Origin of the sequence: Vibrio sp. 14G-20 (genome assembly GCF_026241515.1) — a bacterium.
GTDB lineage: Bacteria > Pseudomonadota > Gammaproteobacteria > Enterobacterales > Vibrionaceae > Vibrio.
On the sequence record NZ_JAPHPW010000007.1, the window covers coordinates 57,672 to 115,342 of the forward strand.

The following is a 57,671-nucleotide window of genomic DNA, read 5'->3' on the forward strand; positions in this document are numbered from 1 at the left end:
AGCCACTGAGTGTGGCTTTTTTTGTGCCTGCTGCTTTTGTATTTAATGGGAAGAGATTTCGGATATTTTTTAGAGGCATAAAAACAACAAAGCGATTTCTCCAACGAGAGAAACCGCCATCATTTTAAACTTTGTATTGAAACGAACGAACAGCTACAAGATATGTAGGATGTGAAACAAGATAAGCAGGGCTACAAACTAGAGCTAAGAGCTCAGCGCGTTATCTCGGCAGAGGGTAGTAATAATGTCAGTGATAGCCAATACGATCGTCGACTTCACCTTTTGATTATGTCGCCCCAAGAACATTTCAAGCATTGGGCCAGACATGGTTTCCACCATCTCCGCATCATATTCGATAGGCATAATACGCTGAATTGCGTGCACCTTGTTGAGCTCAAATATCACATCAACTTCTGTGAAGCTGGTGTCTTCACCCTGTATTTTCGCCCACTCTTTCAAGGTAACGAAAACCTCGAGATCGTCGTAGAGTTCTTTACTGATCACGCCAAGCCCGAGTAGCAACTTAGCACGAATCATGATCTCGCCTAACGGCCCACCACTGTTGAGAAGTGGCTCGACAACGAACTTAATTGCAGTGTCGTCTTTCTTAAAGATGTTTTTTAATACGGCATCTACCGTGTCGTCCAATGCATCATAAGCAGCCATTAGGCAGGCGCCAGCACTCTCAGCTTCCGAAAGGGCTTCGAGTAATTCAGTTTCATGGCTTGTTTGTATTGGCATAACGGCTCGACAATAAGAAAGTGCCACTGGTGTGGCACTTTGATGGTTTATCATTTCAATGCTAGATAAGCTTCTTCCGCTAGTTTAACAACTTCTGAGTCACTATTCAGCTCAGAATAATGCGCTAATGTCTCAGCAAAGCCTTTTTCTGCGAACATTGCTTGAAGTTCAACCGCTTGAGGGTCGTCCTCGTTCTTGTAATGGAACGCAGCAGCGATTGCTTTTACTAGGTGAGCATTCGGTAGGCCGTACTCTAATGTACCGTTTAGAGGCTTAACTAGGCGGTCTTGCGGGCTCAGTTTACGGATTGGCTGACGACCAACGCGGTCTACTTCATCACGTAGGAACGGGTTAGCAAAACGACCTAGAATCTTTTGGATGTAGGCAGCGTGAGCTTCTGGATCAAAGCCGTAACGCTTAATCAGAACCGCACCACTCTCTTCCATCGTTGCTGTTACTTCAGCGCGGATTACATCATCTTCGATAGAGTCTTTAATAGTCTCATGACCTGCAAGCACACCAAGGTATGCCGTTACCAAATGACCTGTGTTTAGCGTGAACAGTTTACGCTCAACGAAAGCCATTAGGTTGTCAGTGCATTCCATACCTGGGATGTTTGGAATCTCACCTTTGAATTGTGTTTGGTCTACGATCCACTCGCTGAACGTTTCAACCGTTACCGCTAGAGGGTCTGTTTCACCCGCTTCTGCCGGTGGAACAATACGGTCAACCGCAGAATCAACAAAGCCAATGTGCTCTTCAGTGAAGGCTTTCATTTCATCAGAAAGGTGCTCTAGAACCGCTGCTTTTAATTGGCTAGTACCGCGAACCATGTTCTCTGCCGCGATGATGTTCATTGGTGCAGTGTTGTTTGCTGCTGCACGCTTTTCAATGCCTTGAGCGATAGACTTAGAGATGATCTTAAGAACCGTAGGGCCCACTGCCGTCGTCACAAGATCAGACTCAGCAATGCAATCTACTACTGCGCTTGTCGCTGAGTTTACTGCTGTCACGTTCTTAACAACTTCAACAACACACTCTTCGCCAACAATCTTAACTGGGTATTCTTGGCGTTCAATTAACGCATTTACAACCGTTTCATTTACGTCAGCAAACGTAACCTTCATACCAGCGTCAGAAAGAAGCTTACCAATGAAACCACGACCGATATTACCTGCACCAAAATGTAACGCTTTCATAATTTTGACCTTATAAATATTTGAATCTAGATAGCTAACTGCTCAACAACATGCCTTGACGATGTGCTATAGGCATTAAGCAGTAAGCTATTCAGACTGAATCTTGTTAGAAAGATTAAGACCGAAAATGAGGCCAGTAGGGGGATACCGGCCTCCTTCACTCAGGAGCTTGACTAGAGCTTTTTAGTTTCCGTTGAGAATACGTAGAACATCAGCAGGGTTTGTTGTGTTCTGTAGGCATTCCACAGCTTCTTCATCATCGAGTGAATTGGTAATAGCCATCAGCACCATGTTGTGCTCATCGCCTTGTGCGGCAATACCGATAACCATTTTCGCAATGTCGTCTTCATCTTCGCCCCACTGAATACCTTCAGGGTACTGACAGAAAACGATGCCGGTTTTTTGTACGTACTGTTTCGCTTCGATTGTGCCGTGTGGAACTGCGATAGACTCACCTAGGTAAGTAGACACCAGCTCTTCACGAGCAAACATGCCATCTACGTACTCTGGAGATACGTTGCCAAGTTTTACTAATTGGTCGCCAGCAAACTTGATTGCGTCTTCTTTCTGAGTCGCTTTAAGGCCAAGGAAGATGCTGTCATTAGTAAGTGCAAGCTTGTTGCCTTCTTGAGCTGGCGCTGCTGCAGGAGTTGGGGCTTCTACTTTCGCTTCACCACTTTGAGCATCGACAAGCTCAGCAACTAGTTGGTCGTACACGCCGCCGTCTAGGAAGTTGCTTAGAGACATATGCATCGCACCAGGCACAGTACTACGAGCACGGTCTGTTAGGTCTTTATGCGTAATAACGATTTGCGAATCAGCTGGTAGGTTGTTGATGGCGTAGTTGGTCACTTCAATGTCTAGGCCTGCTGTTGCTACTTTCTTACGTAGTAGACCTGCACCCATTGCACTTGAACCCATACCCGCATCACACGCTACATAAACTGCTTTTACATCCGCTAGGTTTACGTTTGCTTCTGATGCTGCACCTTTAGAAGACGCTTTCATGTCTTTCATTTGTGCAGAAGCTTTCTCTAGTGAATCTTCCTCATCATCTTGCGCTGATGTTTTAAGAAGGATTGACGCTACAACAAACGATACTGCCGTTGCTGCGATAACCGATAGAATCACGCCGATGTAAGAGCCTTTTGGCGTCATCAGTAAGACTGCGAAGATAGAACCTGGTGATGCTGGAGAGATAAGGCCAGAATCGAACATTACGTTAGTGAATACGCCAGCCATACCACCTGCGATTACCGCAAGAATTAGACGTGGGTTCATTAGAACGTAAGGGAAGTAAATTTCGTGGATACCACCTAGGAAGTGGATGATAGATGCACCAGCAGCAGATTGCTTCGCGCTACCTTTACCAAACACCATGTAAGCAAGTAGAAGACCAAAACCAGGACCTGGGTTTGCTTCGATTAGGAAGAAGATAGAACGACCCATCTCTTCAGATTGCTGGATACCTAGTGGAGAGAAGATACCGTGGTTGATTGCGTTATTTAGGAATAGGATTTTCGCAGGTTCAACAAAGATAGATGCTAGAGGTAGTGCGCCTGCTTCTACCATTGCGTTTACACCAGCCGCAAGTCCGCCAGACAGAATCTTAACCGCAGGACCAATCACGATGAACGCGATGATCGCACAGATCATGCCGATGATACCCGCAGAGAAGTTGTTCACTAGCATTTCGAAACCACTCTTCACTTTACCGTGAACAGCTTCATCGAATTTCTTAATTGCGATACCACCTAGTGGACCTACAATCATTGCACCCATGAACATTGGGATATCAGTACCAACGATAACACCCATTGTTGTGATAGCGCCCACTACCGCACCGCGGTCACCACCAACCATTTTACCACCGGTGTAACCAATCAATAGTGGCAGTAGGTATGTAATCATAGGACCAACCATTGATGCTAACGTTTCGTTAGGCCACCAACCCGTTGGGATGAATAGTGCAGTAATGAAACCCCACGCAATAAATGCGCCGATGTTTGGCATTACCATATTGGATAAGAAACGACCAAAGTTTTGAACCTTAATCTTTGCTTCTGGTGATAACATAGGTAGAACCCCGTAATGTATTGGTTGGTCAAATGACCGAAAGTGTGTACTCAAAAGTCGATTAAAATGTATCACAACATTTCCAAAATGCACCTTAGCCCAACTTTCGTGATAGCCATCACACACGAAAAACACTTTCGGGTTAACAAGCACACCTTAGATCACAAAAACACCATGAATTTAAATTACAAAGCCAAATTAATGAGAATAGATATCATTAACACACGATTAAGATCACATTTTATTTTGTAATACTTAAAAATAAATAGTGATCAAAATCACACTTAATAAAATATAGCATCTAAGATCTATATAAACCGTATAAAAGAACATCGTGTCACGTATATAAAATATGCGCCCAGATGAGCATAATCGCTATAAGTGTAATTTAATTACAGATTGAGCTACATTTTGCTAAAAATACAAAACGAGACCTAACGCTCTACTAAAAACATAGACCACTGAACTGCAGTTAGCATTGATAGATGTGATATGGTATTTACCAACGCTATCGCATCATATATATCTCCAACACCCATCAACTGATGACTCCGCTATTTGAGAAAAGACTATGTCAGACAAAATTTCCACATCCGCACTCGCTAAACAAAAAGGCATAGAAGCTAAAGCTTTATTTAGCGATCTAAAAACAGCGGGCTATATTGTGCGTTCACAAGAGCGTTGGATTCTCACTGAGCGGGGAGAAAGCTTTGGTGGGGAATATGTCGAACACAAGAAGTTTGGTGTCTTTATTGTCTGGCCAGAGAAACTGCTTATCGATTTGGACTCATTCTCAGGAAAAACACTCACCGCTACCCAGCTTGGTAGCGCCTTTCAACTCAGCGCAAAGAAAATCAACTTACTGCTCAACGAGCTTGGTTGGATAACAAAAGAAGAAGACGGTTGGCATGTCACCTCTACAGGCTTAAAAGCCGGAGGTGAACAAAGGGAAGACAAAGCGACTCAAAACTTATTCGTGGTATGGCACGACTCACTGGTTCGCAATAAACGTTTAAAGCAGTCTGTTGTTGAATTCCTGGGGCATGATGCTGAAAGCCACTCGACCGATGTGTCATTCTCCAGTTTTCGTCAGAAATTTGAGGCGAAGCACCGAAGCTTAGATGGGCATTATGTTCGATCAAAGGGAGAGCTGATCATCGATAACTGGCTTTATATGGCAGGAGTGGTTCATGCGTACGAGCGTCCGCTTCCGATATCAAAAGAAGTGATCAGCGATTTTTATCTACCAAGTGGCAAAGTATACATCCAGTTCTGGGGAACCGATTCTGCGCCCATCGCCGAAGATAAACGTGAAGCGACGAGAAAAATCTATGAAGAGCATGGTTTTGGTCTAATCGAAATCACGCCAGAAGATATCCCCAACCTAGACAGCGTACTTCCGCCATTATTGCGCCAATATGGTATCAAGGCTTACTAAGCTACTGAATCTAGAGATTCCACCTCCATTAAGATCACATTTATCGAATCATTATGGACATTATTAACTATAGTGATTTGATATGTTCGCTATTTTTCCCGAGTCATTCTTCTATTATCTTACACCCATCGACTTGAGCTACCGCAGATACTCGATTTATTGGGGCATGTTCGATAACCATTTAGACGTTCAATCTATAGAGATTCGTTCAAATTGGTTATCCGTTTATTGTTGACGTGACTGAACATAAAACCCTACAACATTTATTATTGATAGATATTAGGATTCAACATGACTCATCCAATCATTACTGATCTAAACACTCGTTACACAGCTAAAAAATACGATGCAGAAAAACGCATCTCTGCGGAAGACATGGAAGTAATCAAAGAAGCACTTCGCTTGTCGGCTTCTTCTATCAACTCTCAGCCTTGGAAATTCATCATCATTGAGAGTGACGCAGCAAAACAGCGCTTCCACAATACTTTCGAAAACATGTTCCAGTTTAACCAACCACATGCGAAAGAAGCGTCACACACGATCCTGTTTGCTCACGATCCTAAGTACACAAAAGAGAAATTCGCGAAGCGTGCTGATACAGAAGTAAGCTCTGGTCACCTACCAGCTGAAATGTACGAGCAATTCTTAGGTGCTTACGCATTCGCAGAAATGAACACAGACGAAACAGGTTTCAACGGTAACTGGACTAAGTCTCAAGTTTACATCGCACTAGGTAACACACTGCACACACTAGCTCGTCTAGGCATCGCTTCAACACCTATGGAAGGTGTAGACGCAGCTATGATCAGCGAAGAGTTTGCTGACGAACTAGAAGGTCACGTTGTTGATGTAGCACTCGCTATCGGCTACCACAAAGACGGCGAAGACTACAACTACGGCAAACCAAAAGCGCGCCTAGCTCTTGATGAAGTCGTTACTACACTATAACAGACACTGATCTGTAATAGCTGACACAAACAAATCGCACTGCTTTATTTGGCCAGACGCTCGTCTGGCCTTTTTTATATCTGTTATTTATCCAAGCCACTACCCACGGACAAGTCATAAAGACTCATCTATATCAATATGATTGCAAAAATTAACAAGTCATAAAGACACATCTTAGGGTTAAATAGCAAGCAATTTCATACAAAACAAAAATTTAAAAACATGGCACAACTAGTGCAATGAGAGCCTTAGATATTTCAATAAGGTATTATCATTATGACTATTCACGTTAAATCAAATGTTCATTGGGTCGGCGTTCACGATTGGGAAACCGAACACTTCCACGGTAAGGAATACCACATGAACAAAGGTACCAGCTATAACTCGTACCTGATCCGTGAAGAGAAGACAGTGCTTGTCGATACTGTCGATCATCGCTTTACTGAGCAATTCCTTGCAAACCTAGAGATGGAAATCGATATCAATGAAATCGACTACATCATTTGCCAACACGCTGAAGAGGACCACTCAGGCGCCCTCTCTGCGCTGCTTGCTAAAATTCCGAACACGCCGGTTTATTGTACTGAAGCTGGCGTTAACTCGATTGTTGGTCATCACCATCAACCAGACTGGAACTTCAGAACCGTTAAAACTGGCGATACGCTCGATGTGGGTAACGGCAAGCAACTTATCTTTGTTGAGATGAAAATGCTGCACTGGCCAGACTCAATGGCGACCTACCTAACTGGCGATGAAATCCTGTTCAGTAATGATGCCTTCGGTCAACACTACTGTGACGAGAACCTATTCAACGACCAACTAGACCAAGTTGAACTGCACGAGCAGTGCCTACGATACTTCTCGAATATCCTGACGCCATTTGCACCTCTAGTGAAAGCAAAAATCGAAGAGGTGTTGAGCTTGGGTGTGCCTATCGATGTTATCGCCACTTCTCACGGCTGTATTTGGCGCGACAACGCCACCCAAATCGTTGAGCAATACTACGAGTGGTCTAAAGCCTACAAAGAAGATCGCATCACCATTGTGTACGACACCATGTCGAACAACACTCGTATGATGGCCGATGCTATTGCTAAAGGGATCCGCAAAGGTAGCCCAGAAACGGCGATCAAGGTGTTCAACATTTCAAAGCACGACAAGAATGACATCCTTGCCAATATCTTCCGCTCAAAGGGCGTACTCGTGGGTTCATCAACCATGAACAACGTAATGATGCCGCAAATCGCAGCTTTACTTGAAGAGATACACGGCCTGCGCTTTGCAGAAAAAAGAGCCGCAGCCTTCGGGTCTTCAGGTTGGACTGGTGGCGCAGTAAAACGCATCGATGCGCGCCTACGTGAAGCCAATTTCGAAGTCAGCGCACCACAACACATCCACTGGAAACCAGACACAGACGCCCTTCGCCAGTGCATCGATTACGGCATGACACTGGCTGAGGTTTGGCGTGCCGATGAAACTGAGGTTAGCCAACCTAAGCAAGTGGAGCGCAACGTACAACGCATTGAATCAGCACCGACAAGCACCCCAACAGAGCTAAAAGACACAGCAGAACAGAACCTAGAACAAACGCAAGATAAGCCTGTACATAGTGCAGATTGCACGTGCTGGCGTTGCACTGTGTGTGAATGGGTGTACGACCCACAACTAGGCGAACCGTACCAAGGCGTCGAACCGGGAACACCATGGGCACAAGTACCTGATGATTTCCTTTGTCCAGAATGTCATTTAGGCAAAGAAGTGTTTGTGGAGAAGTAGCATGCCGAACATTGTTATTGTGGGCGGCGGTTTCGCTGCCCTTCAAACCATCAAGATGGTACGTAAGCTAGACCAAGATATTGCGATTACCATGATCACCGCTGATGCGGGTGTTGAGTACAGCAAGCCAAACCTTTCGCATGCGTTTAGTCAGGCACAAACGCCTGAAACACTGGCAATACATAGCGCTCAACAGTTGGCTGATCAGTACAACGTCGTTATCAAGACCAAAGCGCTGGTGAGCGAAATAGACACTAAGCAGCAATGTGTTCATGTTGATGACGAAACCATCCATTATTCAAAGTTGGTATTAGCAACAGGCGCAACGCCCTTCATACCACCAGCGAAAGGGCTAAAACGCAGCGCGACTATTACTCTTAATAGCTTGGAAGAGTTCGAAAAACACAAAGCGCAGGTCGATGATGCACAGCGAGTCACTGTGATTGGCGGCGGCTTGATCGGGGTCGAGCTCGCCTTCGACCTTCAAACCGCAGGCAAAGATGTCACTATCATCGAACCCGCGAGTTACTTGCTCAATAGCTTAGTGCCCCCTTTCGTGTCCCTAGAGCTGGAAAGAGAGCTAAGAAAAGCAGGCATCACCGTTGAAACCGATTCAGCGGTGTGTCGAGCAACTTATCTAACTGATGGCGTCAGGTTGCAAACTACCGCTTCTCGCTTGATACGAACCGACATCGTGATTGCAGCAGCAGGACTAAGGCCAAACACGCAGTTAGCAACACAAGCGGGCATCGAAGTAAACAGAGGGATTGTGGTCGATGAAACCATGAGAACCAGTGCCGAGAATGTGTATGCGATTGGTGACTGCGCCGAAATAGAGGGTCGTGTGATGGCTTATCTACAACCCGCTATCTTGTCTGCAAACGTGTTGGCTAAGCAGCTCGCTATGGATAAAGATAAGTTCATAGCGGGAGAAGGAAAGCTCAGCTTGCCTCACATCATTACTAAGGTGAAAACACCAAGTTACCCAATTCAACTTGCTGGGCGTGATATTCAAACCGCGCAAAGCTGGGAAACGCGATTCGACCCGAAAGGCATTATCGCAAAAGGCTTTAATGAAGATGATCAATTGGTTGGATTCATTGTCACGGGAGAGCACACCAAAGCCGCTTTCCCTTTGCTTAAAGAGCTACAAGCCAGCTCACCCGCATAAGTTCTAGATGCGCTAATACAAAAAAAGCCAGTCAACAGACTGGCTTTATTGTGTTCATCTTAGTGCGATGAGCTCATCGCGTTTAAGCAAAGGCGAACATTAACCGATAAACGAGATGTAACCTTGAAGGATAATCAGGTTAACGATATCGATAAAGAAGGCACCAACGATTGGCACCACCATGAAGGCTTGTGGCGATGGACCAAAACGGTTCACCAAAGAGCCCATGTTCATTACCGCTGTTGGTGTTGCACCTAGGCCGAAACCACAGTGACCACCTGCCATAACCGCTGCGTCGTAATTAGAACCCATTACTTTGAACGTCACAAAGTAAGAGAAGATACCCAACACAACCGCCTGAACCGCAAGGATAACCAAGAACGGAATCGCAAGGTCAAAGATGTTCCAAAGCTTAAGGCTCATTAGCGCCATTGCTAGGAACAGTGACAATGACACCGTACCAAGAATATCGACCGTTTCGCTGTCAGTCTTATGCAGCTTAGTCACTTCAAACACGTTAGTGATGAACACACCGATAAACAACGCGTAAACGAAGTCAGGAATCATCAACCAAGAAATTTCAAAAGTCGCCACCCACTGCTCTAGGTACTTCGCACCCGTGATACAGATAAGAAGAATGAACAATACTTCAATCACCTTCTTCGCCGTCACTTTGTCTTCTTCGTACTCGTTATAAGTAACCAGTTCAGGGAAGCGTTCGTGCGTTTGCGTGCCAGTACCGTATTCAGATTCAAGATTGTTCTTATCAATCAGCTTTTGCGCCACAGGGCTACCGATGATACCACCGATGATCAAACCAAAGGTCGCTGAAGCCATCGCGATTTCTAGCGTATTTGCAATGCCAAATGTGTCTGCAAAAGTTTGAGACCAAGCCGCGCCTGTGCCGTGACCGCCCGAAAGGGTGATAGAGCCAGCAATCAAACCCATCAAGGGTTCAAGGCCTAGTGCCGTTGCTAAGGTTACGCCTACACCGTTTTGGATAATGATGTAAACCGACGCTACCCCTAAGAATAGGAATACCTTTGCGCCACCCTTTATAAGCTGGGTGTAGTTAGCCGCAAGGCCAACCGTTGCAAAGAACATCAACATAAACGTGTTCTGCAGGGGCAAAGAAAACTCAAGGTCAAGGCCGTTAAAGTGCAGGGCTGTAATAGCAAAAGCGACAATCAAGCCGCCGACAATGGGCTCTGGAATGTTGTACTTTTTGAGAATCGGAAGCTTTGCATTGACGAAATGACCTAGAAACAAAACACTAATCGCGATTAGGAAGGATTCTAGTGGTCCAATTGAAATTAATTGATTCATATAACCTCTATTTTTTTACTTTCTCATCTTCCCTAATGAGTCTAGTTTTATCTGTAATTATTTGTGCTGCTCTACCTATATTTATACAAACTGGAGAGAAAGTGTGGATTCGAAAAGCGAACACATTACTGCGATCGCTTAGTGCCATGTTAGTAGCACGTTAACTTTTTAAAGGAGATAAAAGGATTTGTGACAACAATCACCTCCTAAAAGTTGAAAACGGCGTGAGTATCTATGCCGCAGACTCTGCTTTCTTAATACCTAAAAAAGCAAAAAGGAGCTATTTCTAGCTCCTCTTTCATCACCATCGCTGGTAATTAGAATTTTTTCGGTGCGTAACCAGTCATAACTTCAATGCGAAGTTCTTTACCGACCTTCGTCATTGGGTGAACAATTACGAGTCCTTTAACAGACTTTTTCAGTTTACCCATATCCGCTTGCTCAGCCTTAGTGATTTCACGGCTAAATGGCATATCAACCAGAGACTTACGCTCTTGGTTCACATCAAAGCTTTCTTTGTGTTTAAGCTGGGCAATTTTCTTAGTTAGCTTCTTAATCTCTTCCTCGAACTGACGAACAACAGGACGATCATTACGAGTTTTAGCAGCATCTAGCTTGTGGCGACACTTGTCTAGACGGTTGTTAATTTGTTGAAGTTCGTTTTTAACACTCATAATAATTTCCTAAGATTAAACAAGCCAATTCGGATTGGGGCGCGGAGTATAGCACAAGGGTTCTGTTGAACCGAAATTTATCTGTTAATTACCAACAGAAACGAATCACATCGACACCGCTCATTCAGCTTGCCTATTCTTTGTGGCGAACCTCTCAGCGGATTATTCATTGATAGGATAGCGTCTACTTCAAAAATTGCAGTCCTCGATGCATCAAAATTCCGTCTAAACTTATACTCTAACGCAGTAACTAAATCAGGGTACACAGCTTGGAGCTGTTACCCCCAGCAACGACTCTGATTCGCAACGTAATCACAAGGATAGCCGATGACATTATTGAAACGAACATTGACCTGCAGCCTAGCCCTGAGTGCAATGTTTACCGCAACTTATGCATCTAGTGAACAAACACCCCAAAGTAACCTAATCGTCGAGTACTCTGCACCGCAAAATGTTGAAGAAGAACAGCTCAAACGCGAAATTCAAAACAGCGGTGTTAATGACACCGTGGTCGACCTATCAAACCAACTGTTCATGTTTGAGAAACCATTAACCATTCAATATGGCGGGGAAGAAGGACCACTCTACGATCCACAAACCCATCAAGTGCTGATCCCTTATAGCTTTTACGCTGAGTCACTCAATTATTTCGAGAAGAACCAATACGAAAAAGAGTACGGGAAATCAGCGCAAACCGGCGCTATTGATACCTTGCTGCACACCCTGCTGCACGAAGCTGGGCACGCGTATATCGAAGATCAGAACATTGCCATATTGGGTAAAGAAGAAGATGCAGTTGATAACCTAGCAACCGTGCTACTGCTTAACTACGTAGAGCATGGAGCCGATGCCGCTATCAGCGCTGCAGACATGTTCGCTTTCGAGTCAGAAGACCGCCCGGAATATTACGACTTGGGGGAATACATCGACGAGCACAGTTTCGACCTGCAGCGTTACTTCTCCACGTTATGCTTGGTGTATGGCAGCGATCCTGATGCCTATAAGAACTTGCTCGATGAAGTGGAAAACGACTATTTGAAAGACAGAAAAGAGTTCTGCGTCGAGCACTTTGACGTGATCAATGAAAATTGGCATCAGTATTTAAAAGAGAGTGACGATGCTTAGATGCTTAGATGCTTAAAGGTTAGTGTCGAGAACTAGAAAAACGGCTTTGGCATCAAATTCCAAATCCGTCACTCGATGGGTTGGCTTAAGTCTTACGTGCTAAGAGCTAAGAGTTTAAACCCTAGACCTTCACCTTATACTTAAGATCTTGGGCTTCATCGCCTGTCATGCCTCGGAACCCCCAACAGTGCGATGGCTGTTCTTTGATAGTGATTTCAATATCAATCGGAGAGATAGCCAGCTGCTTTTCTATTTCAGAAAATATCTTCTTAATTAAACGCTTCTTGGTGTTCACCGCTCGACCTTCCATCATGTTGATCTCAATAACGGTGTAGGCCTCTGTCCGTCCTTCAGGGTAAAAGAAATCGTCTCTTTCTAATGGCACAAACCGATGTGCGCGCTTGTCATCAGGTAAACCCATCTCACTGTTTAAACACTGCTGCAACACGTTCGAGAGTTGCAGCTTAACTGGATTTAAGCACTCTTTGATACCATAGATAACAATCATGACCATTCCTTTGATACGATGTCAGGTAAAGAAGAACGTTAGATAGCAGCATCGTCAAGCCACCATCCATTCGCTTACTATTTGTACATATAGTACCTAATACCGTCGATGAAAGAAGGTTAAAACAATGAATTTATGAACAGGTGCAACAAAAAACATATCCTCACCAAATAGCAGCAAACAATTACAGCCACAGCGAATTGATCGAACTCTAGCCACTGCCCGTATATCTCCCTGAATCACATCTGAACTAAGGAGTGCTATGTGCCTAATACACCTAGGAAGACCACACGGACAAAAGCCGAACCAGAAACACCCGTAGAGTCTTCTCTAGAACTCGCTGTGTTTCCCCTCCCCGTCTTCCTGTTACCTGGAGGGAGACAAAGGCTGCGCATTTTTGAGCCCAAATACCTTGCGATGGTTGCACACGCAGCGCAGGGCGATGGCTTTATCATTGCCACTCAAGACAACGTAAACTCAGAACATCTCAGCTCTTGGGGAACAAAAGTATCCATCGTAGATTTTAATATGTCTGATGATCAGATATTGGAGATCGACGTGGAGGGTCAGCAACTTGTGCAGCTTCACTCCTCTCATAGAGATACCGTTGGCCTAATCAAAAGTAAATTCAGACCGCTACCCCATTGGCCAGTTCTCGAATACGACGTGCCTAACGTGTTTACTGCGTTTTTGGTTCAACTGTTTCGCGACCACGATTCGATAAGAACCCTTTACCCCACGCCTGATTTCGAAAGCCCACAATGGATTTGTGCGCGACTACTCGAGATGATGCCTATCCCTTTGGAAAAGAAAACAGAGTTCACCGAGCCCGCTAGCTTTCCTTCTTTAGTTCCTTTTTTGAATCAAATCATTACGGGGCAATAAGCACTTTTCTTCACTATAATTTTGTATAGTAGAAATTAATTTAAATTAAAGTGATCCCGACTTTCTCCTTTCACGTAGTGCATATCAAATTCGCATGATGGTTAGTTACTATGCAAGTGGAAAGCAGAAGTTCAGGGAACGGCAAGGAGCATGTCATTATTCCCGATAACAAAGTACCTACAGACAACAAAGTACCGACAGAGCTCTCGAGCTGGTTGGTGTTGGTTGGTACAGACCGAGACAAACAGGCGTTCACCTGTTTGTTCAAGTTCTTCGCTCCTAAGATCAAGCGTTTTGGCATTAGTAAGTTGGGTGGCGAAGCTGCTGCCAACGAGCTAGTTCAAGACACGATGACTAACGTTTGGAAGAAAGCGCATCTCTACAATGTAGACAAAGGCGCTGCGACCACTTGGGTCTACACGGTAATGCGTAATGCATCGTTCGATATGTTGCGCAAAGTGAAAGCGAAAGCCGAACAAACGATAGCCGACGATATCTGGCCAATCGATGCGATGGTAGCCGAGTCTCAAAGCGAAGATTTGCCATTCGGTGACCATTTGATGAGCCGACACGTAATGACTCAAATAGAAAAGTTGCCTCTCGCTCAGAAAACCATCGTCAAAGGCATTTACTTTCAAGAGCTCTCTCAAGAGCAACTCGCTCAGCAACTTGGCGTCCCACTTGGAACAGTGAAATCACGTCTGAGACTCGCTTTAGCCAAATTAAAAGTTCACATGGGGGAACAAGACCATGATTAAACATCACCCAAACGCGGCAATCTTGAAAGACTTCGTCGATGGCACGTTGGCTGATTCAGTTTCTTTGATTGTTTCTAGCCATGTAGAGCTGTGTGAACACTGCCAACAACAAGTCAAGCAGCTTACCGCTGAAGCAGCGAATAATGCATTTGACGCAGAGCCAGTATTCTCAAATGAAGATCTAGACAGCTTCTCAATGGACGACATGGACTTAGATTTTGATGCGATAGATCAAATTACAGCTGATGCTTCTCAGTCAGTTGAAGTGACTCCAGAGGTTCAGAAAGTAACCGTCGCTGACACGACATTCACAATCCCTCGCGCCCTCAACTCAGTAGCGAGAAAGGACTGGATGAACCTAGGCAAAATTTCACGAGCAAGACTCGATTTTGCTGACGAGGCACACCACACCAGCTTGTTGCACATCGATAAAGATGGACAAGTGCCTTGCCACACACATAAAGGTTTCGAGATCACGCTTCTTCTAGAAGGCAGTTTCGAAGACGAAATGGGCGTTTACAACAAAGGTGACTTCATCTGGTTGGATGGCAATCACACTCATCAACCGGCAACAAAAGAAGGTTGTGTCTGTTTAACCGTTTCAAGTGATGCGCTTTACTTCACAAAAGGTGTGAGCCAACTATTCAATCCACTTGGAAAATATATCTATTAACCCAGTTGCACGCTATAAATATACAGGATGGCATGAAGCTATCCTGTATATCGTCAATACATCTGAATAAAAACAACTACGGTGTCAAAGTAAAAACACACCCAGCTCTGTAAGTACGATTAGCAATGTTGAACTATAAGAAAAAGCTCAGAGCAAGAGCAAAGGAGTTGGCCAATGGAAAAGAAAATCAAAATCGGTATCAGTGCATGTGTTGCTGGACACAAAGTACGTTTCGACACAGGTCATAAACGCTCTCGTTTTTGTACAGACGACCTAGCAGACTACGTGGAATTGGAACCTGTTTGCCCAGAGATGGCTGTTGGTCTTCCAACCCCTCGTCCAACCATTCGTCAAACAAGAATGCTAGATGACATCATCCATGTTTCTCGCCCTGATGGCTCAGGTGATGTGACCAACGAACTGATCGAGTTCGGTCAAAACTACTCAAAGAACAACCAACACATTGCTGGCTTTATTGTTTGTCAAAAAAGCCCAACCTGTGGCATGGAGCGCGTGAAGGTGTACCACCACCATGGTCGCGGCTCTGAATCGACAGGCATAGGCATGTTCACACAACAAATTATGGACGGTAATCCGTTACTTCCCGTTGAAGAAAACGGCCGCCTTAACGATCCAATTTTGCGTGAAAACTTCATGACTCGAGTGTTCACTTACCAAAAATGGCTCGATCTCGTGGATGAAGGTGTGACCAAACACAAACTGATTCAGTTCCACAGCGCCCACAAATACCTAGTCATGTGTCACCACGTTGAGGGTTACAAAAGCTTAGGTAAACTGTTAGCGGGTAATGACTTAGAAATCGACGAACTAGCGGCTCAATACATCGAAGGCTTGATGACAGCGTTATCGCATCACGCGAATCGAGGCAGTCATGCCAATACGCTGCATCATTTGCAGGGTTACTTTAAAAAACAACTGAGTAGCGCTCACAAGCAAGAGCTGACCAACCAGATCGCATCATTCAGAGAGGGCGTTGTTCCACTGCTAGTGCCACTGACACTGATCAATCACTACCTGATGGAATACCCGAACGAATACCTAGAATCACAGGTTTACCTAAACCCGCACCCTCAAGAACTTAAACTGAGATACGGATATTGAGCGACATACTATGGATACGACGAGACCTGCGGATTCACGATAACCCAGCGCTCGTCGCGGCAGTTGAAAACAGCGTAACGACCGCCGTTTTCATTTCAACACCTCAAACGTGGCAGCAACACCACCTTGCGCCAATCAAAGCTGATTTCATCTATCGTCATCTAAAACAACTCGATTCCCAGCTCGCTGAATTCGGGATAACGTTGCTTCACTTGAAAGCGACCGATTTTGACGACCAATCCCAACAGCTCATCGATTTGTGCCAGCAGCTTGATGCCAAGTGCGTCTACGCTAACTCAGAACCAGAGGTCGATGAACATGCGCGCGATAAAAAGCTGATTTCAAGCGGCCTAAACCTGAAGATCAGCGATTGTGACGTTATGCTGCCACTCGGTAGTGTTCTCAACAAACAAGGCGAGATGTTCAAAGTCTTTACGCCCTTTAAGAACGCTTGGTTAAAAGAAGTTCAGGTGAAAGGCATCATTTGCAGTCCAGCTCCTGTCGAGTCAGCTGAACGTTCACAAACACAGCTTCCTGACGACTTACAAGCCTTAACCCTCTCCGCTGACTATGATTTCGACTTTCCTCGTGTTGATTCGAGTCGCTGGCCATTAAGCCAGGATGTATTAGGCAATGTGATCCCCAATTTCTTGGGCAATAAAGTCAACGACTATGCACTTCTGAGAGACATTCCCTCAGTTAAAGGAACATCTGGCCTATCGCCTTATTTAGCGATTGGCGCCGTGAGCCCACGTTGGTTAGCGATTCAATTGATTCAGCAACAGCCCGACCTGTTATTTGATACGCAATTACCGGCCTTTTGTTGGCTCAATGAATTGATTTGGCGAGATTTTTATAAGCATTTGATGTTCCACCATCCTAAACTGGTTAAAGGTGCTAACTTTCAGCAAAAATACAATGGTTTAGATTGGTATCACGATCACCCTAGCTTCAAAGCTTGGTGCGAAGGAAAAACAGGATATCCATTGGTTGATGCAGCAATGCGTCAACTGGTTGAAACGGGCTGGATGCACAACAGGCTAAGAATGGTGGTGGCAAGCTTCCTAACCAAGCACCTGCTTATTGACTGGCGTTGGGGCGAACGTTTCTTTATGTCACACCTTATCGACGGTGACTTTAGTGCCAACAATGGTGGCTGGCAGTGGGCTTCAAGTACGGGCTGTGATGCTCAACCTTACTTCCGAATTTTCAATCCAATCACTCAGAGTGAAAAGTTTGATCCAAAAGGAATTTTTATTCGTAAGTACATACCAGAGCTGCAAAATATCCCAGATAAGCATGTGCATTTCCCACATGACTTTATCGCTAAAAACGGAATAGACAGCGAATACTGGCAACCCATCGTTGAGCATAAAGAAGCACGATTGAGAGCCTTAGCCTTCTTCAAATAATTAGAGTGAATATTATGGATAACTCTCTATGGCTTGATAACTTTCTCAACATGTATCGAGAACTCGGAACCGACAATTTCGACGTGCTAAAGACGGTTTATCACCCTGATATCGAATTCCAAGATCCGCTGCATCATGTCAGCGGAATTGCTGCTCTAACTCATTACTTCGAAAACATCTACACGCAAGTGACCAGCTGTGATTTCCACATCGAGCACGTTTTTGAAGCCGATGGGGAAGCCGCGGTGTATTGGACGATGCAATTCGCTCACAAGCAATTGAATGGTCAAAAGCCTATCGAAGTTCAAGGCCACAGCCACTTGAAGATGCTCGATGACCAAGTGATCTATCACAGAGACTACCTCGACGTCGGCTCTATGTTGTATGAACACATTCCAGTCTTGGGCTGCGCGATCAAATCCATCAAGAAAAGAGCGAGCCGATAATGCGTATTATGATTACAGGCGCGACCTCAGGTATCGGCCAATCCCTAGCTAAAGATTACGCTCAGCAAGGGCATCAGGTGATTGCTTGTGGCCGTAACTCAGACAAGCTGCAAGCTTTAGTTGATTCTCACGATACAGACGTCGCGCATTCATCCATTACACCGCTCTGTTTCGATCTGACCGATTACCACAATTTCCCAGAACTCGACCAAGACAAGCCGCTCGATCTGCTGATTTTAAATGCGGGTGATTGTGAGTACATCGACGACCCAGTGAACTTTGATGCCGAGCTTTTCGAGCGCGTCATCAACATAAACCTCATTTCAATTGGCTACGCCCTTAAAGCTTGGTTAAAAAACATCAAGCCCGGCGGCCGTTTAGTTTTAGTCAGCTCCAGCGCCAGCTTTTTACCTTTACCAAGAGCCGAGGCTTATGGCGCTTCAAAGGCAGCCCTCACCTACTTAGGCAGAACACTTTCGGTTGATCTGGCAACGCACAACATTCATGTCTCAATTGTGCACCCAGGCTTTGTTGAAACGCCATTAACCGAGCGAAATACGTTCTCTATGCCTATGATTATTAGTAGTGAGGCCGCAACTCAGCGAATCGTAAATGGTATCGCTCAAGGAAAGAGTGAAATTGATTTCCCAAGACGATTCATCATGTTGATGAAGCTACTAAGAATGCTTCCAACTCCAGTTTGGCAAAAACTCGCTTCAAGGATGGTATAACAATGAAAAAAATCGCCATTATAGGTTCAGGCATCTCTGGACTGACTTGCGCACATGTATTAGATAAACACCACGACGTTACGGTATTCGAGAAAAATGACTACGTCGGTGGGCACACTGCTACGGTTGATATAGAACACCGAGGCACGGCGTTTTCAATTGATACTGGCTTTATCGTTTTCAACGATCGAACCTACCCAAACTTCAACAAACTGCTTGAGCAACTCGGTGTTGAAAGGCAACCCACTGAAATGAGCTTCAGCGTACACAACACCACGACTAAATTCGAATACAACGGCCACAGCATTAATTCGTTATTCGCGCAGAGGAGCAACATCTTCAAACCTCAGTTCTGGTCTTTAGTGTCTGACATTCTCAAGTTCAATAAACTGTGTAAGGCCCAGTTTGAAAGCAATGAATTCACACCAGACGTTACCCTTGGCAGTTTCTTGCGTGAAAACCAGTTTTCCGACTTTTTCAGCCAGCACTATATCCTACCAATGGGCGCAGCTATCTGGTCGACAAGCCTAGAAGAGATGGAAGAATTTGAGCTTAAATTCTTCATCCAGTTTTTCTACAACCATGGATTGCTCGATATCGCGAACCGTCCTCAGTGGTATGTGATTCCAAAGGGATCGCGTTCTTATGTTGAAATCATCCTTTCACGCCTAAGTAAGCCTGTTGCACTCAATACATCGATTAAACAAGTGACTCGCCAAGAAACAGGCGTCACGATTGAATTTGAAGATGGCAGCACACAAGACTTCGACGAAGTAATCTTTGCCTGTCACTCAGACCAAGCGTTACGTTTACTCGGCGATGCGACAGAGCAAGAACAACAGGTACTGGGCGAAATCCCATATAGCCGTAATGAAGTGGTTCTGCATACCGATACCCGCCTACTGCCAGATAGAAAGCTAGCTTGGGCAAGCTGGAACTACATGTTGGATGGCGACAGCAAACGACCAGCCTGTGTCACTTACAACATGAACATTCTGCAAGGCATCGAAAGCCAAGACACCTTCTGTGTGACCTTAAATCAAAGCGAAGCCATCGACCCAGAAAAAATCATTCGCAGCTTTGTTTATCATCACCCGGTACTTAACTCGAACACGGTAGAAGCTCAGCACAAACGCGAACAGATCTGTGGCAAAAACCAGACTCACTTCGCCGGCGCATACTGGTACAACGGGTTCCATGAAGATGGCGTCCACAGTGCACTCGACGTGACCAAACGCTTCGGTTTAGATTTGAGTACGAGTTCAGCGCTATGAACAGTCAAACTCTGACATCCGAAATGGAGATCGCATCTGAAAAGAGTGAAGAGCTCAGCGGTATCTATTGGGGCAACGTCAGACACCGCCGCTTTGGCGACATCACTCATGAGTTCAGCTATCAGCTGTATATGATGGGGTTAGATCTCGATGAACTGCCCCAAACCACAGCGCGTAGTGTGCTGTTCGGAACTCGATGGTACAACCCGATTCGCTTCGTCGAATCGGATTATCTCGCTGAAAAAAAAGAAAATGCCACCACGGATGAACCAAAATCACTTAAACAACGTATAGCTTCCAAAGTGCAAAAACTTGGTGGGATTTGGTCTGATTCAAACCGTGTGACGATGCTGGCTCAGTGCCGCTGTTTAGGTATCTACTTCAGCCCAATCAACTGTTTCTTCTGTTACGACGAAACTGGAGATTGTAATTATATGTTGGCTGAGGTGAGTAACACGCCTTGGCGAGAAAGACACTATTATCTGATCGACATGCACCAAGAGTTGAAAGTAAAAAAAGAGTTTCACGTTTCGCCGTTTATGGATTTGAACATGACTTATTTTTGGAAGATTAGGCCACCAGCGAAACGCACCTTGGTCCACATTGAAAGCCGCCGAGACGACAAGCTTTTCGATGCGACACTGGCTTTGACGAAACAGTCAGTAACCAAGACAAACATTAGACGAACGGTATTCAAGATTCCGGCAATGACGATTAAAGTCGTGATTGGAATTTATTATCAGGCTCTCAAATTATTCCTGAAAAAAGTACCGTTTGTGGGGCATCCAGACTCAACATCTTAAGTGTCTTCACAGCAACTAAATAATAGAACTCGACCCAAGCTTGGGTTGGCTCCAACCAAGGGGCACAACCCAGCTTAATTGGCACAAAATATTAGAATGAGTTATCAGCGAGGTTTACATGGAACAGCTTGCCAAACAAAACAACAATATTGAACATCAAGCTAAAGCCGTTGCTGTTTCAAGCAACTGTAAATATCGAGCTTTAATCTTTAAGGTTTTAGAAAGCCTGCAATTTGCGACGCTTGAGATCATTGAGCGCGACCAGCATTCGGTGTTCGGCGATCGAGAAGCCGAGTTGAAAGGTCAAATCGTCATTCATGATGCCACTTTTTTTAGAGATGTGGTCATCAATGGCAGTATTGGTGCATCTGAGGCCTACATTGACGGCAAATGGACAAGCCCAGATCTCACCAAAGTGATTCAAATCATGGCTCGAAATCAATCTCAACTCGACGAGCTTGACGATAAAACACAATGGATTTCTCGCATCAAAAACTTATTGCTGCGTCGTAAGAATGCCAACACCGAGCAAGGCTCTAAGCGCAATATTCTCGCGCATTACGATATTGGCAATGAACTGTACGAGCGCTTCCTAGACAGCTCAATGCAGTACTCTTCCGCTATCTACAGCGAAGAAGCAGAAACCCTATCCAAAGCTCAGCAAAACAAAATGAAAACCATCTGTGAGCGATTAGAGTTGTCAGAGAAAGATAACGTGGTCGAGATAGGCACAGGCTGGGGTGGCTTAGCTATATTCATGGCGCAACACTACGGATGCCATGTCACCACTACCACAATCTCAGATGCCCAACACGCGCTTGCAGAACAGAGAGTAAAAGCGCTTGGCTTAACCGACAAAATCACCCTGCTTAAAGAGGATTATCGTAACCTCACTGGTGAGTATGACAAGTTGGTCTCTATCGAGATGATTGAGGCGGTCGGTCATGAATATCTCCAGACCTTCTTTGAGAAATGTTCATCGCTACTTAAACCTTCAGGCAAGATGCTGATCCAAGCGATTACTATTGCTGACAGCCGTTACGACAAATACCGCAAAGGTGTCGACTTTATTCAAAAGTACATCTTCCCCGGCGGTTGCCTACCTTCGGTTTCAGTGATGACCCAACACCTTGCGACCAGTACAGACCTTGTTGTCCAAGAAATCGATGACATTGGCCTGCACTACGCTCGAACGCTTAATGATTGGAATGTTGCCTTTGAAAACAGTTGGGAAGAGTTAGAGTCTCTCGGCTATTCAGAAGAGTTTAAGCGCTTGTGGATCTTCTACTTCTGCTACTGTGAAGGTGCATTCAAAGAGCGCGTGATCAGTACTCATCACTTAGTTGCTAGAAAACCTCGTTACTTTGGAGCAAAAGATGAAACGGTTTTGGATTATTAATCTCGTTCTGTTTCAAGCGACCTGGGTTTGCAGCGCATTCTTTACCGCGCAAGCCCCGTTCGTGACACCACTGATTGTGGCCGTTCACTTCCTTCTCTCCCCTACTCGCAGTAGCGATCTGAAAATACTCGTTTTATTACCATTAGGGCTGTTGCTTGATAGCCTCTTACTTCACTTCGGCGTGTTTGCCGTCGACTCTGAAATTGCTAATCAATCGTGGTTTCCAGTGTGGCTCGTTTGCCTGTGGATCATGTTTTTAATCAGTTTTAACCACAGCCTAAATTGGCTTTTAAAATGCTCGAAAGTGATCTTGTTTGCCATAGGGTTCGTAGCAGGTACTAGTAGTTATTGGGGAGGCATCAAAGCAGGCGCCCTTCTTACTACTTGGCCAGATGCATCGGTGTTAGCTGCCCTTGCAATAAGTTGGGGGTTTTTGTTGCCCTTACTGGTGGCCGCCTACTCCAACTTAGTACAACCTAAAATGGCATCAACGAGGTGACTTATGGCTTTTCCACACAACCCTACGCAAGCGTTCAAATCTGAGAGCAACGTTAGTCGCGTTCGCACTCAAACAAGCGAGCAATCAAGAAACCGACTATTTAGCTTAGTCACCTTAACCCTCATTTGCGCAGCACTCCTATTTACCGAAAATGCCAAAGCTTCTGCTGTCGATGATTTAAACAAGCGTGGTCAAGGTGAGATGAGTTACTTGTTTTGGACTTTGTATTCTGCAGAGTTCTATACCACTCCATCTAACTCTGAGCGTGCTTTGAAACTTGAGTACTACCGAGCAATTGACAGCAAAGACCTTGTAGACGCAACCAAAGACCAGTGGAGCAAACTTGGTTACTCCAACAACAATATCCAACGTTGGTTGAAGCCTTTGTACGCAATGTGGCCCAGTGTTGAAGAAGGAAGCACCCTCACTATCCGTGTCGCTGAAGACAACGTAAGTCGCTTCTATTTCGATGAGCAACCCATAGGCACCATCCAAGACAAACAGTTTGGCGAAGCCTTCTTAGCTATCTGGTTATCTGAAAACACATCCGAGCCCGGCCTTCGCAAACAACTATTAGGTTTAAATAAATGAGTCAAAAAACAAAAATAATAAAATACGCTCTAGCACTGCTTTCTCTCACTTGGCTAGCGGGTTGTGGCTCTGCAAATCTAGAGAATCACGTAGACACTACTCCCGAGCTCAAGCTTGAAACCTTCTTTAATGGCGAGTTAATGGCCTACGGTATCGTGCTCGACCGTTCTGGCAATTTACTACGCCGCTTCGACGCCAAGCTTATCGCCACGTGGGACGGTGACAATGGAGAGATCAAAGAGTGGTTCTCTTTCGCCGATGGTGAGCGTTCAACCCGAATTTGGAACCTGATAAAAACCGGCGAAAATACCTATTCAGGTACTGCCAATGATGTAGTAGGCACCGCTTACGGCGAGACCCAAGGTTCGGCTCTGTATTGGAAATACGATTTAGAAATAGAAGTCGACGGCAGCACTTATGAAGTCGTGTTAGATGATTGGATGTTCTTAATGGATGACAAACGATTGTTCAACAAAACTGAGATGTCTAAATTCGGCTTCAAGGTCGGAGAGGTCATCTTATACATCGAGAAAATCTGATTGAACGAGCCTTAGCTTTACCCTGTTTGGTTAGCCTTTAATTACAGCCCACAACGACATGTTGTGGGCTGTCTTGTTTGTTCCCGCGAATTGCATACCTGAAAGCTCAAGCCTCTGTGCTAAGATGCGCCACCAGCATACAAATGGGCTAGACTCATACTCAGCAGTTCCTGTTTGTTTCGCTTAGCGTAGATTCCCTACCATGATTAATTGAAAAGGCTTTAAAGCATGAGCAAGTTGACCTCAGCGGAGCGTAAAGCTCGCGACAATGAACGTTTCTCACAACGCGTAAACGACCGCAGAGAAAAAGGTGAAGACGTAGTTGCTTACGCACTGACCAACAAAAAAGCAGTGAAGTTCCTGACTAAGTCAGAGAAAAAGCGCCTTAACGAGATGAAAGCGACTCTCCAAGAAGAGAAGCGAGTTAAAGAACAAGAAGAGCTAAACCGAATCGAAGACGCGTTCACTGTTAAACAGTTCGACGACGAATAATCACTTCTGATTGCTTAAAAGCGCTGGCACTATGCTGGCGCTTTTACTTTCTGACGCACTTTCCCTCTCGAGATGCATTCATTTGCCCTTTCACCTCACTAATCTCTAATCTCAGCTTTACCGTTCAGCCCATCAATCAAGCCATCCGCCAACTTTAGCCCTAGATCTCAGAAAAACTCGCCTCAGCCCCTTAATATCTCGATTCAATTCTACAAATCTAAGACAGTATGATTTTAATTACCGGATCAAGCAGCGGTTTAGGCGCAGCGCTCGCGACACAATACGCTAACAATGCAACCGATGCTCAACGCATCGCCATTACAGGTCGCAATGCACAACGTTTAGCTGAGGTAGCGAAAAACCTACCGGCGAATCCCATTAGCCACGCGTGTGACCTCTGTGACCCACACTCCGTGAGCGAGATGCTTGATGCGTTGCCAGAAATGCCTAAGCTCGTGATTCACAGTGCTGGCAGTGGCTACTTCGGTAAGATAGAACAACAGGATCCTGCAGCCATCAGTGACATGCTGAAAAACAACATCGAATCGTCGATCTTTTTGGTTCGAGAATTGGTTCAGCGTTACAAAGATCAGCCCGTTACGATTGCTGTGGTTATGTCGACAGCTGCCCAAGGCGCTAAAGCAGAAGAGTCCACTTACTGCGCTGCCAAGTGGGCCGTGAAAGGCTTTATCGAATCAGTAAGATTGGAGCTAAAAGGTCACCCGATGAAAATCGTTGCTGTCTATCCCGGCGGAATGGCGACCGAGTTTTGGGGAACGAGTGGCAAAGCGATGGATACCTCTAGCTTTATGACCGCTCAAGAAGCCGCTCAAATGCTGCAACAGGCGTTAACCAGTACTGAGCATGGCTTCGTATCAGACATCACGATAAACCGCGGCTAGTGCTTAGACAGAGCGACAAGGAAATAGAGTCGCAAGATAATTATTTGTGAGGGTGAGCATGAAAGTGTGCGACAATGCTCGGCGTAAATTCATATTCAAGGTTTATTATGAAACTTCTAGTTCGTAACCTATCGCGCTCTACTTCTGAGCAAGACATCCGTGTGCTATTTTCTGAGTTTGGCTCAGTAAAAGAGTGCAGCCTAGTTTTAGACCAAGAAACTGGCGACTCAAAAGGCTTTGCTTTTGTTGAAATGCCAGAGCACGAAGAAGCTAAAGCGGCACTAAACAAGCTGAACATGACTAAGCTTGGCAAAAACACGATTCGTGTAAAAGTAGCGAACTCTTAATCGAGCAACGCTTCATAAGCCACGTGGCTTAGCTTAATGCAGCACAGATGATAAAGCCCGTAACGATATTCCGCTGAAAAACGCAATATCGTTACGGGCTTTTTGCTGCTCGCGATTCTCTTTTCACAACACGATCGGCTTACTTAAGGCTCACGCTTATAACCCTTCATGCTCATCAATCGCACGCCTTGCTTCTGCCATTGAACATCCTGATTCCATCACTAACTGAACGACCGTCATAGAGGGTGTCGCCGCTAACAGCGAAGCCAAACACACCACAGGTTTAGGCAGTACTTTGTCTATCGCAATGGCGATCCAACCGTCTTTTTCGTGAGTGAGCAGGGTTTTAAATTCAATGAGTTGATGTTCTTGAGCCACCAATAACCAATTACGTGAACGACGAATTCGCTTCAACTGGCATCCACACTCAGTCGCATTCGCCATCACTTGGCTTTTATCACTCACACGATGTACAAAACTATTCAGTGGGACGCTAAACATAACTCTCTGCCAACAAACTTCTATCAATCATTGAAGCGCTATGTATTCGCAACTCAGCACTTCAATCACAACTCAATAAAACCATGAGTAGGATTACACAGACACAAAAAAACCGCCAGTCATGCGCTATGTAGACTCGCGGTTATTTTATTCTAATCGGATCTTAAAGCTGTACCGTTATGCGCTCTGATTTCAATGCTTGTTGTGTACTATTGGATTTAGCAGCAGCTTTTTGAATTGCCTTTATCGCAGCAATCTGAGTTCACCATAGAGCCTTGCTCAAAGCCATCAATCGCATCAGCTAAAGCAGTAAATGATTGCTCAATATTGTCACGCGAGGTGGCGATGTTCATTCGCATAAAATGATAACTCTCAGCACCAAACCAACCGCCCGGCGTTAACCCCATTTTAGCATACTCAAATACCACGTTCTTTAGATCTTCTTCCGAGAAACCTAACTCGGAAAAATCAAACCATACTTGGTAAGTGCCTTGCGGTTGGAACACTTTCAATTGAGGAATACGCTGCTCAGCAAACTCAGTGATCCATTTCACCGTATCTTGCAGATACACCAACATGCCGTCCAGCCACTCTTCACCTTTTTCGAAGGCAGCAATGGTCGCAAACGTCGTCAAGGCATTACCATGGTCAAGATACATCGCTGCTACGTTGGTTTTGAACGCTTCAAATAGCTCATTGTTGTTGGTGTACACATAGCCGTTTGAGATGCTGTGCATACCAAAGGTTTTCGCCGGAGAGCCAATCAAGGTGACAACTTTGTCGTAATCAAAGCTGGTCAAGCTCGTGAAAGCGTGACCTTCAAAGATAATGTCTGAGTGGATTTCATCGCTGATGATCAACACATCATGACGCTTAGCAATCTCGATAACTTGCGTCACTTCTTGCTGCGTCCACACGCGACCTGTTGGGTTATGTGGATTACAGAAAATCATCGTTTTTACTTTGTGTTCGATGATCTGCTGTTCCATACCATCGAAATCGATGCGATAACCTTGCTCATCATTGATGAGTGGGCTCTTCACGACCTGACGATTAGCCTTGTTTACCAAGTTCGAAAACTGGTGATACGCTGGCGTATGGATAAGCACTCCATCACCTTCATTGGTGAACTGACGCAGTAGCAACGCGATACCAGAAAGCACACCCGGCACTTGCACAAACTTGTCCGCAGAAAGGTTTAAACCATGACGCTTTGAATACCATTGCGACAGCGCTTCAAACACCCCTTGCTCATGAAATTCGTAAGAGTACACACCGCGCTCAACCAAACGATTCAGCTCTTGAGTGATCGGCTCTGCTACCTGAAAATCCATATCGGCAACCCAGTATGGGAATACATCCGTGGTGTTATAAATGTTCTGTAGCATCTGCGGTTTGCTTTTGATAAACGCATTTTCACCGTAGCTCGATGTACTCTTAAACGCTGTCATGAAGGTGTCCTCAAATAATTCTTTCAGTCTTTTTTACAATCATTGGGATTGCATGAATGCCCTTAAGACGATGGCGACATCAAAAAGACGAAACTTTTAGAAAATAATCTGAAAATAAAAATTAATCTCGCATCTCGACCTTTATCTCAGTCTTAACCGAATTCGCGATAAAGCAATTCTTGTGCGCTAAGTGGTGCAGCTTATCGAGTTGAGCGCTGGTTGGAATCTTGCTACCAATAAATACAATCTTAGGACGCAGTGTCACTGTGGTAACGGAAGAACGACCTGACTCATCTTCTTCAAGCACACCTATCGCATCATCAACATAAGATTCAATGACGTACTTCTGTTTAGCCGCGATTCCCAAGAAGGTCAGCATATGACAGCTAGAAAGTGCCGCAATAAACGCTTCTTCTGGGTCGACATTCTCTTCAACAGAGAGCGGTAGTGGCACAACATGTGGAGAGGACGAAGCAGGTACAGTGACACCACCATCAAACTCCCATGTGTGGCCGCGGCTGTATTGATTGTCGCTAAAGGCTTCATCTTCTGCTTTTTGCCAGCGAATGATCGCTCCGTATTCAGACATAATCTATTCCCTTTTTAGTGCTCAATAAATTAACGATCAGCTGGGTGATTGACACCGTCGTTGGTCACCACACCGCCAATATCAAAAGGGTTCACCCCTTCCAAACAACCAATGTTAAAACCATATTCATTTGGGCTTGAACGGCGTTGATGATGGGTATAGATGCCGCAGTTTGAGCAGAAGTAATGCTTAGCGGTGTTGGTATTGAATTGATAAAGCTTAAGATGCTCTGCACCTTTGATGATCTTGATGCCATCCAGAGCAACAGAGCCAACAATCGCGCCTCTACGACGACAGATAGAACAATCGCAGCGACGCGGCTTTTCGATTCCATTAGGCAAGCTGAGCTCTAGTTCGACTGCACCACAGTGGCAGGTGGCTTTGTGAAAAGGTTGGATAACCGTGTTACCGACAACTTTCATTTCTCTCTCCAATCACGTCCTTATGTTGCAGGTATCATAACCAGAACGATGATCTCTGTCCGTAAGCTGACGCTGAGTTCGAGAGGTCCGTCATACGTAGGTAAGCGTCTACTCTTTGTCTGATCTCTCAACCAAACTGCTGAAGTTATCAAGAAGAAAATCTAGGAAGAGTCGAATACGCTTCGGCTGATATTTCTTGCTGATGTACACCACATTCAAGTCGGCGCTTGATACCGAGGTCGAGGTGTTAAAGTTCTTCATGTAGCCATTAAGCAGGGTCACAAGGCGTTGATTATTGATGTCGTCTTGCACATCAAGTACCGATTTAAGGGCAATACCTTCGCCTTTTAATGCCCAGTAACGAATCACTTCACCATCGTCTGAGAATCGCTTTGGCACAACGGTAATCGACTTCTTCGTGTCGTGATCTTGGAAGTGCCAAGTCTTGAGTTCCTCATTGCTGCGCAGCATCGCCAAGCAGTCGTGCTCGACCAAATCTTGTGGCGTCAACGGCGTTCCATGCTTGGCAAGATATTCAGGCGAGGCACACAGCACACGTCGGCTTGGGGACAAACGTCGAGATATCAAACTGCTGTCGACCAATTCCCCATAGCGGATCACGATATCCATCCCTGACTCAGCAATATTCGATAGGTTATCGTTCAAATACAGGTAAGGAATCACATCAGGATACTGCTGACAAAACTCCGACAAGATTGGCAGGATGTATTGCTTGCCGATGTCCTTCGGTGCAGCGATTTTTAATGAGCCTTTGACCTCTTTGACACCATTTTGAATCAGGTTTTCAGCCTCACTGACATTATCTAAGATCTCCAGACACGCCTTGTGATACAGCTCGCCTGAGTCAGTCAAAGACACATGTCGAGTACTTCGATTCAACAACTTCACGCCATATCTTTCTTCAAGCGCCTGCAGCCTTGCTGTCATGGTCGCAGGAGAAAGCCCTAACTCTCGTCCCGCCGCCGCTAAGCCGTGATGCTTGACGATACTGACGAACATCGCCATGTCTGAAAACTTATCCATGCTATTCGTGCTCTCGCTCTATTGTTCATTTAAACCGAATAATGAATTTATATTTTAGCTAATTATCAAAATTAGTCGAATAAATATAATGACAACCATCAGCAGAACACGCAGGAATTCAGCACATGAACAACGAACTAACAAACCAAGAAAAGAACACTTTCGTCATCATTGGTGGCACATCTGGTATCGGTAAGGCATTGGCGATGCAACTAAGAAACGAGAGCAACACGGTACACATTGCTAGCCGACATACCGGTGTCGATATCACTAACGAGAAGTCGCTCTGTGATTACTTCGAATCAATTGGTGCTTTTGATCATTTAATCATGACTGCAGGCTCATACGCTCCGGCAGGAAAAGTGACAGACGTTGCTATTGAAGATGCAAAAACAGCATTTGATACCAAGTTTTGGGGCAGCTTAAACGTCGCCAAGCATGCGGCGCGTTACATGAAGCCCAACGGTTCTATCACGCTCACCACAGGTATGTTGTCACGCAAAGTAGTCGCAGGCACTTACGTAAAAACAGCCATCAACGCCGCACTAGAAAGCGTCACTAAGGTGCTTGCGAAAGAACTCGCACCAATTCGAGTGAACGCCGTAAGCCCGGGCTTAACCATGACAACAGCCTACAAAAACATGGACGACACCGCCCGTTCAGCCATGTACGACAACGCCAAAAACAACTTACCCGCGGGCAAGGTTGGCGAAGCTTCAGAGATCGCCATGGGTTACCTGTTCGCGATTAATAACCCATACGTGACTGGCTCAATCATCGACATCGATGGCGGTGCGCTGCTCGGCTAAAACACCTTGCAAAGACACAAAGAACAATCGTTAGGGCGTATATCGAAACGCCCTAACAAACAAGAATTTACATAGGTAACTCATCATGAAACAAGAAGCCATCCATCAAGAAACTGTCCATAAAGAAAAGATCCCATTCCAAGTTTGGATACTGACACTCGCGGCTTTTGCCATTGGCACCGCTGAATTTGTTATCGCAGGCATCCTTCCGCAAATTGCGACCTCCCTTTCGATCACCGAAGGTCAAGCCGGATACCTAATCAGTGCCTATGCGTTAGCTATCGTTATCGGCGGACCAATCTTAACCATCTACCTTGCACGCTTTAACAAGAAGATGGTGCTGATTGGCTTAATGGCACTGTTCATCATCGGTAACGTGTTGTCGGCCTTAGCACCAAGCTATCCACTTCTACTCGCGAGCCGTGTTATCGCAGGCTTAGTGCAAGGTCCTTTCTATGGCATCGGTGCCGTTGTCGCAACCAACTTAGTATCTGAAAAAATGGCAGGTCGCGCCGTTGGTCAAATGTTCGCAGGGTTAACGCTCGCAAACGTTCTTGGCGTTCCCGCTGGTACATGGATTAGCTTGCAGTTCGGTTGGCACACCACCTTCTTTACCGTGGCTGCACTTGGCACTATCGCAATGATTTCTATCCTAACGTCAATCAAATCAAGCGGTCATAGCGAAGCGAAAGACATCAAGACTCAACTAATGGCATTTAGAAATCCAATGCTACTGATCAGCTTGGCGATCACCGCTTTTGCTTGGTCTGGGTTTATGACGCTTTACGGCTACCTTGCACCTATTGCCATGCACATCACGGGCTACGGTCAAGACTCAGTCACTTGGATCTTAGTGATTGTCGGTGTGGGCTTAATCATAGGTAACACATTAGGCGGCCGCTCTTCAGATAAAGATTTAGGCAAAGCTTCCATGTTTTGGGCTGTCGCGATGATCGCTTCATTAGTTGTGGTTGGCCTTGTAATAGACAACAAAATCCTCTTCGTTGCAGCTGCATTTGTCTTTGGTATTGCATCATTTGCGAACGTTCCTGCCATGCAGCTTCGAGTAATGAACCACGGTGGCGAAGGCCAAGAACTCGCAGCAACCGCCAATATTTCAGCATTCAACTTGGCTAATGCCTTTGGTGGATTCCTTGGCGGAATGGTACTCGACAGCCAACTAGGCGCAGGAATGATTCCATTCGCAGCCGTTTTTGTCCCTGTTATTGGTTTGCTGCTTATTGCGAAAGCCAACAAAGCTGAAAAACCACAGAGCAACTCGATCTTCAGCCCAGCGGAAAGTAAATAATTCTGCTTATAGCTAAAACCAAAACCATTAAGACCACATGATTCCAACAAGGTAGATACCATGAACAAATTATTCGAAACATCAGAACTCAAAGGCCTAGAACTGCAAAACCGTGTCGTGATGGCACCAATGACACGCGCTCGTACTAGCCAACCTGGCAATGTGCCAAACGATATGATGGCGACCTACTACCAGCAACGCGCCAGTGCGGGGCTAATCATCACCGAAGCAACGCAAATATCAGATGACTCTCAAGGCTACTCATTCACACCCGGCGTTTATACCGATGCACAAATCGAAGGTTGGAAACCAATAACCACAGCCGCAAAAGAACAAGGCGCTGCGATATTCTGCCAGCTATGGCATGTCGGCCGCGTGTCGCACCCTACCTTTCAAAAGGGCGAACTGCCGATTGCACCGTCAGCTTTGGCTCCAGTAGAAACTCAAGTATGGATTTCTGATGAGAATGGTAATGGCAACATGGTGGATTGCATCCAGCCAAGGGAGATGAACCAAGCAGACATCGATCGTGTCGTTCAAGATTTTGCGAACTCAGCGAAGAAAGCCATTGAAGCAGGCTTTAATGGTGTCGAGATCCACGGAGGGAATGGCTACCTCATTGATCAGTTCCTAAGAACCAACTCGAACAAGCGAACCGACAACTACGGTGGCAGTCGCGAGAACCGACTTCGCTTTTTGATTGAAGTGGTAGATGCCGTCATTGATGCGATCGGCGCGGATAAAGTGGGCGTGCGTTTAGCCCCATTCATCACCTTCAAAGACATGAACTGCCCAGACATCGTGCCAACGATTTTAGAAGCTTCAAAGGCCCTGCAAGCACGTGATATCGCTTACCTACACCTATCAGAAGCCGACTGGGATGACGCACCGGTTATCCCTGAAAGCTTCCGAGTCGAGCTAAGAACCTTGTTCTCTAATACCATCATCGTCGCTGGCAGTTACACACCAGAGCGCGCCGAAGAAGTACTAAACAAAGGCTACGCGGATCTCGTCGCATTTGGTCGCCCATTCGTGGCCAACCCAGACCTCGTATCACGCCTACAAAACGGCAGCGAACTATCAGAACTTGATGGTGCCACCCTATTCGGCGGCAACGAAAGAGGCTACACCGATTATCCAGCTTTGTAGTGAATTTGGAATTATTAGAACTGCCTAGATTTTCCTTCAGGCAAAAGAAAGGCTCGCATGACTAGTGCGAGCCTTATGCAGTTTAGGGGGTAAACCACAATCTGATATTAATCTGGGACTAATTATTTAACTTATGAGCCATTATGCACTTGTGCGCATTGATATTCTATTTTTAAATGATTCACTGCAATTAATCAATCGATAAAAGTTAGCGTTTGGTCAATTTAAACCACATAAATAACAGTGATTTAGCGAACAGCGTCTAGAAATCAATCATAAATCCCATATAAATCAGATTTATAGACTTCTCATTTGCCAATAACCCTCACCATTGGTTGCGAGCTGACTGTGTAAGTAATCGAGCGTATCAGCTACCTTTCCGGCAATGCCTTGAGGCGGATTAAACAGCAACAAACCACTGCCGATGAGTCGGTCATCGCCCTTTGGATCGCGCAGTCGCAACTCCGATTTAATCGGGCTTGGTAGTAAGCCATCTTTCACCGCTGTCACGCAGTGGTTCAAAATCAGTGAGCTTTTATCATCGGTGTACAGCGGATACCAGATCAGAGCAGACACTTTCTCCGACTGTTGATATGCCTTAACCAAGGCATCAATCACCGCAAGATACTCAGCATCGGTTTCATAGGGTGGGTCGATAACAATCAGATGATGATTATCGTGCTTTGCCACATAATCAGGCAGCGCTTTAAGCCCATCGCCCGCGGTAATGGTGAGCTTACTTGAAACATCCAGATCGCGTTGTAGCTTCTCAATATTGGTTTGAAGTAAGTCGGCTTCGTCTTGCTGAATATCGGAAAAGTAGAAGCTGTCTTGGCTACGACCTTGTTGATAGGTAATGGCCGCTGAGCCGGGATACAGCGTGATTAGTTGATTAGGATTGTAGTATTCCAGCACCGACATAAAAGACGCGAATGACTCTGGAAGGTAAGCCTTGTTTCGCCATAAGTACCCAACCCCTTCAGCAAACTCGCCCGCGTGGTTGCTTGGCGCAGTGGTGAGGTCGTAACACCCTGTCCCTGAGTGTGTGTCGATAACATTGAGACGTGAATGCTGCTGCATTAATGACTGAACCAGAGCACTCAATACCGGATGCTTAAGTGCATCACCGTGGTCGCCTACATGACATTGATGTCGATATTCCATTCCCTTGCCTCATTTCTACTGACGTCATATAAACATACTTCATATCCTAAGGGCTTTCCTGTTCAATCTATCGTTTTTTGAAATAGCCTCTCTTTTGACTAACTGTCTGACTCTTATAAAAAATAAAGCCCTTCGTCTTATTACAAACGAAGAGCTTTACTGACGTTACTTGCTAACTTGTACTACTAGCGAATAAACACTCTAAGGGTACTCACCCTCAACTTCTACTGGTGCTTTTACTTGGTAGTGACAAGGCTGTAAGCCAAGCAATTTAGGTAGGGTAATGCCGACTGATACTGAAGACCACGTACCGCTGACAATGCCGACAACCAATGCAATTGCGAATCCTTGCAGTGCCGCGCCACCAAGCAACCAAAGCGCTGATACAGTGATTAGCGTAGTGCCTGAAGTCACCATGGTGCGCGAGAAAGTCGCTTTCACTGATTCGTTAAGCAAGTTATCAGTGTCACCGTTAGGGTTGCCACGCAGCATCTCACGAACACGGTCGGCGATGATGATTGAGTCATTAAGTGAGTAACCCAATATCGCTAACACCGCCGCTAATACCGTTAGGTTGAACTCGAACTGAGTAAAAGCGAATAAGCCTAAGATAAGTGTCACGTCATAGATGATCGCGGCAAGTGCACCCAGTGCCAAACGCCATTCAAATCGTACACTCAAGTACAGCATGATCATTAGGAAACACACCAATACTGCCAAGCCGCCTTGGTCAACCATGTCTTGGCCCACTTGAGGGCCAACCACGCTGCTGTTAAGTACTTGCACTTGGTCGCTCACCGATGACAAAACATCCACTAGGTTAGGCTGTGGTGAATCCGTCAATTGGCTGTAACGCAGTGTCCAGCGGTCTTGTTCTGCCATGCCAACAACTTGCACGTCTTGTTGGAAAGCGGCATCAAGTTTTGTTTTTAAATCGTCTTTGGTTACTTGGTCAGAAAGCTGAACTTCGGCAACCACACCGCCAGTAAAGTCCAAGCCCCAGTTAAAACCTTTTACTGCCACCAGCATCACAGAGCTCATGAACAGCACAATAGAAATCACAGACATCACCTTACGAAGGCGAGTCATATTGCTGTCTGAAATATAGCGGTCTGAATTAGTCACTTTTGTTGAAGTTCTCATGCTTAAATCCTTACATCGTGGCGTTGGTCACGCCCCCAAGCCAAATTGATGATCGCGCGTGACGCAAAAATACCTGTAAACATACTGGTTAGAAGACCCAAACCTAGGGTTAATGCGAACCCTTGAATCGGTCCATTACCAATGGTGTACAGAGCCACGGCAACAATCATGGTAGTGACGTTGGCATCGAAGATTGAAGAGAACGCGCTATCAAAGCCACGGTCGATGGCACTTGCAAAGCTGCGTCCTTCTTTCATTTTGTCTCGAATACGTTCGAAGATAAGTACGTTGGTATCGACCGCCATACCGACCGTTAATACCAAGCCTGCTATGCCTGGTAGTGTTAACACCGCACCCGGAAGCATCGCAATCAAACCAAATAGTGTGGTCATGTTGACAACCAATGCAGCGTTCGCAACCCAACCAAGGCGGCGATACCATAGCGCCATAAACGTTAGAGTTAGACCAAGGCCAAGCGCCAAAGCAGCAAAGCCGTTAGTGACGTTTTCAGCACCCAGAGATGGGCCAATGGTGCGCTCTTCAATGATGGTCACTGGCGCAGTCAGTGAACCTGCACGAAGCAATAGAGCCAACTCTTGTGCTTCAGCCATGCTGCCAGCACCTGTGATTCTAAAGCGGCTACCCAATTGAGATTGGATGTTCGCCACACTGATCACTTCACTGGTTTTCTCGCTGTTACCGGCTCTGTCACGGCTGTACTCGCTGTACACGGTTGCCATTGGCTTGCCGATGTTATGACGAGAGAACTCAGACATTTTCTTACCACCCGCTGAATCCAGCGTGATGTTTACTTCTGCGCTGCCCATCTCACCAATGCCGCTACGAGCATCGATAATGTGTTCGCCGCTCAGAACGGCTTTGCGAGCGACAACGACACGGTTGCCATCTGTATCTTTTAGCGTTTGAGTGTTACGAGTTGCGTTGTCGTAAACAGAGTAGAACGCCAATGATGCCGTTGCACCAATCACGTCTTTCGCGGCTGCTGGGTCTTGTACACCCGGAAGTTCGATACGAATACGGCTTTCACCTTGGCGTTGAATTGAAGCCTCTGTGATGCCTAGCTCTTCAATACGGCTTCGCATGATTTGCAGGTTTTGTTGAACCGTTAGGTTGCGTAGCGTTCTTTGTTCATCTTCAGACTGCGTCAGAGTCAGCTTTTTGTCTGAGCTATCACGTAACCATTGCGGGAACTCTTCACGGATCAGCTTTTGCGCTTTTTCGAAATCCGCGTCAGTGCGGAAATTAAATTCCACTTGGTTGTTCACCACTTTGCCGCGGGCATAACGTACTTGGCTGGTGATCTCGTCGACCATAGCTTGCGCTTGTGCGTGGTAAACCGGCTCCATATCCACTTCTAATAAGAACTGCACACCACCACGTAAATCAAGGCCTAGCTGAATTGGCGCAAAGCCCATATCAGTCAACCATTTTGGTGCTGCAGGCTCCATCGCTAGAGCAACGGTTGCGTTGTCAAGAAAGCGCTCATTAAGCACTTCTTTGGCTTTCGCTTGTTGCTCGGCATCTTCTAGGATAACCACTAAACGTTTGTCTTTTTGAAAGGCTGATTTGGCTTGGATGCCTTCGCTCGCAAGGTATTGAGTTACCTGAGTAGCATCGATAGTTTGCTCAGAACGGTTGCTGATTTGAACCGAAGCGTTCTCGCCATACCAAGAAGGTAGAGCACTTAGAACCATGATGATGATGGTGGCGATAAGCACCACGTATTTCCACTTTGCGTAGTGGTTGATTTGTTTTCTTGGAATGCGCTTTTTCACAGTCAAGATCTCTTCTTTTTACCAATCACAGTAAATGTTCGAGCATTTTAACCAGCTAGGGTGACCAGTTATTTACTACGATTGGTATAACTAATGTTTTGCGAACACGAGCGACGACTAGCGACAACCAGAACAAGCTGATTGAACGGTAGTGATGCTAAAGCTGATGTCGCTATGTTTGTCTTGGTTAACTGGCGAGCTCAACGGGCACAAGTGACCATCGATACGACCAATTTGGGGTCAAACGATTAGCTAAGAAGTTCTCGGAAATGCGAGTATTGGATGTTGCCCTCTTTCCACCCCGAAAGCCGGGAGGACGGAGAACTCACAATGCTGGTCCAATGCTGCTTAGTATCCAACATCGGCGTGTTGAAGAGCAGAGAAGCCAGTAATGATGGGGGAGAGAAGTCGATCAGTAGATGATAAGCAGGCTCAAGGTCGGCCACGCTTTCTTGCTCGTTGCTGAGCATACGTCTAAAGGTTACCGCTTGGAGACTCGATTCAGTGTCGTGATAATTGGAACTATCACCTAAAGACACAGTGTCAAACTGAACCTGGTCGCATTCCATGTAGCTAGACGGGTTATCCGCAACAGATTGTTTACAAAGATTATTCTGCGAAGGCTGCTCTTGAGCGGATTGGATTTGGAATGGCTTAGAAGGGAACGAATAGCCGTTAGAATTCACTAAGCCAAAGCTCAGTAAAAACAACATTAAAACTAATCGGGTACCTAATTTAAGCAATCTAACATCCAAACAACATTCTCGTAGATCGCCAATCTACAATACAAATGAAATGCTGTCTTGATTTAAAACATTTTTTTAGAAAATGATATGAAGCAACCGATTAAGCGCTCTCGAAATTTAGATTTACATAGATCTAAAAGTACTTAGCGAATGGTGGAAACAAGAAAGCCAAGCGGTGCTCGCTTGGCTTTGGGTTAAGTGTTTCTGTTCGCTTTAGGCTTTAGGGCGCATGATATTCTTAACCTTACGGCTATTTTCACCAAAGATACTTTGCACTAGCGCATTCATCTCTTCTACAGAGACCGATCTCGCCACTCGTTCTACTTGAGACAAAGCTTCGATACCGTAGCCATGGAGCAGATAACGAGACACATACCACGCTTGGTCGATAGAGCTCTTCTCTAGAGGTGTGAAATCAGCTTCGAACTGTTTCACGACCGCTCGCATTTCCTCTTCAGAGACACCTTGCAGAAGGTCAGTAATCACCTTATCGATCGCCACTTCGACTTGATCAACGTTCTCCGGAGCTACCATCGCCCCGATAACCCACTCACCACTCAGCTCACTATCTGCGGATGCTGAATACGTATAAGGCGAGTAATCTAAACTCAACTCTTCACGAATATAGGTATCTAAACGAGTCGCCAGCAAGCGTTGCAGTAAGTCTTCCATGAAAACATCTTTTGCCGACATTTTAACTTCAACGCTAGGCTCAGAGATAACTCGTAGGATGTACTCTGCACTATTCACATTGTTGATCGCCAAATCAATGCGTGATTCAGTTGGCTGCTTGTAAGCCACTTTAAAGTCAGGAACCTCGGCTTTTTCTAATGGAATCGAAGCCAAGTATTGCTCAACCAAAGGCTTTAATTCACTTGGGTCGATATCACCCACGATCACCAATTGGTTATGTCTCATTTGACCAAACAGCTGCTGGTGAAGATTAGCGACGTCTTCCACAGAAACCGCTTCAACACGTTCTTTGTCAACAAAGAGGTGGCCACTGTCCTGACCATAGATATTCTGGTTTCTTGCGCGCTCAAACTGGCCAACAGGGCTGCTCAAGAAAGATTCTTGACCTTGTACAAACTCCTGCTTCACTGCCTCTAACTGCTCGGGAACAATTTTAGGCGCAGTGATGAAGGTATAAAGCGCAGCAAACGTATCTTTAAGCCCATCTTTATTAATATTAAACTCAATACCATGGCGGGTGTTGCCAATAAAGGAATCGGCTCGAATATCTTCACGATCAAAATACGCTAAAAGCTCAGAACCCGTAAATTCACCAACACCACTTCGAGCGAAGGTAGGTAACGCAACCTCAACGGCGGGATATAAGCTTGGATCCAACGCGGCTTTTCCACCGAGGCTCATGTACATCACACCAACATCATCACCTGCCACATAATCACGCAGGTACCACATGTCGATACCATTGCTTAATGTCCACTTTTGGATGTATGGGTCGACGGACATTTGTTCCGCAAGCACAACCTCACCCTGCGAACTTGGTACAGCAAAGGCACTCACTGTCGCAATCGCGAGCGGCTGTGCTCCCGTTTCGCTGTAAGTCGCTTTTAGACTATCTAGCGAGTCAATGACCGCCGCTCTGTCTTCAGAATCGTCCAAGCCGATAACAAGGAAGTAATCATCAGAAAGCAGGTCTTTGATATTGTCGTTAATCGCCTTAAGGTTTAGGTTCGCAATGAAGGTTTCTAAACTGGCTTGATAGTCTTTCTGCGACTGGACGATTCGATCAGTTACAAGCGCTCTGGTTTTGTAGTTCGCGTGGTCAACGCTGTCCATTTTGGCCCAGTCATGCTCAATGTTACCCAGCAAGTCTTGGTAGTAGTGCTGCTCGCCAACGATGTCCGTTTTCGACACGCCAAAGTCACGCAGTGATGCCAATGTAGAGAGCATCTCTTGTTGGATGACCTCACGGCCACCTGCTGGGAAACCAACACTGATTGAGGAATAATTCAGAGAGCCCATTCGGTAGTTATCGGACGCTACCCATTGAGTCGGCAGCGCTGCATCATTGAATACTGCTTCGAGTCGCTGTTGAATGATTTGTTGCGCGGTTTCATCTAACCAACGTTGATGCTGTTGAGCATGAGTTTCAACTCTATCTAAGCCACGATTAAACGTTAGAGTAATGCTCGGCGCTTCTCTTCCTGCGTATCCAACATAATCATCTTCATTGAACGAGGTCATTTTCTGCTTTTCTGGTCTCGGGGTGTCACCACGCTCCCAGCTAGAAAACTTCTCTTCAATCAAAGGAATCAAGGTTTTGATGTCTACATCACCTGAAATAACTAACTCGGCGATTTGAGGTTGATACCAAGTTTGGTAGAAGTCAGATAAGCCTTGCGGCGTTGCCTCTACAACCGATGTTTTCGAGCCCAATGCATCTTGAGATTCATACGGACCACCTTCAATCAAGTGGTCATAAAATACCTCTCCGAATGACTTGTCATCAAGACGAGCTATGCGAAACTCACCAAGAATCACGCCTTTCTCTTTTTCAACTTCAGAGCTTGCGATGTCTAGGCCGTCACCCACATCACGCATCCACGTCAAAGCAGACTGCAACTCGATGTTATCAGGCAAATCTAACTGGTATACCGTCTCTTCATAAGAGGTGTAGGCGTTAATATCCGCACCAAAGCTAGAACCGGCGTCTTCAAACAGACGAATCACATCGTTTTGAGAAAAGTTTTTACTGCCATTGAATGCCATATGCTCGACAAAGTGAGCATAACCTTCCTGTTGAGAAGTCTCTTGAATCGAACCCGCGTGCACGACTAAGCGTACAGAAACAGACTCTTCATGATCAGGATAAACATGATAGATAAGACCGTTTTCCAGCTGACCTGACTTCCACGCTGGATCCAGTTGGATTAAGTTTTCGGTAGTTTTTGATGTTGAGCTACAGCCAACCAAAGTTAGGCATAGTGCCGTCGCTAAATAATATGTTTTCATAACAACCTCTTAATGTCATTCATCGACAATATACAGATTGAGTTAACGATTATTATTTAATATTTAACCCGATGAATATCTTTGTGATCTGGATCTTTATTTTATAAATCACTGTGCGATATGTAAGATTAACTGTATTTACTTGAGTAGCACTTTAATAAGAACTTATGACATCCATTTAAACACGCTTGCTGCATACCTTAAGTGAGTATCTACATACCCTTAAACAATGCTTGTGAGGCGCGGCTGATCGGTAGTTTCTCGCCTGACACATACGCAGACATCTGGCCGGAGAGGCCTTTCTTCACCTTATCAATCGCAGATACTTTCACCACCACGGAACGGTGGATCTGCCAAAACTCATCAGGGTTAAGCTGAGCAATCAACTCTTTTAGTGACACGCGAAGAATAAACTCCTCTAGTGAACCTCCTTGGCCCCTCTTAAATATAGACACGTACTTGTCTTCGGCTTTGAAGTAAGCAACATCATCAACAGAAATCAGGTGGATGTCTTCCCCGATACTGGCTTTGATCCATGTGAGGTGCTTTTGCTGCGGTCGATAGGGAGGTTGCTGCGAGGTTGATTGGGATAACTGTTGAAGCTGGTTCATTAGCGCCGCGATATCGGGCTGATCCGGTGTGCTGCCTGATCGCGTTTGGTTGCTCGACAAGCGTGCTTGAACCTTCTGACATGTGGCCAGTAAACGCTCTTCATTGATCGGTTTTAGCAAGTAATCCATCGCATTGTGCTCAAAGGCTTTAACCGCATATTCATCATAAGCGGTAATGAAAACCACCAATGGCGGCGAAACTAACTTGTTCAGTTTTTTCGCCAACGAGATACCATCGAGCTCTGGCATTCGAATATCAAGAAAGACCACATCAGGCTCAAGCTGCTGAATACTCTGCATTGCCTCTAGCCCGTTTTGCGCCTTAGCGACGATCTCTAGCTCCGGCCAAACCTCAGCCAAACTCTTGTCGAGATGGTGCCTTAACAGTGCTTCGTCGTCTGCGATAATCGCCGAGACGCTTGGCTTTGATGCTGGGTTATTCATGATTATTCCTTCAAATTCACACTGTAAATCGTCTGTTTTTGTCACAGTACTTATTTTCGTAACAGTGCCTAGAGTTTCAGAACTGCATTCTCGGAGCTAGTTTCGCTGATGTTCGGTAATAAGATAGTTGATACCACGCCACCCGTAGCCTGCTCGGTGATCGTGAGGCTCGCCTTATCACCGTATAGGGTTTCGATTCGCTGACGAATATTGCTTAACCCAACACCATGACCACTATTCACCGAGGGCGTTTTCAGCCCTGCACCATTATCAGCCACCTCAATCTTCAACTGCTCGGCTTGTTGAGCAATACGGATATTCACTTGGCCACCTGCGGCTTTTGGCTCAATACCGTGTGTGAGCGCATTCTCAACCAAAGGTTGAATTAAGAAGGGCGGAATCACTTGCTGATCGCTAATGTTGTTCGTTTCAATCGAGAAGGCTAAGCGCTCATCTAAACGAATTTTCTGGATGTTAAGATAAGCATCTAGCAAGTCGACCTCTTGTGCGATGGTCGATTGCTCAGTACGGCTGTTCTTCAGAGTCACACGCAGCAAATCAGTCAGCTTTTCGAGCATCAGCTTGGCTTTCGCACTGTCGCTCTCAATCAACACATTGATGGTCGCCAGCGTATTAAATAAGAAGTGCGGTTCGATTTGGCTTTGCAACTGCTTAAGTTGACTGAGTACTACAACCTTTTCTTGGTCTGCCTGACGGCGCTTGGCCACTTCTAATTCATTGTCGGCACGCAGCTGCTGCTCTCGGGTGTAAAAATAGTAATAGCAAACCGAGCAGAAGATCACACCCAACAGCACTACTGATTTAAGATCAGAGATATTGGAACCGAAATACCCGTTTAACCAGTAGTGCGCATTCAGGGTGCCGAAGGTCATCGCGACCACCATTGAGATGGCTACTTCAAGCCTTCTGGATGTTCTCTTAAACAACTTCACCAAGACGAAAGAGGAACCCACGGCGCTATAACCAAAGCCAAAACTGATTGCCAGGTTAACCGTTAATCCTCCGCCCCAAATCGTATGGGTTGTAACCGCAATAAGAACACAAAATAGCGTGGTGAACGCGAAGCTTTTAATCCATGAAAACCGACTGTTTGAAGAAGTGTTCATTAAAATCGTCCTTTGATATTTATAAGAATCATATGACTATCAGGTAAGTTGACGTAAGCAGAATCACTTTTACCGCCTAGAAAGCGTGTAGCAAGTTCCAATTCCAACGATGAATCGCCATTATCTAACGCCTGATAGTTGAGCCACTGAGTCGCAATAAAACCACCGTCTTGTGGAGACAGCATCACATCAAATGTTGGCGTGATATCTTCAAGCCAGCCATGTGTCGAATCCAAAGACCAGTGAAACATGATGTTGTGTTGAACCAAATTAGCGTGCTGATAGCCTTGCGCATAAGAACCTGCCAACGAAACTGTCATCGGATTCACTGACAAAGACTCTGCACTTTCTATCGCACTTTGCCATTCAGAATTACTCCAAGCGCGGCTATCAAACCAATATTCCAACACCACATTATGGCCCGTGTCATTGGCCCATGTTAATCCTGCTAACGCTTGATAGGCCTCGCCTTGCTCTTCTAAATAAACAGGTTTAAGCATGGAATCAGGCTGGTTGTAGCCAAGGCTTTGTCGCTGATAAACCATCGAACCATGAAACTCCCATGCGAGGTTTAATACCGATACCAAGCTCGCGCCAAGCAAGCCGTGGCGCACGTCATCGTAATAAGCGACCCATTGATATTCGTGGTCGCCAATCAGGTTGTAACGACGTAAGCCAACCCCTTGTTGCTGATTCTGCTTTTCGAACTCATTCACGTCTTGGGAAGTCCACGAAGAATCGCTGTAAAGCAGTGTCCATTCGCCCGTCATATCAAACAGTGACGCCGACGCCACACCCGCGCCCTCTTCTGCGACAATGCCTACTGGGTTTTGGCGATAAGGTTTGATGATATCTAACGGTCGGTAGCCATAGCCCACGCCCCAATCGAGACGAACCTTGCCGAGCGTGACATCAAGATAGTGATCTCCGATTACTGAATTCGACACATCAACGCCACCTTGCCAAAACAACTCGCGCACGATGAATTCCGATTCAAAGCTCACCTCTTGCCCTTGAGGGTTGTTGCTCAAAATATCGTTGGCTTTCACTGCAAACAGACCAAGCCAATTGTTGTATCCAACCTCAAGATCCAGCAAACCATTCAACGACTGACGATTATCAGATGCCAAAGGGCTAAAAGGCGACTCTCGTGATTCAATCGCTTCGGCACTCAGTTGCCAGTCCCACGCTAGGCTCAATTCATCTGCCTGAATCGTGTTACTCACACAAGACAATAAAAACAAGGTAGCGATTAAAGGCTTGATGTGGAATCGACGACTAGAAGCTTTCATACCACCCACCTAAAGCCCAGACACGCTATTACGTGATAAGTAAGCAGGGTTGTAATACTTATCTGCCAAGCTTTTTTCACTCACTTCGCGGTACTCAATTACAGTTTTTTTACTTGGTTGAATCTTATCGAACAAGGTCATCGACACTACTGTTGGTAATCCATCTCGCACGCCTTCCGTAAACCAAGCTTGCTTGGCTAACTTTCCTGAACGCAGGTACAAATCTGCTTTAACTGGAAATGCGCGATCTGCTGTTAACCACAGATCAATCGATTGATAACTCGCACCCTTGGTTTTCGCCGATAGCTTTAGGTGATGGGTATCGATTGTCTCGCCAGTCGGCATCTCAACCTGTTGTTCAGCAACCCACTCGCCTTGATAGTCCTCACTCCAAGTGAGCGTCGATATATCGCCTACCGAAGCTTCGCCAAGCAGCTTTTGCATCGGGGTAATACGAATTGGACGGCGAGATTTCGGCATCAATAACCAATAGTTGTCTTCAATCATCAGCATCTTTTGACCTGCCTCGACAGCCGACTTGAACACGACCAAAGACTCTCGGTTTGGTCTTGTATAGACGTTGTACTCACGGGTTTTATCGAGTTGTTCGTCTTGATATAGCGCGACTAAAGAGACCACCTTGGACGCCTGTGCGCTGTTCAATCGGTAGCTATCTGCCTTAGCAATCATCTCGGTGACTTGCTGTGAATCGAGGGCCCAGCTTGGTGCCGATGCTAGAACCAAAGCCAACGCAGCACCTAAAATAGTGAGTGAACGAGTTAATTTACACATAAACCAGCGCCTCCGTGATTGGCTTATTCACGCCTTTACGAGCAGAGAAATAAGCAGCCAGCAAACATATCGTCAGCACACCTAAAGTGGCGTAACCAACCAATTCCAATGAGAAGTAAATGTTGAGTGGATAACCTTCGGTTCGACCCGGAGGTGGTGGCATTTGTATATCAACCACCAGCAATAACACCGACACTAAGCCACTCACTAGCGCGCCTATCGCACTGCCAATCACCGCCAGCAATCCCGCCTCTTTTAAGAAGCCTGCGACGATTTCAGAAGGGTAACTACCAAGAGCCGACAAGGTACCAATTTCACGAGTGCGCTCTGTCACTGACATGGTCATGGTGTTGAACAACGAAACGAACACCACCAATGCCATTACCGCGCCCATGATGCCGAAGATACGGTCGTAAAGGTCTTTAACCTTGGTGTAGAAAAAAGCGCGATCTTGCCACGGGGTAATCTCTATTTCGCGATCTTGTTGTTCGCTTTGTCTATTCAGTAACACCTCGATGCGTTGCTGCACGGTCGATGTCTTGCTGGTTTCGAAAAGGAATACCGATAAGGTGCTGACTTTGTCTGAAGCCAGAAGCTCTTGCGCTGTGGTGATGTGTACGTACAACTGACGTTTATCCAACTCAGGAACACCAGTCGAGTAGATGCCTTGCACCTTAAAATCAAAGGCATTCAAAGCACCATCACTGGTAGTCGCGAGCAATGTGACCCAATCACCAACCGCAACTTTGAGGTTACGAGCAAGGTCAGTTCCCAGCATCACTTGTGGTTCTTGGTTGTCGTATCTTGGCGATTTCACATCCGAGAGAGTCTGACCGCTGCGCACATCAAGAAACGGCCCTTTCATATCGAACTCACGCTCATTAACGCCCGTTCCCATAAAGATGGTCGACTTACTGCCGTTAGACACCAAACCGCTGAAGTAGACTCTTGGCTGCACACCACGCACGTCACTATCGCCAATGATGCTCTTGGTGAGCGCTTGAACGTTGTCTAGGCCATTGCTCAATGGCATGTCTTCGTCTTGTTCAAAATAGCCCGGCGTGCTCAAAGTGAGATGACCCGTATCGCGCGCGGTTGATTCTCTCAAAGATTCGTAGGTGTAAAGCCCATAGCCACCCGCACTGGTGAGGGCAAATACGGCAATCGCGATGATCAACACCGAAAGCAGGCTGCGGCGACCATTTCTCAATAGATTAAGCCACGCCAAACGCACCGAGGTTGGAAACAAAAACGTGCTCATTATTTGTATTAACTTGCCCATGAGATAGCCTCCGTTGCTGTGGCTTGTGGTGCCAATTGTCCGTCGATAAGCTCAATCACTCGATCACAACGCTGCGCCATTCTTGGGTCGTGCGTTGCGACAATAAAGGTTGTGCCCATCTCATGACCGAGCTCTTTCATAATGTCGATCACAAGGTTGGCAGTGTGGCTGTCTAAGCTGGCAGTCGGTTCATCGGCAATCACTAGGCTTGGGTTGTGGATTAACGCTCTGGCTATCGCGACACGTTGTTGCTGACCGCCTGAAAGGTTGTCTGGGCGGTGATGAACGTAATCTCCTAGCCCAACACGCTCTAACATCTCTTGCGCTCTGGTCTGCTGTTCTTGTTTCGTGCTTTGGTTCAACATCAATGGATAAGCGACGTTCTCAAGCGCTGTCATCACAGGAACTAGATTGAAGCGCTGAAATACAAAACCCAACGACTGGCGACGAAAACGCGCAGCAGCGATTTGCTTTGTTGGATACGCTTTGCCATCAATGTTTATCTCGCCCTGATAGTCCATATCCAACAAACCAAGGATGTTCAACAGTGTGCTTTTCCCTGACCCAGAAGGGCCACACAACGCCACCATTTCACCGCGTTTGATTTGGCCATCGACTCCCTTGAGAGCGTCTACACTTTGCCCGCCAGTGAGATACGATTTGCCGATACCTTTAAATTCAATCATTCCGTTGTCCTCCGATTACCAATCCATTCTTCAGTGTTCGCAGCTACTATTTAGCTTTCGCGCTCATTATTTAGCATTCGCAATTGTTACTTGGCTTTCGCTATTAGGGCCTTCGCAGTCATAGTTTCGATGTTGCCAGCATCGGCTGTTTCCATTTGTTCTAGCCACGCTTGTGCTTGCTTAAGATCTTCAGCACGAATCGATGCCTCAATTGCATAACGGTAAATCCACGATGTCGCAGCGAAATGCTGTTGCTGGAAAGCGTCTTCCGCCAGTAGCGAGAGGAACAGGTCGTAACCGCGATCAAAGTGGTTAAACATGTCTGGAAGAGAGGTGTAAGTCACCGCAGCCATAGCGCGAGTCAGGTAAGAATCTGGTAACCCTTGAACTCGAGGTTGCTCATGAATCGGTTGGTCTTCGTCTTTAAGCAGAACCAGCGATTTATCAATGGTCGATAAACCTTTTTCGACATACTTCATCTTGTTCCAAGGCAAGAACGCATCACGCCCCATTAAGGTTTCTGTACTTCCTAAGTAAACCAAGGTCAGTGGCGTCGCGCCGTCTTGTTGCAGCGTGTCATTGAGGCGCTCATAAGCCACCTCGACCAGCTCTTCATTGCCTTGCGCGGCTTGGTTGTAAATATCAAGCACGTCTGCACTTGGGTTCGCTAAAGCTAACGTAGGAGCGATTGAAACAAGCCCAATCAAAAATGAGCGCTTAAATTGAGAAGTAAGTGAGTAAGTCGTGTTTGCAGTAGCCATGATTTTTAATCCCTTTCAAATGTTGACGTTGAAAGGTTAACTAGAATTTGTCGCGCAGTTTTACCAATGCGACGAATGGTAATAATGAGGAGTGAATGGTTGAGTGAGGGTGTGAATGGGGAAGGCATTAGATAAAAAGTAAAAGTAAAAAATGGATAAGCCAAACGTAATCTGACATTTTCTAATTCAAACCTTGAGCAGAGCTGACTCATTCTACCTCCTTGTTAGATCGAGTAAATTGTCATTCGGACGCTGTTAATATGCATTTCCTCAACTAAAGTTATTCATCCTATAAGGTTAGTGATTCTCAGTCCCCTTTATGCAATGGAAATGGAGAGCATTGACGATAAAAAAGTTTCACAAAGTTATCATCAATATCCTAACTTTTTGATTCGGAAAGTTAATCTTCAAGCGTATTTTAAATTCTTTTTATGCATCTTGTACCCTACATCAAAGAAATAACCCTAAGATCACCCTAAGATGCTGTTAATAATAATTTTATTATCATCGACAGAATGGATATAGCTAAAAATGAAATTTTAGTTATTGAGTCAAGAAGTGCGAAAGACATTTACGATGATAGATATGAAGGTGCCACTCTTAAAGAGGTTTTGAAACGGCAAAACATATCCGCGGAGCACTTTAAAGTGATCAACAAAAAGTATTTTGAAAAAGCCATTAAATATACAACCAAGGAGAGTATCAAATATGTACATTTTAGCGGGCATGGTTGTGAGGGATACTTTCCGTTTATGACCTCTCCTTTAGATCAACTACCTACTCAGTTGGTCAATGAATAATTGACTAATTAGTACACAGTGGATTCTATATTCACTGCGTACCACGGCCTTAGTCTCAATTCACATTTTTGTTGCCCTGTTATTTTTAAAAGCCGGCACGACGAAATCAATATGAACACACCTTACTTTCCTGAACTTCCAATCGAGATCGCAAATCCAATGGTCAGTCTTTATCGACTATTAGATACGAAGAAAAAACATTCAGACTCTCTAGGAGAACATAACTCGATCCTTGAGCTTCAGCTATATCTGCAAAATGTATGTCACCTTGCAAGAACAGTCTATTCGCCACCTATCACGATTATAAACAAACCGATGTTAGAGAGGTTGATCAGGCATTCTTTTTCTCTGGATAGACAATTGCAGGCGATAGCTGAACATTATGAATGGTTGGAAAATACTGAGACCCAAATGATGAAACAGATGAGTCTCATTGTTGATACCTTAGTCAGTGAACATGAGCGCTTGAGTAATTAAACGATTTTAAAGCGAAATATTTGAATATCATCCTCATTTAGAATCTGGAGATTAAAAAAATGGAACGATTGATTAGTGATTTGCATTTCATTAATTCAGCAAAAGCTATAGATACAGTAGAAGTGGATCTCGGTAGCCTTACGAAGAGTTGCCATGACTACCTCGATGTTGTTATTGAGAGCTTACAACCGCTAGCAGAGTCGTCCCCAAATCTGCGTGCAACCGTTTATGTACAACAGATGCCATCAGCCAACTTTATGCAGCCAGGTTGCTCAGTTTTTATTGGTGTTGTGGGGAACTCAAATGCCCTAGAATTAATTTTGAACGGTTTCCAATCGACAAAAGGAGTAGATGCTCGCTACGGCGATTCAATTCTCACAAAGCAATCAAGCTGTAGGCTTCACATCGAGGATGGTTCTGTTTGGCGACAGGAAGACGACTCGACTTGGTTTATCGACTCTGGCCTCAATCAGTACAAAGAATCATCAGAATTGGAAGATGATGATTATCAATATACGGATGAAGACTATGCCAAATACCCAAGCAACGCTAAGGTTTATGAAGCCGGCGACTTGTTAAAAAACAAAGGCAAAGTCGATGCTACCGAACTTGACGTTATAAAATGTACAGATGATGCGACACAATCTAGAGCCATTTATACCCGACAAAGAGCAACTCGCTCGGATGCAAGTGTAGGGTCTATTCGTTCGACGATAGAAGAGGTTTTTGGCCTGCCAGAAGGGTCTGTTAGACTTTGTGATCCCGAAGGCTATTCATTACGCGCGGATGCAAAAATAGCCACACTTCGTAAACGTTGGGACAATGGTTAAATAATTTAGCTTTACTATGCTAATCAAGATTTTGTGACTTATTGTTGTTATAAAAACACGCCAACTAAATAGTTGGTGTGTTCGTATCTGGCCGTTGAATAAACCGATTCAGTACAAGCTAAAGCAAAGAACGAAGCTCATCCGTTACATCGATAGTTATTAGTCTCAAAAGCTGGCTATTCTTTAGATTATCTACTCGTAAAACGCGGAATCTCTCATTGGACTCTTCTAGAGTAATATCGACAAGTTTTCCATACTTGGGACAATTCATTGATAAGTTAACAAGCGAACCAGTACGCTTTTGTCCGATGACGGATAGCAAAACCAACGCTTCGCATGTACTTCTATACAGCCAAACAAAAATAGCCGCTAATCAGCGGCTATTTTTAATGTTTCAAATGAGTCTTCGACTACTTTATTTTTCAGAACCAATAACTTAATTTAACCAACTTTCTTAATCATCGTCGCAGGGTTGTAGCCTTCCTCGCCTTTGCTCACTGGTTCGCTAGGATTGTAGTGGCGCATAAGAACATTAAATTTACCCGTGTTATTACCGTCCATTGTTGGGATATTGTTTGGCTGACCTTCACAGCCAAAACGGAGAGTGTAAGTTCCATCGCTGTTGATCACGGGGGCCATTTCACTCGAAATATTGGCCTTGTCGTTGAACATGCGTCCATCAGCGTTATATACGGTCGCCGACCAGAATGAGCCTGCCTTCGGATCTTTGAAAGTCGTCTCGTAACATGCATTCGCATCGAAGTACTGACTGGTTTGATAAATGTTGTCTTCAACCATTGCACCACCCCAACCGCCAGCGGCGCCAACGTAATTCATATAGTCAGTTTGGCCGCTTTCTTTGTTACCAAATGCCTTGGATTGGTCATATCCGTCACTGAAATCGATGTTGCCAGCTTTATCCGTGGCCTTGAATGACGCCATATCCCACTCTTTTACTTTAAACGGCTTTTCACTGCCTGTTTCAATCTTCAGATTACGGCGAGCATCATCTTCAAGCGCACGGACAATCACAAATGCGTGGTCTGTTTTTGCGCTGATTTTATGACGACCCGAACCATAGATCATTGGTTGCGTCTCGTGGTTTTCATCAACGACTTGCAGTGACACATATTGGTCCGTTTCTGGAACCGTCACATAGACATCATCTTTCGACATGTCGATGACAGATACAGAGTAAAAGGTGTCTCGATTCATTCGTACAACGAACTGCTCTTCAGGAACGCTGCTCGGTACTGGCATCTCAAAGAATGTATTGATACCACCGGCTTTCTCTACCACCGCACCGAGACGCATGCTGGTGTACGCCTGAGCAAAATTATCTTCCGTGACGATGGTTGGCGCTGCAATAACGCTGGTTGAGAATAAAGCGACAGCAGTAAGGGGGAATAGCTTTTTCATAATAGCGACCTTTATATTTCAAAGTGAATGTCATTTGGAAGAGTATTATTTGCTCTGCCGATAGTGATCACTTTATACTTCCAAAATGGAAAGCGTGGAAAATAGGACTTGCCGAAATGGAAAGTATAGACTTGAACTTGCTGCGTACCTTTGTGTTGCTGTGTCAGTCGAATAGCCTTAAAAGAGCTGGGATGAAACTGGGGATCTCAGAGAGCGCCGTCAGCAAGCAAATGACCAAACTCAGAGAACAATTAGGACACCCACTTTTCGAACGGACTACAGAAGGGTTGAGACCAACGCATTACAGCAAATCTATTTTACCCAAGATTGAACAAGCCTTGTCCTTGATGCACTCCGCCACCTCACCAGTGACATTCGATCCTGCCACCTATGAAGGGCCAATCACTCTTGCTTTCTTCGCTTATACACTCGAGTTCTCAGGCGTTAGTTTATTTAGGGAGCTCTCGAAAACATTTCCCAAAGCACAAATTGAACTGAAAACTTGGACATCAGATACAGAGCAAAAATTAGAAGAGGGTGATATCACCTTAGGTGTGCACTTTCTAAATGAAGACCGTAGTTCGAATATCTTCCAAAAACGCATCATGGCTGACCAACTGGTGATCGCCGTATCAAAATCATTAGGGCAATTAACATGGGAAGAGGCGTTGAAATTGCCTTTTATCAAGATCCGAAGCCAAGGCTGGAATGAAGATCGTTACCGATATTTAGAAATGTTGAAAAGTAGTGGGATTGAGCCGCACATCAGTATCACGGTAGACAATTTTTCAGTGGCGAGGCAAATTCTGGAGCAAGGTGACCACGCCTGCGTATTAAGCGATAGTTGGAAGGACGCTTCGCTTAATACCATAGAGCCACCTGAAGCGCTTAGGATTGATCTAAACCTTGTGTCCTGCATGCGCCTCGTCGATCGTCAAAGCCCTCTAAACCTTGCCGTTCATGACGTGATTAAAAGGGTCATGCTTCAATCTAGATAGGTTTCAATCTAGATAGGTTTCAATCTAGATAGGCTTTAATCTAAATAGTTAATGCCCTGAAACGAGTTAAAAAGGCTCGTTATCATTTAATACAAACAAAAATAGCCGCTAATCCGCGGCTATTTTTAGTTATCTAAACGAAGCTTCTATTGCTTCTGTTTTGCTACTTCTTCGTCTCTTCAACGACAGCTTTCATCAATACTGATGTATCCATGCGGCCTTGTCCTTCAGCAGACAATGACTTGTATGCGTTGTTAGTCTTTTCAGTCAATGGAAGCTGGATGCCTTGGCGTTCTGCTTCATCTAGGCAGAAGCCTAAGTCTTTGATCATCCAATCAATGGCGAAGCCGAAATCAAACTTATCTTGTGCCATTGTCGTGGCACGGTTTTCCATCTGCCATGAACCTGCTGCGCCGTTTTTAAGGCAATCAACCAGCGTTGGGATATCCAAACCTGATTTTTCAGCTAGTACCAAGCCCTCAGATAAGCCATTCAATACACCTGCGATACAGATCTGGTTAACCATTTTCGCGCGTTGGCCTTGGCCTACTTTACCCATTAGAACTGACGATTTACCGTAAGCTTCAAATACTGGTTGAAGGTCGTTGAATAGCTCTTGCTCACCACCACACATGATAGTTAGCACACCGTTTTCTGCGCCCGCTTGACCACCAGATACTGGTGCATCCATGAAGCGAACACCCGCTTCCTTAGCAGCTACTTCAAGCTCTTCAGACAGGATTGCAGACGTTGTGGTGTGGTCAACAAGAATCGCGTTTGGCTTCATTGCCGCCAGTGCGCCTGTTTCGCTGGTTGTCATACTGCGCACGTCATCATCGTTGCCTACACAAACCAATACTACGTCAGCTTCTGCGACACACTCAGCCACACTCTCAGCGGCTTTGCCTTGGTGTTTATCAGCCCAGTCTAATGCTTTGCTATGAGTGCGGTTAAATACCGTTACCTCAAAACCGGCTTTGACTAGGTGGCCTGCCATTGGGAAACCCATTACGCCTAGCCCGATAAAACTTACTTTCATTTCTTTCTCCTTTTCATTTAACTCAGCTCATCGTGATGGAACGATCGAACGCTCTCAATCAAGGTCTCGATAAGCAAAGTCAAAGCCTTCGGCTGATATTTTCTTTCTTTGTACACTAAATACGCTTGGCGATCACCCCGATGATACTCAGGGAGCACTTGAATCAGATTCATTTCCGGAGAAACATGACGAAAAGGCAGTGAGGCGATGCCCAATCCCTTTTGCGCAGCGGCCGCAACCGCATAAATATCGTTAACGATGAACTTAGGTTTGATCGTCACCATCTGCTCTAACTGCCCAGATTTGTAGAGCGGCATATCAAACACATCATCGACATTAATCCACTCTTGATGCTCGAGATCATCTGGCTTTTTAATCTCTTCGCGAGAATCCAGATAAGCTTGGCTCGCAAAAAATCCGTGCTTGGCCTTAAACAGTGGCCGCGCAATCATGCCGTCCATGTCGGAGATCTTAAACGTGATCAACAAGTCACGATCGGTTTCAGGCACCACTTGCTGTTGGCTCAAGATGAGGTTGAACTGTACTTTAGGGTACTCAGCAAGAAATTGCTCGACAGTCGGGCGAAGAAAACCGCTATAGAAGTTATGAGGCACCGCGAGCTTTATCTTGCCTTGAATAGCATCGCGCTCTTCAAGCAAGCTACTAAAACCCTGATGTAGAGATTCCATGCTGCTACTCAGCGCTGCAAAGGCCGCCTCACCATCTTTAGTAGCCACCAGCTCTCTACCCTTCTTCTCCAAAAGGCGAATGCTCAGGCGCTCTTCCAAGGCGGTTAATCGGCGCGACATGGTCGACACAGGTAATTGCAGGCGTTTCGATGCCGAAAGCAAAGAACCCTCTTCAACCACTGCACAGAATAAAAACAGATCATCAATGTTTCCAAATATGGAATTCATACTTCTATATGTGCCTATTTTTTTCATTAATGGATAGATGTAACCTTATCTCATCAACAACAGAAAATCACGGGAGAAACATACAATGAACAATAAACAATTTTGGGTAACTGCTATTTTATCTTCCCTGACCATGGCAATGATTATGTCTGGGGTTATCTCAGGCTACAAAATGGGGTTCAGCCACGAATGGCCGCCTATTTGGCTACAAAGCTTTTTCATTGCTTGGCCATGTGCTATCACGCTCAACCTCACCGTGCTCCCTATGATAAGAAAACTCTCAGCATGGATTTGTCGCCCGAGAGCGCTTTACCAACCGGAGATCACGGAACGATGATCAAGGGTTTATGATCAAGGTGCTGCGATCTAGACAATGTCATCAAGAGACTGGGATCAAAGAGCTACGATCAAAAAACTCTGTTCATGGATAAATGCCTGAATTACGCCCATAAAAAAACCGAGCACTAGGCTCGGTTTTTTGTATTCTACATTCTACTCACAAGAGCAAAGCTATCAATTATAGATTGATATTACAGCTCAGCGTTGTGGTAAACCTGCTGAACGTCATCACAGTCGTCAAGCATGTCTAAGAACTTCTGGAACTTCTCAGAATCTTCTTCAGCTACCGGCGTAGTCGTTTGAGGAACGAAAGTGATTTCCTCAACGTCTAGAGTTAGCTCAGGGAACGCAGTGTGTAGTGCAGTCTTCGTTTTGAAGAACTCAGTCGTTGGAGCGAATACAGTGATCACACCGTCTTCTAGCTCAACGTCAGTCACGTCTACGTCTTCCATCATTAGCGTTTCTAGGATGATCTCGTCATCTTCGCCTGCAAACTGGAATACAGCTTGGTGAGCGAACATGTGAGAAACAGTACCTTCAACGCCGATTTTCGCGCCAGTTTTAACGAAACATTGGCGAACGTCTTGGAAAGTACGGTTGCCGTTGTCAGTTAGACAGTCAACGATTACGCTTGTGCCACCAGGGCCAAAACCTTCGTAACGAGCTGGTTGGAAGTCTTCACCGCCGCCGCCGTTCGCTTTATCGATCGCTTTGTCGATAACGTGAGCTGGTACTTGGTCTTTCTTCGCTTTAGCAATCAGGTGCTTAAGAGGTAAGTTCATGTCTGGGTCAGAGCTGCCGTTCTTAGCCAGTACGTAAATCTCTTTACCGTATTTAGAATAAACTTTAATTTTTGCGCCTGCAGTTTTCGCCATTGAGGCCTTGCGCACTTCAAAACTTCTTCCCATCGGGATCTTCTCTCTGATTCAATTAACGGTGCAAATTCTAGCAAATTACTGTGTCATTTCAATTCTACAGCACTGCTGGGCAAGGTTTGTCTGCGTTTATGCGACACCCATTACCCGTTTGTATTTTTCTACAGACTGTTCAAACCACACCTTTTCATCTGGGTCACCTAGCTTCATTGCTTCTTCAACAATGGCTTCAGGGCCACATTTCGCTTGCTTCAGTTTCCATACAAGAAACGATGCTTGCTTATCCAGTTCGATTTTATTTTTCTCGCTGGGTGGAAGGAGTGAAAGGTTGATAGACATTGCTAGCCTTCGTCTGTAATACACTTGGCCGAGAAATATATCATAGAGCAGGCTCATAAAACCAATACTATGAGTAACAGAAAGGGTTTATGAGACCCGAAACCAAGCAAGTCACTGATGCAGGTCAAGCTAGTTTGGGAAAGTGTGATTAGCAGAAGAGCTGCAGAAAGTTGGAAAACAAAGTTTTAGATAGGTGTCTTCCGATAACGAATCCCAATTCATTCAAAATAAAAACGCTCCGACAGAAACCTCTGAGCTTACTTACCAATATAGGACTCATGACCAATAGTATTGTCATAGAAGCCAAGACCTTTTTCAGCATAGATCTCGAATATTGCTATGATTAGCTTGTCAGGCACATCAAAACTAGTACTAAGATTTGCCAAAGGAATACAAACACCAGACTCACAACTATCAACGTAGCCAACCAGTTCACTTAAAATTTGATCAGACTCAGACCATCCTGCCATGTATAGAATATAAATAGGATTGTCGAATTCTATAATAATACCAGCTTTGTTTATGTAACCTGCGCCATCGAGTAAGTGGATAGTCCGCTCATAAGTTTTATAGTTATCCGAAAAATCTAAGAAATGGTCATTACATTGTTTAAAATCTGAATATAAAGCTTTAGATAGTTCAATCACATTTGGGGCGATTGATGAAATTGGGTCTTCCAAAACCTTTAAGCGCTGTTCCAAATGATAGCTATCTATCTCTGCTTTTAATTGGATAAAGTTCGATGTAAAAGGAAAAGATACCCCGACAACATTCCCTAGCTTAATAAACCAATCAAACTTATTCATTCTTATAGCTCCTGTAAAACAATAGTTATAACACCTAAATCAGAGAAAGGGTACTTAACACAACTACTTGATTATTATATCTTTAGAAAGGCATTGATAGATTAGAGCGAACTCCCCCTTACAACAAATCACGGAGTAGTGCTGAGAGTAAATCGACATAGTTGTCAGTATTCAGGTTGAATATTGACAACTATTGAAAAGAGTTTTAATTATAAAAACCAGAATGGGTATACAAACCCTACTCCGGCAACAGATACCGCGTGCTTCGGCCGCCAGAACCGGATTTGACCAAGCAACCATGTCCAAGCAAAGCGCTCAAATGACGTGTTGCTGTGGCACTACTCACCTTCGCTACCTTTTTATATTGACTAGCATTGATACCTTCTGAAAAATCTCCATCGAGCATCCTATTAAGCACTTTCACTTGCTCTACAGTAAGCTTGGTTTGGTCAACACTTCGCCAATAATTGGTCTTATAAACGGTTTGGTCGACCTCAGAAAAAACGCCTGTAAACGTCTCATCTAATGTATTTAAGAACCACATCAACCAATCGCTGATATCGAGTCCCCCTTTCTGGGTTTTCTCCAATATCTCGTAGTAATGTTTGCGGTTAGCAAGTATCCCCACCGACATCGCATAGAAACGTACCGATTGCTTCTCTGCTTGTGCTAAAGCCAAGTCAGTCAACAATCGAGTAATACGGCCATTACCGTCATCTAACGGGTGTAAAGTGATAAACCAAAGGTGAGTTATCGCAGCTCTAAGTAACGGATCGAGTGATTCATCGGTAAGTGAATCATTAAACCATGTGATAAACGCATCTAGCTCAGCATCAAGAATGTCTCGACTAGGCGCTTCAAAATGTACGGTCGGACG

Annotated in this window: 59 protein-coding genes (1 of these 59 only partly in view); 29 read left to right on the forward strand and 30 right to left on the reverse strand. The window is 45.2% G+C overall.

Annotated features, from left to right (window positions below):
* Nucleotides 1-204: 204 nt before the first annotated feature.
* The 3 genes from OQJ75_RS08160 to OQJ75_RS08170 form a co-directional block, all read right to left on the reverse strand.
* Entirely contained in the window at nt 205-741 is a 537-nt protein-coding gene (locus tag OQJ75_RS08160) for an MltR family transcriptional regulator (protein ID WP_017065079.1), read from the reverse strand.
* A gap of 50 nt (nt 742-791) precedes the next feature.
* On the reverse strand, nt 792-1,940 hold the full coding sequence (locus OQJ75_RS08165) for a mannitol-1-phosphate 5-dehydrogenase (protein WP_009846102.1): 1,149 nt from the start codon (nt 1,938-1,940) through the stop codon (nt 792-794).
* Nucleotides 1,941-2,123: 183 nt separating this feature from the next.
* Nucleotides 2,124-4,016 carry a PTS mannitol transporter subunit IICBA gene (locus OQJ75_RS08170; RefSeq protein ID WP_265972503.1) on the reverse strand — a complete coding sequence of 631 codons (1,893 nt, stop codon included), beginning with the start codon at nt 4,014-4,016 and terminating at the stop codon, nt 2,124-2,126.
* A 571-nt stretch (nt 4,017-4,587) separates the two neighbouring features.
* Between OQJ75_RS08170 and OQJ75_RS08175 the strand changes: the two genes are divergently transcribed.
* From OQJ75_RS08175 to norW, 4 genes are all read left to right on the forward strand, one after another.
* Nucleotides 4,588-5,454: a hypothetical protein gene (locus tag OQJ75_RS08175; RefSeq protein ID WP_048610279.1), complete on the forward strand. Its 867-nt coding sequence runs from the start codon at nt 4,588-4,590 to the stop codon at nt 5,452-5,454.
* A gap of 291 nt (nt 5,455-5,745) precedes the next feature.
* Nucleotides 5,746-6,402: an NAD(P)H-dependent oxidoreductase gene (locus OQJ75_RS08180; RefSeq protein WP_017061511.1), complete on the forward strand. Its 657-nt coding sequence runs from the start codon at nt 5,746-5,748 to the stop codon at nt 6,400-6,402.
* A 276-nt stretch (nt 6,403-6,678) separates the two neighbouring features.
* Entirely contained in the window at nt 6,679-8,178 is a 1,500-nt protein-coding gene (gene norV / locus OQJ75_RS08185) for an anaerobic nitric oxide reductase flavorubredoxin (protein ID WP_265972501.1), read from the forward strand.
* Between the two features lies 1 nt (nt 8,179).
* Complete coding sequence (gene norW / locus OQJ75_RS08190; protein WP_265972500.1) at nt 8,180-9,349, forward strand: NADH:flavorubredoxin reductase NorW; 1,170 nt, start codon at nt 8,180-8,182, stop codon at nt 9,347-9,349.
* Between the two features lie 99 nt (nt 9,350-9,448).
* On the opposite strand, the gene gltS is transcribed toward norW, so the two are convergent.
* Together gltS and OQJ75_RS08200 are read right to left on the reverse strand one after the other, a co-directional pair.
* Nucleotides 9,449-10,675 carry a sodium/glutamate symporter gene (gltS, locus tag OQJ75_RS08195; protein WP_265972499.1) on the reverse strand — a complete coding sequence of 409 codons (1,227 nt, stop codon included), beginning with the start codon at nt 10,673-10,675 and terminating at the stop codon, nt 9,449-9,451.
* A 317-nt stretch (nt 10,676-10,992) separates the two neighbouring features.
* Nucleotides 10,993-11,349: a YibL family ribosome-associated protein gene (locus tag OQJ75_RS08200; protein WP_017630327.1), complete on the reverse strand. Its 357-nt coding sequence runs from the start codon at nt 11,347-11,349 to the stop codon at nt 10,993-10,995.
* Nucleotides 11,350-11,676: 327 nt separating this feature from the next.
* Between OQJ75_RS08200 and OQJ75_RS08205 the strand changes: the two genes are divergently transcribed.
* Nucleotides 11,677-12,474, forward strand: coding sequence for a DUF4344 domain-containing metallopeptidase (locus OQJ75_RS08205; RefSeq protein ID WP_265972498.1), 798 nt, complete (start codon nt 11,677-11,679; stop codon nt 12,472-12,474).
* A gap of 121 nt (nt 12,475-12,595) precedes the next feature.
* Here the strand turns inward: OQJ75_RS08205 and OQJ75_RS08210 are convergent, their stop codons facing one another.
* Complete coding sequence (locus OQJ75_RS08210; protein WP_060980884.1) at nt 12,596-12,982, reverse strand: tautomerase family protein; 387 nt, start codon at nt 12,980-12,982, stop codon at nt 12,596-12,598.
* Between the two features lie 264 nt (nt 12,983-13,246).
* Between OQJ75_RS08210 and OQJ75_RS08215 the strand changes: the two genes are divergently transcribed.
* From OQJ75_RS08215 to OQJ75_RS08290, 16 genes are all read left to right on the forward strand, one after another.
* Complete coding sequence (locus tag OQJ75_RS08215) at nt 13,247-13,867, forward strand: LON peptidase substrate-binding domain-containing protein (RefSeq protein WP_265972497.1); 621 nt, start codon at nt 13,247-13,249, stop codon at nt 13,865-13,867.
* A gap of 110 nt (nt 13,868-13,977) precedes the next feature.
* A complete protein-coding gene (locus OQJ75_RS08220; RefSeq protein ID WP_265972496.1) occupies nt 13,978-14,625 on the forward strand; it encodes a sigma-70 family RNA polymerase sigma factor in 648 nt (215 codons plus the stop codon).
* Complete coding sequence (locus tag OQJ75_RS08225; RefSeq protein WP_265972495.1) at nt 14,618-15,298, forward strand: ChrR family anti-sigma-E factor; 681 nt, start codon at nt 14,618-14,620, stop codon at nt 15,296-15,298. Before OQJ75_RS08220 ends, OQJ75_RS08225 begins: the two co-directional genes overlap by 8 nt.
* A gap of 174 nt (nt 15,299-15,472) precedes the next feature.
* Nucleotides 15,473-16,420, forward strand: coding sequence for a YbgA family protein (locus OQJ75_RS08230; RefSeq protein WP_265972494.1), 948 nt, complete (start codon nt 15,473-15,475; stop codon nt 16,418-16,420).
* Nucleotides 16,417-17,832, forward strand: coding sequence for a deoxyribodipyrimidine photo-lyase (phrB, locus tag OQJ75_RS08235; protein WP_265972493.1), 1,416 nt, complete (start codon nt 16,417-16,419; stop codon nt 17,830-17,832). Before OQJ75_RS08230 ends, phrB begins: the two co-directional genes overlap by 4 nt.
* A gap of 14 nt (nt 17,833-17,846) precedes the next feature.
* Nucleotides 17,847-18,278: a nuclear transport factor 2 family protein gene (locus OQJ75_RS08240; RefSeq protein ID WP_265972492.1), complete on the forward strand. Its 432-nt coding sequence runs from the start codon at nt 17,847-17,849 to the stop codon at nt 18,276-18,278.
* Nucleotides 18,278-19,009, forward strand: a complete 732-nt coding sequence (locus OQJ75_RS08245) for an SDR family NAD(P)-dependent oxidoreductase (RefSeq protein ID WP_265972491.1) — start codon at nt 18,278-18,280, stop codon at nt 19,007-19,009. Before OQJ75_RS08240 ends, OQJ75_RS08245 begins: the two co-directional genes overlap by 1 nt.
* Nucleotides 19,010-19,011: 2 nt before the next feature.
* Complete coding sequence (locus OQJ75_RS08250; RefSeq protein WP_265972489.1) at nt 19,012-20,283, forward strand: NAD(P)/FAD-dependent oxidoreductase; 1,272 nt, start codon at nt 19,012-19,014, stop codon at nt 20,281-20,283.
* Nucleotides 20,280-21,086 carry a DUF1365 domain-containing protein gene (locus tag OQJ75_RS08255; protein WP_265972488.1) on the forward strand — a complete coding sequence of 269 codons (807 nt, stop codon included), beginning with the start codon at nt 20,280-20,282 and terminating at the stop codon, nt 21,084-21,086. Before OQJ75_RS08250 ends, OQJ75_RS08255 begins: the two co-directional genes overlap by 4 nt.
* Nucleotides 21,087-21,204: 118 nt before the next feature.
* Nucleotides 21,205-22,485 (forward strand): SAM-dependent methyltransferase, encoded by a 1,281-nt coding sequence (locus OQJ75_RS08260; RefSeq protein ID WP_265972487.1) that lies wholly within the window; start codon nt 21,205-21,207, stop codon nt 22,483-22,485.
* Entirely contained in the window at nt 22,463-22,984 is a 522-nt protein-coding gene (locus OQJ75_RS08265) for a DUF2878 domain-containing protein (protein WP_265972485.1), read from the forward strand. The genes OQJ75_RS08260 and OQJ75_RS08265 overlap by 23 nt, the downstream gene beginning before the upstream one ends.
* A gap of 3 nt (nt 22,985-22,987) precedes the next feature.
* Entirely contained in the window at nt 22,988-23,575 is a 588-nt protein-coding gene (locus OQJ75_RS08270; protein ID WP_145571327.1) for a chalcone isomerase family protein, read from the forward strand.
* Nucleotides 23,572-24,114 carry a DUF3833 domain-containing protein gene (locus tag OQJ75_RS08275; RefSeq protein ID WP_265972484.1) on the forward strand — a complete coding sequence of 181 codons (543 nt, stop codon included), beginning with the start codon at nt 23,572-23,574 and terminating at the stop codon, nt 24,112-24,114. The genes OQJ75_RS08270 and OQJ75_RS08275 overlap by 4 nt, the downstream gene beginning before the upstream one ends.
* A 228-nt stretch (nt 24,115-24,342) precedes the next feature.
* Nucleotides 24,343-24,606 (forward strand): hypothetical protein, encoded by a 264-nt coding sequence (locus OQJ75_RS08280; RefSeq protein WP_048660586.1) that lies wholly within the window; start codon nt 24,343-24,345, stop codon nt 24,604-24,606.
* Nucleotides 24,607-24,833: 227 nt separating this feature from the next.
* Nucleotides 24,834-25,508: an SDR family NAD(P)-dependent oxidoreductase gene (locus OQJ75_RS08285; protein ID WP_265972483.1), complete on the forward strand. Its 675-nt coding sequence runs from the start codon at nt 24,834-24,836 to the stop codon at nt 25,506-25,508.
* A 107-nt stretch (nt 25,509-25,615) separates the two neighbouring features.
* Complete coding sequence (locus OQJ75_RS08290; protein ID WP_017057644.1) at nt 25,616-25,855, forward strand: RNA recognition motif domain-containing protein; 240 nt, start codon at nt 25,616-25,618, stop codon at nt 25,853-25,855.
* Nucleotides 25,856-26,011: 156 nt separating this feature from the next.
* On the opposite strand, the gene OQJ75_RS08295 is transcribed toward OQJ75_RS08290, so the two are convergent.
* The 5 genes from OQJ75_RS08295 to OQJ75_RS08315 all read right to left on the reverse strand — a co-directional run bounded on the left by OQJ75_RS08295 (nt 26,012) and on the right by OQJ75_RS08315 (nt 29,862).
* Nucleotides 26,012-26,356 (reverse strand): ribosome recycling factor family protein, encoded by a 345-nt coding sequence (locus tag OQJ75_RS08295; protein ID WP_265972480.1) that lies wholly within the window; start codon nt 26,354-26,356, stop codon nt 26,012-26,014.
* A gap of 218 nt (nt 26,357-26,574) precedes the next feature.
* A complete protein-coding gene (locus OQJ75_RS08300) occupies nt 26,575-27,807 on the reverse strand; it encodes a MalY/PatB family protein (RefSeq protein WP_265972479.1) in 1,233 nt (410 codons plus the stop codon).
* Nucleotides 27,808-27,928: 121 nt separating this feature from the next.
* Entirely contained in the window at nt 27,929-28,396 is a 468-nt protein-coding gene (locus tag OQJ75_RS08305) for an OsmC family protein (protein ID WP_265972477.1), read from the reverse strand.
* 29 nt (nt 28,397-28,425) lie between these two features.
* Entirely contained in the window at nt 28,426-28,818 is a 393-nt protein-coding gene (locus OQJ75_RS08310) for a GFA family protein (RefSeq protein ID WP_265972475.1), read from the reverse strand.
* Nucleotides 28,819-28,926: 108 nt separating this feature from the next.
* Nucleotides 28,927-29,862 carry a LysR family transcriptional regulator gene (locus OQJ75_RS08315; RefSeq protein WP_265972473.1) on the reverse strand — a complete coding sequence of 312 codons (936 nt, stop codon included), beginning with the start codon at nt 29,860-29,862 and terminating at the stop codon, nt 28,927-28,929.
* A gap of 125 nt (nt 29,863-29,987) precedes the next feature.
* Here OQJ75_RS08315 and OQJ75_RS08320 point away from each other — a divergent pair, with 125 nt between their 5' ends.
* The 3 genes from OQJ75_RS08320 to OQJ75_RS08330 all read left to right on the forward strand — a co-directional run bounded on the left by OQJ75_RS08320 (nt 29,988) and on the right by OQJ75_RS08330 (nt 33,129).
* Complete coding sequence (locus OQJ75_RS08320) at nt 29,988-30,671, forward strand: SDR family oxidoreductase (RefSeq protein ID WP_265972471.1); 684 nt, start codon at nt 29,988-29,990, stop codon at nt 30,669-30,671.
* 85 nt (nt 30,672-30,756) lie between these two features.
* Nucleotides 30,757-31,980, forward strand: a complete 1,224-nt coding sequence (locus OQJ75_RS08325) for an MFS transporter (RefSeq protein ID WP_416340672.1) — start codon at nt 30,757-30,759, stop codon at nt 31,978-31,980.
* A gap of 60 nt (nt 31,981-32,040) precedes the next feature.
* Nucleotides 32,041-33,129, forward strand: a complete 1,089-nt coding sequence (locus tag OQJ75_RS08330; RefSeq protein ID WP_265972470.1) for an alkene reductase — start codon at nt 32,041-32,043, stop codon at nt 33,127-33,129.
* Between the two features lie 297 nt (nt 33,130-33,426).
* Here OQJ75_RS08330 and rlmJ read toward each other — a convergent pair whose 3' ends face one another.
* From rlmJ to OQJ75_RS08390, 12 genes are all read right to left on the reverse strand, one after another.
* Nucleotides 33,427-34,293, reverse strand: a complete 867-nt coding sequence (rlmJ, locus tag OQJ75_RS08335; RefSeq protein WP_265972468.1) for a 23S rRNA (adenine(2030)-N(6))-methyltransferase RlmJ — start codon at nt 34,291-34,293, stop codon at nt 33,427-33,429.
* Between the two features lie 201 nt (nt 34,294-34,494).
* Nucleotides 34,495-35,436, reverse strand: a complete 942-nt coding sequence (gene secF, locus OQJ75_RS08340) for a protein translocase subunit SecF (RefSeq protein ID WP_265972466.1) — start codon at nt 35,434-35,436, stop codon at nt 34,495-34,497.
* Nucleotides 35,437-35,438: 2 nt separating this feature from the next.
* Nucleotides 35,439-37,238 (reverse strand): protein translocase subunit SecD, encoded by a 1,800-nt coding sequence (gene secD / locus OQJ75_RS08345; RefSeq protein WP_265972465.1) that lies wholly within the window; start codon nt 37,236-37,238, stop codon nt 35,439-35,441.
* A 242-nt stretch (nt 37,239-37,480) separates the two neighbouring features.
* Entirely contained in the window at nt 37,481-37,945 is a 465-nt protein-coding gene (locus OQJ75_RS08350; RefSeq protein WP_265972464.1) for a hypothetical protein, read from the reverse strand.
* Nucleotides 37,946-38,191: 246 nt separating this feature from the next.
* Entirely contained in the window at nt 38,192-40,960 is a 2,769-nt protein-coding gene (locus OQJ75_RS08355) for a M16 family metallopeptidase (protein ID WP_265972462.1), read from the reverse strand.
* Nucleotides 40,961-41,172: 212 nt separating this feature from the next.
* Nucleotides 41,173-42,015: a LytR/AlgR family response regulator transcription factor gene (locus tag OQJ75_RS08360; protein WP_265972460.1), complete on the reverse strand. Its 843-nt coding sequence runs from the start codon at nt 42,013-42,015 to the stop codon at nt 41,173-41,175.
* Nucleotides 42,016-42,083: 68 nt separating this feature from the next.
* Entirely contained in the window at nt 42,084-43,142 is a 1,059-nt protein-coding gene (locus tag OQJ75_RS08365) for a sensor histidine kinase (protein WP_265972458.1), read from the reverse strand.
* Entirely contained in the window at nt 43,142-44,434 is a 1,293-nt protein-coding gene (locus tag OQJ75_RS08370) for a hypothetical protein (protein WP_265972457.1), read from the reverse strand. The genes OQJ75_RS08365 and OQJ75_RS08370 overlap by 1 nt, the downstream gene beginning before the upstream one ends.
* Nucleotides 44,435-44,443: 9 nt before the next feature.
* The gene (locus OQJ75_RS08375) at nt 44,444-45,226 is read right to left on the reverse strand and encodes an outer membrane lipoprotein-sorting protein (RefSeq protein WP_265972456.1); all 783 of its coding nucleotides are present in this window, start codon (nt 45,224-45,226) and stop codon (nt 44,444-44,446) included.
* Entirely contained in the window at nt 45,219-46,508 is a 1,290-nt protein-coding gene (locus tag OQJ75_RS08380; RefSeq protein WP_265972455.1) for an ABC transporter permease, read from the reverse strand. Before OQJ75_RS08380 ends, OQJ75_RS08375 begins: the two co-directional genes overlap by 8 nt.
* Nucleotides 46,496-47,194, reverse strand: coding sequence for an ABC transporter ATP-binding protein (locus OQJ75_RS08385; RefSeq protein WP_265972454.1), 699 nt, complete (start codon nt 47,192-47,194; stop codon nt 46,496-46,498). Before OQJ75_RS08385 ends, OQJ75_RS08380 begins: the two co-directional genes overlap by 13 nt.
* An 86-nt stretch (nt 47,195-47,280) precedes the next feature.
* Nucleotides 47,281-47,955: a hypothetical protein gene (locus OQJ75_RS08390; protein ID WP_265972453.1), complete on the reverse strand. Its 675-nt coding sequence runs from the start codon at nt 47,953-47,955 to the stop codon at nt 47,281-47,283.
* 515 nt (nt 47,956-48,470) lie between these two features.
* Between OQJ75_RS08390 and OQJ75_RS08395 the strand changes: the two genes are divergently transcribed.
* The 3 genes from OQJ75_RS08395 to OQJ75_RS08405 all read left to right on the forward strand — a co-directional run bounded on the left by OQJ75_RS08395 (nt 48,471) and on the right by OQJ75_RS08405 (nt 50,062).
* A complete protein-coding gene (locus OQJ75_RS08395) occupies nt 48,471-48,755 on the forward strand; it encodes a hypothetical protein (RefSeq protein ID WP_265972452.1) in 285 nt (94 codons plus the stop codon).
* A gap of 111 nt (nt 48,756-48,866) precedes the next feature.
* Nucleotides 48,867-49,232: a hypothetical protein gene (locus tag OQJ75_RS08400; protein WP_265972451.1), complete on the forward strand. Its 366-nt coding sequence runs from the start codon at nt 48,867-48,869 to the stop codon at nt 49,230-49,232.
* A 59-nt stretch (nt 49,233-49,291) separates the two neighbouring features.
* Nucleotides 49,292-50,062, forward strand: coding sequence for a hypothetical protein (locus OQJ75_RS08405; protein ID WP_265972450.1), 771 nt, complete (start codon nt 49,292-49,294; stop codon nt 50,060-50,062).
* Between the two features lie 441 nt (nt 50,063-50,503).
* On the opposite strand, the gene OQJ75_RS08410 is transcribed toward OQJ75_RS08405, so the two are convergent.
* Nucleotides 50,504-51,481: a DUF1254 domain-containing protein gene (locus OQJ75_RS08410; RefSeq protein ID WP_265972449.1), complete on the reverse strand. Its 978-nt coding sequence runs from the start codon at nt 51,479-51,481 to the stop codon at nt 50,504-50,506.
* A gap of 116 nt (nt 51,482-51,597) precedes the next feature.
* Between OQJ75_RS08410 and OQJ75_RS08415 the strand changes: the two genes are divergently transcribed.
* Complete coding sequence (locus tag OQJ75_RS08415; protein WP_265972448.1) at nt 51,598-52,479, forward strand: LysR family transcriptional regulator; 882 nt, start codon at nt 51,598-51,600, stop codon at nt 52,477-52,479.
* A gap of 163 nt (nt 52,480-52,642) precedes the next feature.
* On the opposite strand, the gene OQJ75_RS08420 is transcribed toward OQJ75_RS08415, so the two are convergent.
* Both OQJ75_RS08420 and OQJ75_RS08425 read right to left on the reverse strand, forming a co-directional pair.
* Nucleotides 52,643-53,518: an NAD(P)-dependent oxidoreductase gene (locus tag OQJ75_RS08420; RefSeq protein ID WP_265972447.1), complete on the reverse strand. Its 876-nt coding sequence runs from the start codon at nt 53,516-53,518 to the stop codon at nt 52,643-52,645.
* A gap of 17 nt (nt 53,519-53,535) precedes the next feature.
* Nucleotides 53,536-54,435, reverse strand: a complete 900-nt coding sequence (locus OQJ75_RS08425; RefSeq protein WP_265972446.1) for a LysR family transcriptional regulator — start codon at nt 54,433-54,435, stop codon at nt 53,536-53,538.
* Between the two features lie 85 nt (nt 54,436-54,520).
* Here OQJ75_RS08425 and OQJ75_RS08430 point away from each other — a divergent pair, with 85 nt between their 5' ends.
* Nucleotides 54,521-54,772, forward strand: coding sequence for a DUF2798 domain-containing protein (locus tag OQJ75_RS08430; protein ID WP_265972445.1), 252 nt, complete (start codon nt 54,521-54,523; stop codon nt 54,770-54,772).
* 193 nt (nt 54,773-54,965) lie between these two features.
* Here the strand turns inward: OQJ75_RS08430 and OQJ75_RS08435 are convergent, their stop codons facing one another.
* From OQJ75_RS08435 to OQJ75_RS08450, 4 genes are all read right to left on the reverse strand, one after another.
* Complete coding sequence (locus tag OQJ75_RS08435) at nt 54,966-55,682, reverse strand: YebC/PmpR family DNA-binding transcriptional regulator (protein ID WP_004732617.1); 717 nt, start codon at nt 55,680-55,682, stop codon at nt 54,966-54,968.
* A 96-nt stretch (nt 55,683-55,778) separates the two neighbouring features.
* Complete coding sequence (locus OQJ75_RS08440) at nt 55,779-55,988, reverse strand: DUF3283 family protein (RefSeq protein ID WP_008216860.1); 210 nt, start codon at nt 55,986-55,988, stop codon at nt 55,779-55,781.
* A gap of 257 nt (nt 55,989-56,245) precedes the next feature.
* Nucleotides 56,246-56,794, reverse strand: a complete 549-nt coding sequence (locus OQJ75_RS08445; RefSeq protein WP_265972444.1) for a hypothetical protein — start codon at nt 56,792-56,794, stop codon at nt 56,246-56,248.
* A 238-nt stretch (nt 56,795-57,032) separates the two neighbouring features.
* Nucleotides 57,033-57,671 carry the 3' portion of a Fic family protein gene (locus OQJ75_RS08450; protein WP_265972443.1) on the reverse strand. The gene runs 462 nt beyond the window's last position, so the window shows 639 of its 1,101 coding nt (coding positions 463-1,101); the start codon falls outside the window, past its right edge; it ends in the stop codon at nt 57,033-57,035.

Coding starts and splice junctions, on each gene's coding strand:
- OQJ75_RS08320 (WP_265972471.1), top strand. CDS start 29,988: ATGAACAACGAACTAACAAACCAAGAAAAGAACACTTTCGTCATCATT.
- OQJ75_RS08265 (WP_265972485.1), top strand. CDS start 22,463: ATGAAACGGTTTTGGATTATTAATCTCGTTCTGTTTCAAGCGACCTGG.
- OQJ75_RS08435 (WP_004732617.1), bottom strand. CDS start 55,682: ATGGGAAGAAGTTTTGAAGTGCGCAAGGCCTCAATGGCGAAAACTGCA.
- OQJ75_RS08365 (WP_265972458.1), bottom strand. CDS start 43,142: ATGAACACTTCTTCAAACAGTCGGTTTTCATGGATTAAAAGCTTCGCG.
- OQJ75_RS08380 (WP_265972455.1), bottom strand. CDS start 46,508: ATGGGCAAGTTAATACAAATAATGAGCACGTTTTTGTTTCCAACCTCG.
- OQJ75_RS08375 (WP_265972456.1), bottom strand. CDS start 45,226: ATGTGTAAATTAACTCGTTCACTCACTATTTTAGGTGCTGCGTTGGCT.
- OQJ75_RS08240 (WP_265972492.1), top strand. CDS start 17,847: ATGGATAACTCTCTATGGCTTGATAACTTTCTCAACATGTATCGAGAA.
- OQJ75_RS08350 (WP_265972464.1), bottom strand. CDS start 37,945: ATGTTGTTTTTACTGAGCTTTGGCTTAGTGAATTCTAACGGCTATTCG.
- OQJ75_RS08305 (WP_265972477.1), bottom strand. CDS start 28,396: ATGTCTGAATACGGAGCGATCATTCGCTGGCAAAAAGCAGAAGATGAA.
- rlmJ (WP_265972468.1), bottom strand. CDS start 34,293: ATGGAATATCGACATCAATGTCATGTAGGCGACCACGGTGATGCACTT.
- OQJ75_RS08175 (WP_048610279.1), top strand. CDS start 4,588: ATGTCAGACAAAATTTCCACATCCGCACTCGCTAAACAAAAAGGCATA.
- OQJ75_RS08440 (WP_008216860.1), bottom strand. CDS start 55,988: ATGTCTATCAACCTTTCACTCCTTCCACCCAGCGAGAAAAATAAAATC.
- OQJ75_RS08245 (WP_265972491.1), top strand. CDS start 18,278: ATGCGTATTATGATTACAGGCGCGACCTCAGGTATCGGCCAATCCCTA.
- OQJ75_RS08390 (WP_265972453.1), bottom strand. CDS start 47,955: ATGGCTACTGCAAACACGACTTACTCACTTACTTCTCAATTTAAGCGC.
- OQJ75_RS08230 (WP_265972494.1), top strand. CDS start 15,473: ATGGAAAAGAAAATCAAAATCGGTATCAGTGCATGTGTTGCTGGACAC.
- gltS (WP_265972499.1), bottom strand. CDS start 10,675: ATGAATCAATTAATTTCAATTGGACCACTAGAATCCTTCCTAATCGCG.
- OQJ75_RS08275 (WP_265972484.1), top strand. CDS start 23,572: ATGAGTCAAAAAACAAAAATAATAAAATACGCTCTAGCACTGCTTTCT.
- OQJ75_RS08205 (WP_265972498.1), top strand. CDS start 11,677: ATGACATTATTGAAACGAACATTGACCTGCAGCCTAGCCCTGAGTGCA.
- OQJ75_RS08395 (WP_265972452.1), top strand. CDS start 48,471: ATGGATATAGCTAAAAATGAAATTTTAGTTATTGAGTCAAGAAGTGCG.
- secF (WP_265972466.1), bottom strand. CDS start 35,436: ATGAGAACTTCAACAAAAGTGACTAATTCAGACCGCTATATTTCAGAC.
- OQJ75_RS08170 (WP_265972503.1), bottom strand. CDS start 4,016: ATGTTATCACCAGAAGCAAAGATTAAGGTTCAAAACTTTGGTCGTTTC.
- OQJ75_RS08405 (WP_265972450.1), top strand. CDS start 49,292: ATGGAACGATTGATTAGTGATTTGCATTTCATTAATTCAGCAAAAGCT.
- OQJ75_RS08285 (WP_265972483.1), top strand. CDS start 24,834: ATGATTTTAATTACCGGATCAAGCAGCGGTTTAGGCGCAGCGCTCGCG.
- OQJ75_RS08210 (WP_060980884.1), bottom strand. CDS start 12,982: ATGATTGTTATCTATGGTATCAAAGAGTGCTTAAATCCAGTTAAGCTG.
- OQJ75_RS08445 (WP_265972444.1), bottom strand. CDS start 56,794: ATGAATAAGTTTGATTGGTTTATTAAGCTAGGGAATGTTGTCGGGGTA.
- norW (WP_265972500.1), top strand. CDS start 8,180: ATGCCGAACATTGTTATTGTGGGCGGCGGTTTCGCTGCCCTTCAAACC.
- OQJ75_RS08290 (WP_017057644.1), top strand. CDS start 25,616: ATGAAACTTCTAGTTCGTAACCTATCGCGCTCTACTTCTGAGCAAGAC.
- OQJ75_RS08415 (WP_265972448.1), top strand. CDS start 51,598: ATGGAAAGTATAGACTTGAACTTGCTGCGTACCTTTGTGTTGCTGTGT.
- OQJ75_RS08355 (WP_265972462.1), bottom strand. CDS start 40,960: ATGAAAACATATTATTTAGCGACGGCACTATGCCTAACTTTGGTTGGC.
- OQJ75_RS08220 (WP_265972496.1), top strand. CDS start 13,978: ATGCAAGTGGAAAGCAGAAGTTCAGGGAACGGCAAGGAGCATGTCATT.
- OQJ75_RS08410 (WP_265972449.1), bottom strand. CDS start 51,481: ATGAAAAAGCTATTCCCCCTTACTGCTGTCGCTTTATTCTCAACCAGC.
- OQJ75_RS08330 (WP_265972470.1), top strand. CDS start 32,041: ATGAACAAATTATTCGAAACATCAGAACTCAAAGGCCTAGAACTGCAA.
- OQJ75_RS08225 (WP_265972495.1), top strand. CDS start 14,618: ATGATTAAACATCACCCAAACGCGGCAATCTTGAAAGACTTCGTCGAT.
- OQJ75_RS08360 (WP_265972460.1), bottom strand. CDS start 42,015: ATGAATAACCCAGCATCAAAGCCAAGCGTCTCGGCGATTATCGCAGAC.
- OQJ75_RS08200 (WP_017630327.1), bottom strand. CDS start 11,349: ATGAGTGTTAAAAACGAACTTCAACAAATTAACAACCGTCTAGACAAG.
- norV (WP_265972501.1), top strand. CDS start 6,679: ATGACTATTCACGTTAAATCAAATGTTCATTGGGTCGGCGTTCACGAT.
- OQJ75_RS08160 (WP_017065079.1), bottom strand. CDS start 741: ATGCCAATACAAACAAGCCATGAAACTGAATTACTCGAAGCCCTTTCG.
- OQJ75_RS08385 (WP_265972454.1), bottom strand. CDS start 47,194: ATGATTGAATTTAAAGGTATCGGCAAATCGTATCTCACTGGCGGGCAA.
- OQJ75_RS08430 (WP_265972445.1), top strand. CDS start 54,521: ATGAACAATAAACAATTTTGGGTAACTGCTATTTTATCTTCCCTGACC.
- OQJ75_RS08250 (WP_265972489.1), top strand. CDS start 19,012: ATGAAAAAAATCGCCATTATAGGTTCAGGCATCTCTGGACTGACTTGC.
- OQJ75_RS08255 (WP_265972488.1), top strand. CDS start 20,280: ATGAACAGTCAAACTCTGACATCCGAAATGGAGATCGCATCTGAAAAG.
- OQJ75_RS08260 (WP_265972487.1), top strand. CDS start 21,205: ATGGAACAGCTTGCCAAACAAAACAACAATATTGAACATCAAGCTAAA.
- OQJ75_RS08325 (WP_416340672.1), top strand. CDS start 30,757: ATGAAACAAGAAGCCATCCATCAAGAAACTGTCCATAAAGAAAAGATC.
- OQJ75_RS08420 (WP_265972447.1), bottom strand. CDS start 53,518: ATGAAAGTAAGTTTTATCGGGCTAGGCGTAATGGGTTTCCCAATGGCA.
- OQJ75_RS08295 (WP_265972480.1), bottom strand. CDS start 26,356: ATGTTTAGCGTCCCACTGAATAGTTTTGTACATCGTGTGAGTGATAAA.
- OQJ75_RS08400 (WP_265972451.1), top strand. CDS start 48,867: ATGAACACACCTTACTTTCCTGAACTTCCAATCGAGATCGCAAATCCA.
- OQJ75_RS08370 (WP_265972457.1), bottom strand. CDS start 44,434: ATGAAAGCTTCTAGTCGTCGATTCCACATCAAGCCTTTAATCGCTACC.
- OQJ75_RS08270 (WP_145571327.1), top strand. CDS start 22,988: ATGGCTTTTCCACACAACCCTACGCAAGCGTTCAAATCTGAGAGCAAC.
- OQJ75_RS08180 (WP_017061511.1), top strand. CDS start 5,746: ATGACTCATCCAATCATTACTGATCTAAACACTCGTTACACAGCTAAA.
- OQJ75_RS08310 (WP_265972475.1), bottom strand. CDS start 28,818: ATGAAAGTTGTCGGTAACACGGTTATCCAACCTTTTCACAAAGCCACC.
- OQJ75_RS08280 (WP_048660586.1), top strand. CDS start 24,343: ATGAGCAAGTTGACCTCAGCGGAGCGTAAAGCTCGCGACAATGAACGT.
- OQJ75_RS08425 (WP_265972446.1), bottom strand. CDS start 54,435: ATGAATTCCATATTTGGAAACATTGATGATCTGTTTTTATTCTGTGCA.
- OQJ75_RS08315 (WP_265972473.1), bottom strand. CDS start 29,862: ATGGATAAGTTTTCAGACATGGCGATGTTCGTCAGTATCGTCAAGCAT.
- OQJ75_RS08165 (WP_009846102.1), bottom strand. CDS start 1,940: ATGAAAGCGTTACATTTTGGTGCAGGTAATATCGGTCGTGGTTTCATT.
- OQJ75_RS08300 (WP_265972479.1), bottom strand. CDS start 27,807: ATGACAGCGTTTAAGAGTACATCGAGCTACGGTGAAAATGCGTTTATC.